The sequence below is a fragment of the Streptomyces malaysiensis subsp. samsunensis genome (assembly GCF_024519315.1).
In the GTDB taxonomy this organism is placed as follows: Bacteria; Actinomycetota; Actinomycetes; order Streptomycetales; family Streptomycetaceae; genus Streptomyces; species Streptomyces malaysiensis.
On the sequence record NZ_JANIIC010000051.1, the window covers coordinates 1 to 56358 of the forward strand.

The following is a 56358-nucleotide window of genomic DNA, read 5'->3' on the forward strand; positions in this document are numbered from 1 at the left end:
CCATGCCGACCCCCGCCGACCTCGACCCGTCCGCCGTGATCACTACGGCGGACATTCCGCTGGACCGTGTGCTCAAGGAGCCCGCGTGACCGGCCGACCCCACTCCCACCCCCCAGTCCCCACTCCACCCGCCCGCTTCCCCAAGGGCGGCACCGCACACAAGGGAGCCGCGAGATGAGTGAGCTGATCACCGCGGATCTGGTCGACCTTGACCTGTCCGCCGACACCAAGGAAGCCGCCGCCAGGTCGCTCGCCGAACGCATGGTCGCGGTCGGTCGGGTCACCGACCTCGATGGCTTTCTCGCCGATGTGGCGGCGCGTGAGCAGCAGATGCCGACCGGCCTGGACGGCGGCATCGGCATACCCCACTGCCGCAGCGCGCATGTCACCGAGCCGACCCTGGCCTTCGGGCGCAGCACGGCCCGGATCGACTTCGGCGCGGCGGACGGCCCGGCCGATCTGATCTTCCTGATCGCCGCCCCTGAGGGCGCGGACAGCGACCATCTGTCGATCCTGTCGAGCCTGGCGCGGCAGTTGATGAACGCCGACTTCACCGATGCGCTGCGCTCGGCCGACCAGCCCGAACAGGTGGCCGCCCTGATCCGCGGCGATGAGCGGAGCGCACCCGCCGCCGAGGACACGGAAGCCGAGGTGCCTGCTGCTGAGTCCGGCACCGCTGAGCCCAGCGCATCCTCCGCTGGTGCTTCCGGCGCCGCCCAGACCGCTCCGGAGCCGGTGGCCCCCTTCCGGATCGTCGCCGTCACCTCCTGCCCGACCGGTATCGCCCACACCTATATGGCGGCCGAGTCGCTGGAGAACGCCGCTCGCGAGGCCGGGATCGAGCTGGTGGTCGAGACCCAGGGCTCGGCCGGATTCGACAAGCTCCCCGCCGCCACCATCGCCGCCGCCGACGCGGTGGTCCTCGCACACGATGTGGAGGTCCGGGAGAAGGCCCGCTTCGCGGGCAAGCCGACGGTGGATGTCGGGGTGAAGGCGGCCATCAACCGTCCCGCCGAACTCATCGCCGAGGCGCGGGCGAAGGCCGCGCGGGGCGAGATCACCGCACCGGCCGGAGGCTCGGCGGACGGCTCGGCGCCGATGGACGCGGACGGTGCCGCCGGTGACGGCTTCGGCACCCGGTTGCGCAAGTGGCTGATGACGGGCGTCAGTTACATGGTGCCGTTCGTCGCCGCGGGCGGTCTGCTGATCGCGCTCGCCTTCGCGATCGGCGGTTACGAGATCGCGAGCGCCAAGTCCGTGGCGGACCACTTCGTCTGGATCGAGACCAGCAGCTGGGCCGCGCTGCTCTTCCAGATCGGCAGTGCCGCGTTCACCTTCCTGGTGCCGGTCCTGGCGGGCTATATCGCCTACGGAATGGCCGACCGGCCCGGTCTGGTCCCCGGTTTCGTGGGCGGCTACATCGCGACCACCATCAAGGCCGGATTCCTCGGCGGACTGGTCGCGGGTCTGATCGCGGGCGCGGTCGTCATGGCCATCCAGCGGTTCAAGGTTCCGCCGGCGCTGCGCGGCATCATGCCGGTGGTGGTGATCCCGCTGATCTCGTCGGCGATCGTCGGCGTCCTGATGTTCGTGGTGATCGGCAAGCCCATCGCGTCCGCGCAGGAGGCGATGACCGACTGGCTCAACGGGCTCTCCGGCGCCAACGCCATCGGGCTCGGCGTCCTCCTCGGCCTGATGATGTGCTTCGACCTGGGCGGCCCGGTCAACAAGGTGGCCTACGCCTTCGCGACCGGTGGTATCGCGGTGTCGGACCCGTCCGCCGGAAGCCTCAAGATCATGGCCGCGGTGATGGCGGCCGGTATGGTCCCGCCGCTGGCGATGGCCCTGGCCACCGTCGTGCGCGGACGGCTGTTCACCAAGACCGAGCGGGAGAACGGCAAGGCCGCCTGGGTGCTGGGTGCCTCCTTCATCAGTGAGGGCGCCATTCCGTTCGCCGCGGCGGATCCGCTGCGGGTGATCCCCTCCTCGATGGTGGGCGGTGCCGTCACCGGTGCGCTGTCGATGGCGTTCGACTGCACACTGCGCGCCCCGCACGGCGGCATCTTCGTGGTCCCGTTGATCGGCCAGCCGTTCCTCTACCTGCTGGCCATCGTGGCGGGCACGGTGGTCTCGGCCGGTCTGGTGATCTTCCTCAAGGGGCTGCGGAAGACGGCGGAACCGGAGGCGAAGGGCCAGGCGGGCGGCGAGGCCGCCACGGGCGGCGCCACCGAGGACGAGTCGAAGGTGGCGGTCGCGGTCTGACCGCATCTCAGCCACCCCCTGTCGGGCCCGGCGGCTTGCCCACTTCCGTGGGCGGGCCGCCGGTCTCCGTGGACAGGCAAGTCCCCTCTGCGGACATGCCGGTCTCTGTGGGCAGGCCGCGCGAGGCGTAGTAGGCACCGAGCGCCGCCTCGCCACCCGACCCCATGGCGGTCGCGATCCGCTGGAAGCGAACCGATCGCAGATCACCGGCGGTGAAGACCCTGGGATGCTGGCTCCCGGGAGGGCAGTACCCGGACCGGTCACGGGCCACGGCCCCGGCCGGGGGCGCCGGAGCGCTGCCCAGGTTGAGGAAGGCGAGATCGGCCGTGAGGGTCCGCCGCTCGCCCTCCACCGTCCGGACCTCGGCGGTGACCGGGGCCGACACGGGCCCCAACTCCAGCAGCCGCACCGCCACCAGCTCCGTCCGAGGGTCCTGCCGGATCTCCTCGGTCTTGTAGGCGTCCTCGGGCGGATACGCCACCACAAAGCGGGTCCTCAGCTCCGGATGAGCCAGCGCCACGGTCCCCAGGGGCCGGTCCGCCCCCAGGACCAGCACGGTCCGGTCGTCGATCGCCGCCGGATCCGCTTCCCACAGCGGCGGCAGCGCCCGGCCCGCCGCACCCCCGAGCCATTCCACGCTCTCGGGATCCAGTGGCCCGACCCCGGTGGCGACGACCACATACGGAGCGGTCAGCCGCGTTCCAGACGCCTGCGCGGACCCCTCCGGCCCCATGGATCCGACCGGCCCCATGCACCCCACCGCCCCCACGGATCCCACCGCCCCCAACGGTCCTACGGGCTGGACCGTGACCTCGACATGGTCGTCGTAGGCGTCGATCCGCGTGGCGCGCCGGCCCAGCTCCACCCGGCATGGATCACACCGCCCCAGATCGGCCTCGATCGCCGCTGCCAGATCCGGGCCGTTGGTGACTCCGAGGACATTGCGCACCGCCGGGATGCGCCGCAGCGCCCCGCACAGGGCGTCGCCCGATTCGATCAGCACCGAGCGCATCCCCGCGCTCGCCGCCATCACGGCGGCGGCGCAGCCCGCCGGGCCACCACCGACGATCAGCAGATCGGTATCCATGTCCATATGAAGCCCCCCTCTCTTCGTCGCTGCGGCCCGCCGCTCTTCCGGCCGGACGCTTCCTTCCTTCCGGCCCCGGCGGATCAGCGGTTGTAAAGATCCCGGTACGCCGGGAAGACACCGCCCGGGCCGTCCACCATCTCCGCCGCGAGCACCGCCTTGACCACCGCCCGGGTCAGCACATCCGCCCCGGCCGCCAGCACCTCGTTCAGCGCACCGCTCTCCCGGTGCACCCCGAACGCCGGATCGCCGGCGTCCTCGGGGCCGCCGTCCGGTATCAGCGGCCGCCCGCTGGTGGCCAGGGCGAAGACCGTGTCGCCGTCGGACAGCAGATGCACCGGCCGGACGGCCCGCGCCAGACCGTCATGTGCCGTACCCGCCAGCTTGTGGGCCTGGGCCCGGGTGAGCACGGCATCGGTGGCGACCACGGCCAGTGTGGTGTTCAGCGGGGGCCGTACCGACGCGGCCTGCCGCCGCTCCGACTCGGCCCGTGCGGCGGTCAGCCGCCGCATCGCCTCCGCATGCTCGGCCACAGTGGGACTGTGGGGCCCGTCCTCGTCCAACGGCTCGTAGTGCTCCCCGTACAGCGCGCCCGTACGGGGATCGACGACCGATCCCGCGGCGTTGACCGCGGCCAGGGCGGCCACCGTGACGCCGGACGGCAGCACCGTGGAGGCCGAACCGATGCCGCCCTTGAGCCCACCGGCCACCGCGCCCGTGCCCGCCCCCACATTGCCCTCAGCGACCGGCGCTCCCGGCCGCGAACCGGCCGCCGCCTCGATCGCCTCGCGCCCCAACGCGGCGTCCGGGCGGGCCCGCCAGTCGCCGCCCCGGCCCAGGTCGAAGAGGGCGGCGGCCGGGACCACCGGAACGACCTGCGCCGGATCGGGGCCGACCCGGAAGCCCCGGCCGTGCTCCTCCAGCCAGGAGGCCACCCCCGAGGCGCTGTCGAGCCCGAACGCGCTGCCGCCGGTCAGCACCACGGCATCGACGCGCTGGACCAGATTGCGCGAATCGAGGGCATCGGTCTCCCGGGTGCCGGGACCACCGCCGCGCACATCGACCGCGGCGACCGCACCGCCCTCAGGGGCCAGCACCACCGTTGTCCCGGTCAGCCGGCCGCCGCCGGATCGCTGGGCATGCCCCACCCGCAGTCCGGGGACATCCGTCAGGCAGTCGGCCGGACCGGTGGGGGCTGATTCGGGGTTTGTCCGCTCGGCGTTCATGGAAGCTATGCGTAGCACGGCAAGCCGTGGCATGGTCGGGTACCGAGGCGCGAACCACCCTCGTATCCGTCCTCCCGCGATCGCCGCCGAAGGGCGCGGGACGGGGTGAGGACCTCTCATATAGAGGGCGTTCATCAGACGTTGATGGCGTGGCAGCACTCTGAGCGGTATGCCGTTCGCCCCCGTCCGAAAGAAGACCGCCGTGCCCCATACCTCTCGGACGGAGGAGCTCCCGACGCCGGCCACCGACACTCGGCGGTCCGCCCGGGTCGCCCTCCGCTGGATCAGCGAGCCGGACCGCACCGAGGAGCTCACCCATGCCGAGCTGCTCGACCAGGCGGCCCGGGCCGCCGCCGCGCTCACCCGGCTCGGCGTCCGCGCCGGGGACCGGGTGGCGGTCCATCTGCCGCTGGTGCCCGAGTCCGTGATAGCCACGCTCGCCTGTGGTCGGCTGGACGTCGTCCGCGCCAGCCTTCCTGTGGGATTGCACCCCCATGAGTTGCGCGACCGGATCAGGGAGGTCGGCGCCAAGGTCGTCATCACCGCGGACGCCGGGCAGCACCGCGGGGAGCTCCAGCCGCTCAAGCGCCATGTCGACCGGGCACTGAGCGGCTGCCCGGAGGTGCGGTCCGTGCTGGTGGTCCACCGGCTCGCCTGCCCGGTGTCCTGGAAGCCCGGGCGTGACCTGTGGTGGCATGACGAGCTCGGCCGATACACCGAGCCGCTGCCCGGGCCGTACTCTTGAGGCATGAACACCGCCCCTGCCCCTGGACCGCGCGATCCGGCCGCCGCGCTGATCTTCGACGATCCGCTGGCGCAGCGGTCATCGGACGATACGGACCACGGGTGGGGTGAGCGGATTCCCGGCGGCGACAGCGCCGGCGATGCCGCTGATCTGGCCCGGTTCCTCGACGAGAAGCCGCCCCACCACCTCTGACGGGTCCCTAGGCGCTGGAGCCGCTGCCACCACCGTTGTGGACGGCGGCGCGCTGTGCCACCAGCTCGTCGCGGATCTCGCGCAGCAGAACGATCTCCTCGGCGTCCGCGACGGCCTGCTCCTCCTCCGCCTGCGCCTCCTTGGCGGCCTTCCGCGCCAGATAGCGCGACATCGGCAGCACCATCAGGAAGTACACCACCGAGGCCGTGATCAGGAACGTCAGCACGGCGGAGAGCACGCTTCCCCAGAGGATCGGGATGCCGTGGACCACATCGCCCGTGGCGTTGGTCTCGCAGGGCGCCTTCAGACAGGAGCGGTACTTCTCGAGGTCCTTCGTGCCGAAAGCTCCGACTATGGGGTTGATAAAGCCCTTCACTATCGAGTTCACGACGGAGGTGAAGGCGGCTCCGATGACGACCGCGACAGCGAGGTCGATCACATTGCCGCGCATCAGGAAGGCTTTGAACCCTTCCATGACGCTCTTCTTCTCCTCGGCCACCTTCTCTTGGCTCACCCCACTGCCTCTCTTTCGCCGCGTCGGTGCGGGAGCGGACGGTTTCGCAACCTACACCCGCAGGTGAGCGGGGCATCAGGGGAGTCGGGGGAGTCAGCGACGGCATAGCGTCACCGCCAATCGGGAACCGGCCGCGGCCCCGGCCAGCGCGGTGGCGTCCGCTCGCGGCACCGTCAGCACCACCAGCGCCCCGCCGCCGCTCGCCCCTCCGTACGGCACGCCGCCGTCGTCCACGGTCCCGTCACCGCTCGGATCCGCGTCCGCACCGGCCTCCGGTGCACCGCCCTCGGCTGCGCCGCCCGTCGCGCGGCCGCTCCGCGAGCCGGGCACCTCGGTCACCCGGACCCCATGCGCGACCACCCGCGCCGCGGCGCCGGACGGCCGGGCCTCTGCGGCGTCCGGAAGCGGTGTGGCCAGCACATCCACCCGGTCGCCGGGGTGCAGCAGCCGCACCGCGGCCGCGTCTGCGATCCGGACCGGCGCCGACACCATGGCGGGGCGCGGGCCGCCCCGCCGTTCCTCGCCCGCGGGGGCGGGCGCTCGCGAGGACACCGCGTCCGTATGCCCACGGCCGGACGGTGCCGCGGCCGCGAGTGCGGCGGCCGTCAGCGCCAGCCCGGCCGCCATCGCTCGGCGCCGCCGCCGCACGGCCCGCCGCAGCCCGAACTCACGGGCGCGCCCGGTGCGCACCGGATCGAAGCACGGCACCGCACGGGCCGGGGGAGCGGAGCGGGGCAACGCGAGGGAGCGGGGCAACGCGAGGTTGGGGGACGGATGGGACATGGCACATCACCGCCTGCCGTGAGGGTCCGGGTGCTTCGGGCCCCCTCACCATGTCCGCCCCCGCCCGATCCCGCTCGGGCCTGTGGACGGTCACCGGGCTGTGGACAACTCGGTCACCCGGGCGAGCGATACGCGCCCCGAGGCGAGTTCGGACCCGCCCCCGCGATGACCTCGGCACCTCACCCCCGCGCCTACGGAAGCTCTATCCCCAGGTCCCAGCCGTCGTGGGCATGGGTGCACAGGCAGTCCCGAGTGGAGCTCTCCGGCAGCTTGCCCACCGCGTCGAAGAGCACCTCGCGCAGTCGGCCCACGTTCTCCCCGAAGACCTTCAGCACTTCGGTGTGGGTGACGCCCTCGCCGGTCTCCACGCCCGCGTCCAGGTCGGTGACCAGCGTCAACGACGTGTAGCAGAGCCCCAGTTCACGTGCGAGCACCGCCTCCGGGTGGCCCGTCATGCCGACCACCGACCAGCCCTGCGCCGCATGCCAGCGTGATTCGGCCCGGGTGGAGAAGCGCGGCCCCTCGATCACGCACATCGTCCCGCCGTCCACCGGCTCCCAGTCGCGTCCGCGCGCCGCCTCCACGGCCGCCTTCCGGCCCACCGGGCAGTACGGGTCCGCGAAGGTGGTGTGCACCACATTCGGAATCCGGCCGTCCGGCAGCGGCTCGCCGTCGAAGTAGGTCTGCGTGCGCGCCTTGGTGCGGTCGACCAGCTGGTCCGGGATGAGTAGCGTCCCAGGTCCGTACTCCGGCTGTAGTCCGCCCACGGCGCACGGGCCGAAGACCTGCCGTACCCCGAGCGAGCGCAGGGCCCAGAGGTTGGCGCGGTAGTTGATGCGGTGCGGTGGCAGATGGTGCTTGCGGCCGTGCCGCGGGAGGAAGGCGACCCGGCGCCCCTCGATGTCGCCGAGGACAAGCGAGTCGCTCGGCGCCCCATAGGGAGTCTCCACGGTGATCTCGGTCACGTCGTCGAGGAACGTGTAGAACCCCGATCCCCCGATGACCCCTATGTCTGCTTGCCTGCTGGTCTCGACCATGCGATCACCCTAGCCACCCGCGTCTGCGCGAAGACACCCCGCCGCCTCCCGGTGGAGGTGGCGGGGTGTCGATGAAACCGGAGGCCAGGCGGCCGGATCAGGCGGCCGAGCTCGATGTCGATGTCGTCGAGGACGACGTCGACGACGAAGAAGACGAAGACGTCGAGGAGGAGGACGAGGAAGAGGAGTCCGATGACGAGGACGAATCCGATGACGAGGACGAAGAGGACGACGAGCTGGAGCTGTCGCTCTTCGCGGCCGACTTGCCGGAACCGCCGCTCGTGCTGCTGGAGGAGGAGCGGCTGTCGTTCCGGTAGAAACCGGAGCCCTTGAAGACGATGCCGACCGCCGAGTACACCTTCTTCAGGCGTCCCTGGCAGTTGGGGCACTCGGTGAGCGCGTCGTCGGTGAACTTCTGCACCGCCTCGAGGCCCTCGCCGCACTCGGTGCACTGGTACTGGTAGGTCGGCACGTTCTTCCTCCTGGCACTCTCACTCGATGAGTGCTAACGACGCTCCATAGTGCAGTATTCCCGCGCGTCAGTCCACTGGGGCGGGGCATGGGGTGATCGAATCCACCGCCCCGGGCGGGCTCCCAGGCTCCCCGTTCAGCCCCCGTCAGCTCGCTCCCGTGCCGAGCCAGCCGGCCAGCTTGCCGCCCCGGCCCACCGACCGCAGCCGCCGTTCCGCCGCGTCGCGCACCGGGTCCGTGGCCACCACCAGCAGCTCGTCGCCGCGCCGCAGCATGGTCGAAGGCAGTGGTACGAAGCTGGTGCCGTCCCGGACCACCAGGGTGACCGCGGCTCCTGTGGGCAGCCGCAGCTCGCCCACCTCGACGCCGTGCATCTTGGACGCCTGGGGGATCGACACCGACAGCAGATGGCCGCGCAGTCGCTCCAGCGGCGCCGACTCGATGCCCAGGTCGGCCGGCTCGGGCTCCTCGAGCCGTAGCCGGGTGGCGAGCCAGGGCAGTGTCGGCCCCTGGACCAGGGTGTAGACGATCACCAGTACGAAGACGATGTTGAAGATCCGGCGGCTGTCGGGCACGTTGCTGACCATCGGGATCGTGGCCAGCACGATCGGCACCGCCCCGCGCAGCCCGGCCCAGGACAGCAGCGCCTTCTCCCGCCAGGGCAGCCGGAACGGCGCCGTGCTGAGCAGGACCGACACCGGCCGGGCCACCACGGTGAGCACCAGCCCGACCGCGAGGGCGGGCAGCACATCATCGCCCAGCTCATGCGGGGTGACCAGCAGTCCCAGCAGGACGAACATCCCGATCTGGGCGAGCCAGCCCAGCCCCTCGGCGAAGCCGCGGGTCGCCGGCCAGTGCGGCAGCCGTGCGTTGCCCAGGAGGAGCGAGGCGAGGTAGACGGCGAGGAAGCCGGACCCGTGCGCCAGCGAACCGCCCGCATAGGCGATGACGGCGATGGCGACCACCGCGATCGGGTACAGACCGGAGGCGGGCAGTGCCACATGCCGCAGGCCGAAGGCGCCCAGCCAGCCGATCGCGAGACCGACCACCGCGCCGATCGCCAGCTCCAGGGCGATTTCGCCGATCAGGGTGTACCAGGAATCCATGCGGCCCTGGCCGGAGAAGGCGACCACCAGGATCACCACGGGGGCGTCGTTGAAGCCGGACTCGGCCTCCAGGACGCCCGTGAGCCGCTTGGGCAGCGGCACCGTGCGCAGCACCGAGAAGACCGCCGCCGCGTCCGTGGAGGACACCACCGCGCCGATGATCAGCGCCTGCCGCCAGTCCAGTCCCACCACATAGTGCCCCGCGGCAGCGGTGACCCCTACGCTCACCGCGACACCCACGGTGGACAGTACGGCGGCCGTTGGCAGGGCAGGTTTGATCTCGCCCCACTTCGTGCCCAGACCGCCCTCGGCCAGGATCACGACCAGTGCGGTGTAGCCGAGGATCTGTGTGAGCTCGGCGTCGTTGAAGGTGACGCCGATCCCGTCCGTGCCGATGGCGACGCCGATGCCGAGATAGATCAGCAGTGTGGGCAGCCCGCTGCGTGTGGAGATCCTTACGGCCGCCACGCCGACGAGCAGGACGAGCGCGCAGATCAACAGCAATTCATTGAGGTGGTGAACAGTCAGGGGCCGACCCTTTCTCACGGGAGCGGAGGGAACGCTGAGAAAGGGTCCCCTCCGACCGGAACTTCATTGCCTTATCTAACATTTTACGGGATCTTGACGCGAGCCTCCGCCGAGAGGTCTTCGCCGAGGTGTACAAGCCCGGCCGATGGCCGGTGCGCGGCGTCCAGTCATGACTCCGCGTAGGGGCGGCGACAGCGCTGCGCCTATGGTTGCTCCAGCACTCCAGGTTCACCCTGCCCCTCGAAGGACAGCGATGCCCGCCAACACAACCGGCTCTTCTCCCAAAAAGAAGAAGAGCCGACGTCTCCGCCTGATCGTGATCGCAGTCGTGCTGCTGCTCGTCGGGGGCGTCGGCTACGGCGCGTACTGGAGCATCAGTACAGTCCGTGCCTCATTCCCGGAGACCACGGGATCGCTTCAGCTCAAGGGGCTGTCAAGCCCCGTGCAGGTCAAGCGGGACGGCTATGGGATACCCCAGATCTACGCCGGCACCCCCGAGGACCTCTTCCGCGCCCAGGGGTTCGTCCAGGCCCAGGACCGCTTCTGGGAGATGGACGTCCGCCGCCATATGACGGCCGGCCGTCTCTCGGAGATGTTCGGTTCCGGCCAGGTGGAGACCGACGCGTTCCTGCGCACCATGGGCTGGCACCGGGTGGCCAAGCAGGAGTACGACACCAAGCTGTCGGCCACCACCAAGAAGTATCTGCGGGCCTACTCCGACGGCGTCAACGCCTACCTCGAGGACCACCAAGGGGACGCGCTGTCCGTCGAGTACGCGGCCCTGGACTTCAAGAACGACAGCTACAAGCCGGAGAAGTGGACCCCGGTCGACTCGGTGGCCTGGCTCAAGGCGATGGCCTGGGACCTGCGTGGCAACATGCAGGACGAGGTGGATCGCGCCCTGGCCTCCAACAGGCTCAGCGCCAAGCAGATAGACGAGCTCTACCCGTCGTACCCGTACAGCCGGAACAAGCCGATCGTGCAGGACGGCGCCGTCAACGAGGCCACGGACGAGTTCGACCCCAAGGCGACCCCGGCCGCCTCCACGGACGGCACGGGAGGCACGGTGGGCGGAGGGGCCACCGGCGCCGCGCAGGGGCTTCAGACGCAGCTGTCCTCGCTCTCCAAGACCCTGGACGACGTTCCGGCGCTGCTCGGCCCGAACGGGACCGGCATCGGCTCCAACTCGTGGGTCGTCTCCGGCAAGTACACGACCACCGGCAAGCCGCTGCTCGCCAACGACCCGCACCTGGCGCCCCAGCTGCCGTCCGTCTGGTACCAGATGGGGCTGCACTGCAAGCAGGTCTCCAGCGCCTGTCCGTACGACACGGCGGGCTTCACCTTCTCCGGTATGCCCGGCGTGGTCATAGGCCACAATCAGAACATCAGCTGGGGCATGACCAACCTCGGTGCCGACGTCAGCGACCTGTACCTGGAGAAGGTCACCGCCGAGGGCTACCTCTACGACGGCAAGCAGGTGCCGTTCACCACCCGTGAGGAGACCATCAAGGTCGCGGGTGGCAAGAGCCGTACGATCACCGTCCGCACCACCAACAACGGCCCGATCATCTCCGACCGCGACGACGAGCTAGCCTCCGTCGGCAAGAGCGCTCCGGTGGGCAGCGGCGCCGACGATGTGGCCCCCGACCGCGGCGACGGCTACGCGGTGGCGCTGAAGTGGACCGCGCTCACCCCGTCCGACACCATGGACGCGGTCTTCGGGCTGAACACCGCCAAGAACTTCAGTGACTTCCGTAAGGCGGCCCGCGACTTCGCGGTGCCCTCCCAGAACCTCATCTACGCCGACACCCAGGGCAACATCGGCTACCAGGCGCCCGGCCAGATCCCGGTGCGCTCCAAGGGGGACGGCCGCTACCCGGCGCCCGGCTGGGACTCGCGCTACAAGTGGAGCAAGTACATTCCGCAGTCGGCGCTGCCCTGGGAGCTCAACCCCGATCGCGGCTTCATCGTCACCGCCAACCAGGCCGTCATAGACGAGAAGAGCTACCCGTATCCGCTGACCGACGACTGGGGGTACGGCGCGCGGAGTCAGCGCATCACCGACCTCATCGAGTCGAAGATCAAGGACGGCGGGAAGATCTCCACGGACGATATGCAGTCCCTGCAAATGGACAACAGCAGCGAGATCGCCAAGCTGCTGACGCCCTATCTGCTGAAGATCGACATCAAGGACGACTACGTACGCCAGGCGCAGAAGCTGCTGGAGAGCTGGGACTACACCCAGGACTCGGACTCGGCGGCCGCCGCGTACTTCAACGCCGTCTGGCGCAACACCCTCAAGCTGGCCTTCGGCGACAAGCTCCCCAAGGAGCTGCGGGTCAAGGGGGAGTGCCTGCGGGTGCGCCCGGCCGACGACTCGGGTCCGCTGGAGGACCTGAACGGCAACACCCGGCTGGTGCGCGAATGCGGTAAGCGCGACCCCGACATGGCGCAGCCCGACGGCGGCGACCGCTGGTACGAGGTCGTGCGCAACATCATCAAGGATCCGAAGAACAATTGGTGGAAGACGGAGGGCACCCGCAACAAGCCCGGCGCCACCAACCGTGACGAGCTGCTCGCGCAGGCCATGCGGGCCGCGCGCTCCGAGCTCACCGCCAAGCTGGGCAAGGACATCAACAGCTGGAGCTGGGGCCGGCTGCACCGGCTGAACCTGAAGAACCAGACCCTGGGCACCGACGGCCCCGGCGTGGTCCAGTGGCTCCTCAACCGGGGCCCGTGGAACCTCTCCGGCGGCGAGGCGGCGGTCAACGCGACCGGATGGAACGCGGCGGGCGGTTACGACGTCACCTGGGTCCCCTCGATGCGGATGGTCGTCAACCTCGACAACCTCGACAAGTCGCGCTGGATCAACCTCACCGGCGCGTCCGGCCACGCCTACAACGCGCACTACACGGACCAGACCGAGAAGTGGGCGAAGGGCGAGCTGCTGCCCTGGGCGTTCAGCAAGGGCGCCGTGGACAAGTCGACGGACGACGAGCTGGCGCTCACCCCGTAGCGATCCGTAGCGATCCATGGAGCACCCGGGGCCCCGCACGGGCCCCGAAGGGCCCGGTGGCCGTCTGAGGGGCGTTTGTGCCCCCGGCCGCTCCCGGGCCCGCCGACCCTCGCGGCCCCGCCGAGAGACGCCTCCGGGCGCCTCAGCGGGGCCGTGGCGTGAAGCGGTGGACGCCCGACGGCGTCACCGCCGCGTGCACCGGACGGTCGTGGCCCTCCTCGGGCACCTCGTCCAGCAGCTCACCGTCGTACAGCAGCACCACCAGCGCCGGATCGGCTCCCGCGGCCGCCAGCCGGGCCAGCACCCGGTCGTACGAGCCGCCGCCGCGGCCCAGCCGCATCCCGCGCCGGTCCACCGCGAGCCCGGGCAGCAGCACCACGTCCGCCCGGGTGACCGCCTCGGGGCCGAGCCGCGGCCCCCCGGGCTCCAGCAGGCCGCGCCGTGCGGGTGCCAGCCGGCCGGGCCCCTCGTCCTCGCCCCAGTCGAGATCGTCGTCCTCGAGCAGCACCGGAAGCAGCACCCGGGCCCCGCGGGCGCGCAGGGCCTCCCTCAGGGCGTGCGTACCGGGCTCGCTCCCCACGGACACATAGGCCGCGACCGTGGCCGCACCGGCGATCTCGGGCAGTTCCAGGGCGCGACACGCCAGGGCGGCGCCGGCCTTCTCGATGTCATCCGCCGTCAACCTGGACCTCACCGTCAGGTGACGTCTCCGCAATGCGCGCTTACTAGCGTCGGTGTTGATCACTGGGTGGGCAATCTCCTTGTCTCATGCCATATTCACCGAATACTCATCATTTGCCCCAAAGGCACCGGATAAGGTTCGGTGCATGACTCAATCGCGTACTCGGATCAGCAAGGCTGTCATCCCTGCCGCGGGCCTCGGAACCCGCTTTCTTCCGGCCACCAAGGCCACCCCCAAGGAGATGCTGCCGGTCGTCGACAAGCCGGCGATCCAGTACGTCGTCGAGGAAGCCGTCACCGCCGGTCTGTCCGACGTCCTCATGATCACCGGTCGTAACAAGCGGCCCCTGGAAGACCACTTCGACCGCAACTACGAGCTCGAAGAGGCACTGACCCGCAAGGGCGACGAGACCCGACTCGCCCGCGTCCAGGAGTCCAGCGACCTGGCGACCATGCACTACGTCCGGCAGGGAGACCCCAAGGGTCTCGGCCACGCCGTGCTCTGTGCCGCCCCGCACGTTGGTGACCAGCCCTTTGCCGTCCTCCTCGGCGACGACCTCATCGATGCCCGCGACCCGCTTCTGGCCCGCATGGTCGACGTCCAGGAGCAGCACAGCGGCAGCGTCATCGCCCTGATGGAGGTGGACCCTTCACAGATCCACCTCTACGGCTGCGCGGCGGTCAAGCCGACCGTGGACGACGACGTCGTCCAGGTGACCGGCCTGGTCGAGAAGCCCGACCGCGCCGACGCGCCCAGCAACTACGCCGTCATCGGCCGCTATGTGCTCGACCCGGCCGTCTTCGGGGTGCTGCGCAGGACCGAGCCCGGCCGCGGTGGCGAGATCCAGCTCACCGACGCCCTCCAGGCGCTAGCCTCCAGCCCGGACCTCGGCGGCCCTGTGCACGGCGTCGTCTTCAAGGGGCGCCGCTACGACACAGGCGACCGTGGCGACTATCTGCGTGCCATTGTCAGACTCGCGTGCGAACGTGAAGATCTGGGCCCGGAGTTCCGGGAATGGCTTCGCAGTTACGTCACCGAGGAGATGTAGCACCTTGAGCAGCACCGCAGAACGGGCCGCCGATCGCGGTCCGGACCAGGACCGGGTCTGGACGGTGGCCGAGCACCTCGACGACATCCTCGGGCACGTCCACCCGCTGGAGCCCATCGAGCTGCAATTGCTCGACGCCCAGGGCTGTGTCCTGGTCGAGGATGTCACCGTCCCCGGCGCGCTTCCGCCGTTCGACAACAGCTCCATGGACGGCTATGCCGTCCGTACGGCTGACGTCGCGGCCGCGACCGAGGACCATCCCGCGGTGCTGACCGTCGTCGGCGACATCGCGGCGGGCAGTGGTGACCTGCCCGCCGTGGGCCCCGGGGAGGCGGCCCGGATCATGACCGGCGCCCCGATCCCGCCCGGCGGCCAGGCCGTCGTCCCCGTCGAGTGGACCGACGGCGGCCTCGACAGCGGGCCGGTCACGCATATGCCCGCCCGTGGCTCGGACCCCCATGGCGGAAGCGGCAGGGTGCGCGTCTTCCGCCCGGCGAAGGACGCCCAGCATGTGCGCGCCCGGGGCAGCGACGCGGACGCGGGCGAGCTCGCGCTGCGCGCCGGCACGGTCCTGGGCGCCCCGCAGATCGGGCTGCTGGCCGCGCTCGGCCGCGCCACCGTGAAGGTGCGGCCCCGGCCCCGGGTGGTCGTGCTCTCCACCGGCAGCGAGCTGGTCCAGCCCGGCGAGGACGTGGGCCCCGGCCGGATCCACGACTCCAACAGCTTCCAGCTCACCGCCGCCGCCCGGGAGGCCGGCGCGATCGCCTACCGGGTGGGCGCGGTGGCCGACGACGCCGAGACGCTGCGCGCCGCCGTCGAGGACCAACTGGTCCGCGCCGATGTCGTCGTCACCAGCGGCGGGGTCAGCGTGGGTGCCTACGACGTGGTCAAGGAGGCGATGCACGAGGTCCACTTCCGCAAGCTGGCCATGCAGCCCGGCAAGCCCCAGGGCTTCGGCCGCGTCGGCCCGGAGAACACCCCGCTGCTCGCCCTGCCGGGCAACCCGGTGAGTTCGTACGTCTCCTTCGAGCTCTTCGTGCGGCCCGTCATCCGCACCATGCTGGGCAGCGCCGACATCCACCGCACCATCGTGCCGGCGGTCTGCCCCGAGGGCGTCGCCTCCTCGCCCAAGGACCGGCGCCAGTTCCTGCGCGGCTGGTACGAGCCGGCCACGATCGACGGGCCGGCCACCGTCAGCCCGGTGGGCGGCACGGGATCGCACCTGATCAAGGCCATGGCGCACTCCAACGCGCTGATCGTCGTCCCCGAGAACGTCACCGAGGTCGCCCCAGGCGGCGAGGTGGACGTCGTCCTGCTGGCCTAGCCGCCATTCGCGGCGGGTACGGTGTCGTCCCACACAGGAGCCACCTGGCCCGGACCGGGAGAACGATGAGCAGCGCCCAGGACCATCTCACCCACCTCGACCCGTCGGGCGCCGCCCGCATGGTCGACGTCTCGGCCAAGGACGTCACCGCGCGCACCGCCCGCGCGAGCGGCCGCGTACGGGTCGCGCCGCGCGTCGTGGAACTGCTGCGCGGCGAGGGCGTCCCCAAGGGCGACGCCCTCGCCACCGCCCGTATCGCGGGCATCATGGGCGCCAAGCGGACCCCGGATCTGATCCCGCTGTGTCATCCGCTCGCGGTGTCGGGCGTCACGGTGGACCTCGAGGTCGCCGATGACGCCGTCGAGATCACCGCCACCGTGAAGACCACGGACCGCACGGGCGTGGAGATGGAGGCCCTGACGGCGGTCTCGGTCGCCGCCCTGACGGTGATCGACATGGTCAAGGCCGTCGACAAGGGAGCCGTCATCACCGACGTCCGGGTGGAGGAGAAAACCGGCGGCAAGTCCGGCGACTGGAGCCGGGCATGAGCGGCTCAGCGGCGCCGCGCCGCCGCGCCCTGGTCGTCACCGCCTCCAACCGGGCCGCCGCCGGGGTCTACGCCGACACCGGGGGCCCGCTGATCGCCGAGGGGCTGGCGGGCCTCGGCTTCGCCGTGGACGGCCCGCGCGTGGTGCCCGACGGCGATCCGGTGGAGGCCGCCCTGCGGGACGCCGTGGCGGCCTCGTACGACGTCGTGGTGACCACCGGCGGCACCGGGCTCACCCCCACCGACCGCACCCCGGAGGCCACCCGGCGCGTCCTGGACCGCGAGATCCCCGGGATCGCGGAGGCCATCCGCGCCGAGGGGCTCGCCAAGGTGCCCACCGCCGCGCTCTCCAGGGGGCTCGCCGGAGTCGCCGGCACCACCCTGGTGGTCAATCTGCCCGGCTCCACCGGAGGGGTGCGTGACGGCCTCAAGGTGCTCGGCCGCCTCCTGGAGCACGCGGTCGACCAGATCCACGGCGGGGACCACCGCAGGCCCGCTGAATCCACCCAGCCCGCTGACCCTGCTGATCCCGCTGACCCCGCCGATCCCGCGGGATCGGCCGGGAGCCCGCGCTGAACGCCCCCTGGCCGGTCGTGCTGGCGGACGGCGACACCGTCCTCCGCCCCATAAAGCTGCGTGACCAGCGCGCCTGGCGCGAGATCAACCAGCGCAACCGGGAGTGGCTCCGGCGCTGGGAGGCGACCATCCCGCCGCCCACGCCGGGCGGCCCCGTCACCCATCGGCCCACCTACCGGCAGATGGTCCGCCACCTGCGGGCCGAGGCGCACGCGGGCCGGATGCTGCCGTTCATCATCGAGTACCAGGGGCGCCTGGCCGGGCAGTTGACGGTCGCCGGGATCACCTGGGGGTCGATGTGCTCGGGCCACATCGGCTACTGGGTCGACCAGGCGGTGGCCGGGCGCGGGGTGATGCCGACCTCGGTCGCGCTCGCCGTCGACCACTGCTTCCGCACCGTCGGACTACACCGCATCGAGGTGTGCATCCGGCCCGAGAACCTGCCCAGCCGCCGGGTGGTGGAGAAACTCGGATTCCGCCAGGAGGGACTGCGTCCGCGCTATCTCCACATCGACGGCGCATGGCGCGACCACCTGGTCTACGCGCTCACGGTGGAGGAACTGTCCGAGGGGCTGCTCGACCGGTGGCACCGGACCCGACCAGGCGCATCGCAGAAATAAAATACCTGTTCGAATTACGGGAGAACATTTCCAACCTGGTCATCCCAACAATCACAAAAAACTTTCGAGATATCAGCCAGATCGTGCGACACACCGCGCCAATTGGCAGATGGCCTCATGCGGACCCCTCTACCGTGTGAGCGTGAGCAGCAGTGGCCTCATCTACGCAGTCATCGTCGGGGCCTGGGCCGCCTATTTGGTGCCGATGTGGCTTCGTAGGCAGGACGAGCTCAATGAGGCCCGTCCGACGGAACGCTTCAGCACCGCCATCCGGCTGCTGTCCGGACGGGCGGGCATGGAGCGCCGTTACGCCAAGAGCCGTGTGGACCTCGAGCGCCCCGGGGACCCGGCGGACGACCCCGCGGAGCGCGCCGAGGACGCGGACGCCCCCGCCGCGGCGGGCGCCTCCGCCGAGCCGGGGCGTTACGTGGCCGACCCGGAAGCGGTGACCGACGCGGTCGACGTCCGGGCCTTCGCCGACCCCGTAACCCTGCGCGCCCCCGCTCCGGCGGCCGGCGACGCCCCTGCCGAGGCCGTGTCGGCACCGGCGGCCGGGGGCGCGACCGGCGCCCGGGGCACGGGCGGCACGGCCGGTGCGCGCGGCCAGGGTGGCTCGGCCGCCGCGCGCGGCGCGGGCGGCGGAGGCTGGAGCGCGCTGGACCGTGGACGGCGCGCGCGAGTGCTCGCGCGCCGCCGCCGCACCACCGTGATGCTCTTCCTCGGCTTCACCCTCGGCGCGATCGTCGCCGCCGTCGGCGGCCTCGCCTTCCTGTGGGCCCCGGGCATCCCGGCCATACTGCTCAGCGCCTATATCGCCTATCTGCGCGCCCAGGAACGCCGCCGCTTCGCGTTCACCATGGACCAGCGCCACGCCGAGCAGGCCGCGCAGCGGCTGCGTGAGCGCCGTCGGCGGACCCATCCGCCCGCCGACTGCCCCTCCGACGACGACGGCCCCGTGGACCCTCCCGCCCCCGCCGAGGCCGAGCCCGCCCCGGTACCGGCCCCCTCCCGGCACGCGGCCGGGCGCCGCGCCCTGGTCGAGCAGACCGATCACGCCGAGTGGGTGGACCAGGAGCGTGAGCGTGAGCGGGGCCCGGCCGCCGGGGAGGGCTGGGAGCCGGTGCCCGTCCCGCTGCCCACCTACGTCACCGCCCCGGTCGCCCCGCGCGCCACCGGCAGCGTCGACCTGGCGGCCCCCGACGCCTGGAGCTCCGCCCGCTCCAGCACCGTCGACTCCGCCTCCGCCCAGAACCCCACCCCGGCCCCGGACCCGGTCGCCACCCCGCCCCGCGGCGCCCGCGATCGCGGCCGCACCCCCCTCTTCGACCAGTACGCCGACGAGGACCGGCCACGTGCTGCCAACGAGTGACGCCCCCTTCACTGACCAGCGAGGAACGGATTACCAAGCACCCGGGAGGGGATGCTAGAGTTTCACTCGTTGCAAGGGCCTGTGGCGCAGACTGGTAGCGCACCTCGTTCGCATCGAGGGGGTCAGGGGTTCAAATCCCCTCAGGTCCACCGCAGCTCAAAGCCCCCGCCGGGGATATTCGGCGGGGGCTTTTTGGTGGCGTCAGGCGGTTCGGTTTTCCGCGCTGACCATCCAGGCGTGCTTTTCCAGGGAGTCGATGATCGCGTGCAGCAGGTCGGCCGTGGAGGGGTCCTCGTTGTCGATCCGGTCGTGGTGGGTGCGCAGGGTGTCGACGGTGGCGCGCAGGCGTGTGGTGACGAGATCGACGACGTTGCTCACGCTCACCTCTCCCTCCGGGAAACCGGGGAGCGTGGTGGTCGCCGCCACCGTGTCGGAGCGGCCGTCCGGGCAGGTCGCGAGCGCGCGCATGCGTTCGGCGATGGTGTCGGCCGACTCCCGGGCGTCATCGACGATCTGATCGAGTTGAAGGTGCAGGTCCCGGAAGTTGTGGCCGACCACGTTCCAGTGGGCCTGCTTCCCTTGGAGATGGAGTTCGACGAGATCCACCACGATCTGCTGCAACGACTGGGTGAACTGCGGCGAGGCCGTGAATCCGGTGATACCGCTCTCCGGACGTCGGGAACCTCCGGGAGAAGAGGCCATGGGGTGTCTCCTTCGAAAGCGCCGCACAGCAGACCCCTGGCACAGGAGGCCCGTGTTCCTATGCGATCAAGCCTCAGGGAGGTCTCCGACCGCCGCCACCGCGCCTGGGCCGGTTGGGTGGACGGCCGGGCGCGGGGCGGATCGGGGCGGGTGAGCACCGGTACCCAGGGGGAATGAGTACTCGGCGCGATTCGCCCACGCCCCGCGCGCGGTTGGGTGGAACGGTGAACGAGACAGCTTCCACCGGAACGGGCGCCGCCGAGGCGTCCGGCGCCGCGCATGACCAAAGACTCCGCATGGCGGCCAAGGTCGGCCTCGCGCTGTTGGTGCCCACGGCCGTCGTCAGCGTCGTCCTGTCCCTGATGACGGAACGTGCCGCCGACTGCGTCATGTACGGCAACCGCTGCTCCTCCATTCCGGGCCCTATGATCTTCGGGGTGTTTCTCGTGTCGGCGGCGCTGGGCGTCTTCGCCGTCGGCTGCCCCCGGGAGCGGCTGCCGTTCACCTCGGCGCGTTCGTGGGCGGTGAAGCTGCAAGGCGTCGCCCAGGTGGCGATGGCGATGCTGCTGCTGGTCTCTCCCTGAGCGTTCGGGAGGCGCGATGTCATGGAATCGTGCTGACCGCGTTGGTGTTTGGTGCGAGCCGTGAGACCGGTGATGGCGCAGGCCAGGGGCAGAGGCATAGTAGGTGCCCTGTTCCGTGGCTCCATGGCGGGAAACCGCCGTAGGCCATAGTGCGTCACAGCACAACAACTGCACCACAACAGGGGGATAAGGCTCCATGCCACTCATACGCCGTTCCACTGTGGGCGCCGCGGCGATGACCGCGCTGCTGGTGGTCTCCGCTTCGGCCTGCGGGCCCGGTGACGACGAGGCGGCTTCCTCGTCGAGCTCCTCGGCCGCGTCCGTCGGTCAGCAGGCCAAGGACGGGATCCAGTTGCCCGAAGGCGTCCCGACGAGTCTGGACGACCTGAAGAAGTGGAAGGAGGGCGGCTGGAAGGACTGGGACAAGTGGGCCCGCAAGGCGTCGGAATTCGCCAATCCGATCATCAAGAACTTCTGGCAGCCGTCCAGGATGGCCAAGGCGAAGGACTCGTCGAAGACCGTCTCCACACAGAGCACCGGCCAGAACCAGGCGGCCACCGACCCCGAGCCGCCCGCCGTGCCGGCCAAGCAGGTCTCGCGGCCGTACCACCAGAACATGGCGCCTGTCGGGAAGGTGTTCTTCGACAGCCCCGAGGGGCCGATGGTGTGCTCCGGCACGGTTGTCGACGATCCGGCCCACCCGGGGAAGTCCAACCTGGTGTGGACCGCGGGCCACTGTGTGCACTCCGGCAAGCAGGGCGGCTGGATGCGCAACATCGTGTTCGTGCCCTCGTACAACGACAACGGGCTGGCGGCCGAGCAGACCCAGACGGCGGCCCAGAACGAGGTGAGCCCCTACGGCGTGTGGTGGGCGGACTGGTCGCAGACCTCGTCCGAGTGGATCGCCAATGGCGGTAAGACCGGCGGGCTGGGGTCGGCCTACGACTTCGCGGTGCTGCATGTGAAGCCCGAGAACGGCAGTGGCAAGTCGCTTCAGGAGACGGTCGGGGCCTCGGTGCCGGTGTGGTTCGGGGCGCCGTCGGCGGACCGGGTGAGCTCGATCGGTGCCTACGGCTATCCGCAGGCCCCGCCCTATGACGGGGCGAAGATGTTCAACTGCACCAGCAGGCCGGGCCGGCTGTCGTTCTCGCCCACCTCGCCGACGATGTACCGGATCGGCTGCTCGATGACCGGCGGGACCTCGGGCGGCGGCTGGTTCGTCAACCACGACGGCAAGACGGTGCTGGTATCCAACAGTTCGATCGGCTCGTACGGACACACCTGGCTCGCCGGTCCGCATCTGGGGTCCGAGGCCAAGGGCGTGTTCGAGGCCATCAGCGAGAAGTTCGCCGGTCAGGGCTGACCCCGCGCGAACGCCCTCGGGCGCACGGTAGACGAAGGGGCCCGCTCCTCATCCGGGGCGGGTCCCTCGTCATGGCCGCCTTACGGTCGCGTCCACCGCGTCCGTTCCGTCCGTCGCCTCCGTAAGGAGCTTGGCGTAGCAGCGGCTGCTCTCCTCGAAGCGGTAGAGTCCGAACTTCGTCACCGGTGCATAGCCGGACGAGGTGTAGAGCCCGATGGCCTCGGGCTGCTCGGTGCCGGTCTCCAGGACCATCCGCACCCGCCCCGCCTCCCGCGCGCTGTCCTCCAGCGCCGCGAGGATGTGCCGGGCCAGCCCACGCCCGCGGGCCGCGCGCACCACGAACATCCGCTTGATCTCGGCGTCCCCGTCCTCGTAGCCCTCATCGCTCCGCTCCTGGCTGCGCCAGCCGCCGCTCGCGACCGGGGTGCCGTCCGTGTCGTAGACGACGAGGTAGAGGCCGTGCGGCGGGTCGAAGTGGGTCGCGTCCATGGGCGTCAGATCGCCCTCGCCGTAGCGCTCGGCGTACTCGACCTGTACTTCGCCGTCGAGTTTGCGGGCGTCGGGGTGGTCGTAACGGACGGTTCGAATGTTCATGCGATGGATCGTACTTCTATGCAGTGCGCGTGGCGCGTGGTTTTTGTCGCGTATCGTGCCGGGGGTGCTCACCGTGACGACCGTGAATGTAAACGGGCTGCGCGCCGCCGCCAAAAAGGGCTTTGTCTCCTGGTTGGACGGTACCGCGGCCGATGTGGTGTGCCTCCAGGAGGTACGCGCCGAGCCCAAGGAGCTGCCCGAGGCGGTTCGCGAACCCCATGGCTGGCATGTGGTGCACGCCCCCGCGGCGGCCAAGGGCCGGGCCGGGGTGTCGGTGTACGCCCGGCGCGAGCTTGAGGGCGTCCGGGTCGGCTTCGGGTCGTCCGAGTTCGACGGCAGCGGCCGCTATGTGGAGGTCGATCTGCCCGGCGTGACCGTGGGCAGCCTGTACCTCCCCTCGGGCGAGGTCGGCACGGACCGCCAGGACGAGAAGGAGCGCTTCATGGCGGAGTTCCTTCCGTATCTGAAGGAGCTGCGCGAGCGGGCGGCGGCCGGTGGGCGCGAGGCGCTGGTGTGTGGTGACTGGAACATCGCCCACCAGGAGGCCGACCTCAAGAACTGGAAGGCCAACCAGAAGAAGTCCGGGTTCCTGCCGGACGAGCGGGCCTGGCTGACCAGAGTCTTCGAGGAGGCGGCGTACGTGGACGTGGTGCGCGGTCTGCACCCGGACGTCGCCGGTCCGTACTCGTGGTGGTCCTACCGCGGCCGGGCCTTTGACAACGACGCAGGCTGGCGCATCGACTACCAGGTCGCCACCCCCGGGCTCGCCGGACGCGCGGTCAAGGCGGTCGTGGAGCGGGCGGCCGCCTACGACCAACGGTGGAGCGACCACGCCCCGGTGACGGTGGTCTACGGCCCGGCTCGCTGACGTTCGCGGGGCAGTCGGTCCGCTGACGTTCGCGGGGCAGCCGGTCCCGCACGCTCGCTGACGTTCGCGGGGTCGTCGGTCCCGCGCGCTCACCGGCCTTCGCGCGCTCGCTGACGCGTACGGGGCAACCGGCCCCGCGCGTTCCTGTCGCGTACGGCGCAACCCGCCCCACGCGTTCGCTGACGCTCACTCGGCCGGGTTCACCGACTCCGCGGCGCGTCGCCCAGATCCGCCCGCATCCGGCGGTTCATGGCCATCGTCAGCTCGGCGTCCACCACGCTCGTGGCCAGTGGCCGCAGCCGCTCCACGGTCTCTCCGATGTCCTCGCCGCGCTCCTGGGCGTCCGCCAGCACATGGGTGCGCAGCAGTGTGACGAAGGTCTCGGCGATCGCGTCCACATGCTCACGCACCTCGCGCGCCGCCGCGAGCACGGCGGCCAGCGGGACGCCCTGCTCGACCAGGGTGTGTGAGACATCCAGCAGGCGGCGGCTGAGGTGGACGATCTCGTCGCCGTCGACGGCCAGATAGCCGAGGTCGAGGGAGGTGATGAGGTTCTCCGGGGTGACCTCTCCCTCGAAGTAGTCCGCGAGCACCTCGGGGGCGAGCCGGACCGGGGTCTCCGCGGGCCAGGAGGCGGCCGCGCCCGGCATGCCGAGCAGCTCGCCCACGTCCCGGCGGCCGCTTTCGAAGGCGGTGAGCAACTCGGCGATGCCGCCGAGGGTGTGACCGCGCTCCAGCAGCGCCGCGATCGTCCGCAGCCGAGCCAGATGGTGGTCGTTGTACCAGGCGATCCGGCCCTCGCGGCGCGGCGCTGGGAGCAGCTTGCGCTCCCGGTAGAAGCGCAGGGTGCGCACGGTGATCCCGGCCTTCTCGGCCAGTTCCGCCATGCGGTACTCGCGTACCTCGTCCGCTTCGCTCTTCGCCACAGGGGAAGCCTATGCCGAAGCCAAGGCCGCGGCCGGTCGGGTGCGACCGGCGGTAACTTCGTTATCCACAGCCCCTACCGCTCGGTAGATCCCTGTCCTACGCTTCCCATCGTGCCAGTGATTGCTGGCGCGGTCGTATTCGCGTTCGTGGGAGGCGGCGGCATGGCTGGGCTGACGCATGAGCATGTACGGGTGGCGGTGATCGGCGCCGGATTCGGCGGGCTGGGAGCGGCGGTGCGGCTGCGCCGCGCGGGCATCACGGATTTCGTGGTGCTGGAGCGGGCGGACGCGGTCGGCGGGGCCTGGCGGGACAACACCTATCCGGGCTGTGCCTGTGATGTTCCGTCACATCTGTATTCGTTCTCCTTCGCGCCCAACCCCGACTGGCCCCGGAACTTCTCCGGTCAGCCGCATATCCGCGCGTATCTGGAGCGGGTCGCCGACACCTTCGGGCTGCGGCCGCACCTCCGCTTCGGTGCCGAGGTGCGGTCCCTGCGCTGGGACTCCGGGGCGGTGCACTGGGAGGTGGAGACCGCGCGGGGCTCGCTGACCGCCGATGTCGTGGTCAGCGCCACCGGTCCGCTGGCCGACCCCCGGATGCCGGACATCCCGGGGCTCGACGGCTTCCCCGGCGCCGTCTTCCACTCCGCGCGCTGGGACCACACCGTCGATCTCCGCGGTAAGCGCGTGGCGATGATCGGCACCGGCGCCTCGGCCATACAGATCGTCCCCGCCATCGAGCGCGAGGTCGGCCGGCTCACCCTCTTCCAGCGCACCCCGGCCTGGGTGCTGCCCCGGATGGACCGCCGGATCAGCGGCGTCGAGCGATGGCTGCATACGAAGGTCCCGGCCACCCGGGCGCTGCGCCGCGGGGTGCTGTGGGGCATCCGGGAGCTTCAGGTCGGAGCCTTCACCAAGCGGCCGGGCGAGATGCGGTTCGTCGAGCGGCTGGCCGGTGCCCATATGCGACGGGCCGTCAAGGACCCGGCGCTGCGGGCGGCGCTGACGCCCGACTACCGCATCGGCTGCAAGCGCATCCTGCTCTCCAACGACTACTATCCGGCGCTCGCCCAGCCGCATGTGGACGTGGTTCCGGCCGGGCTGAAGGAGGTGCGCGGCTCCACCCTCGTCGGTTCCGACGGCACCGAGGCCGAGGCCGACGTGATCATCTTCGGCACCGGCTTCCATGTGACCGATGTCCCCATAGCCCACCGGGTGACCGGGGCGCGCGGGACGACGCTCGCGGAGGAGTGGAAGGACGGGATGGAGGCGCTGCGCGGCACCACTCCGGCGGGCTTCCCCAACTTCCTGACCATCATCGGGCCCAACACCGGCCTCGGGAACAGCTCGATGATCCTCGTCATAGAGGCACAGCTGGCCTATATGGCCGACTATCTGCGCCAGTTGGACACCCTGGGCGGCAAGGTCGCGCTGGACGCCCGGCCGTCGGCGGTGCGCGCCTACACCGACATGGTCCAGGAGCGGATGCGGCGCACGGTGTGGAACACCGGCGGCTGTGACAGCTGGTACCTCGACAACGGCCGGAACACCACGCTGTGGCCCGGGACGACCACCGAGCTGCGGAGGGTCACCCGGCGCGTGGACCTCGCCGAGTACCGGGTACTGCGGCCGCACACCGGCCCGGTCAAGGCCACCGTGTCCACGGCCGGTGCGGGGAGGGGATCGCGGTGAGGCGGCTTCCTTCCCCGCCCTCCTCGGGGCCGTACGCACCGCCCGTCCCGGAGCGCACCTTGACGGCCGTCTCGGCCGACGGGAGCCGGGTCCATACGGAGCTGCACGGCCCCGAGGACGCCCCGGCCGTCGTGCTCGCGCACGGATGGACCTGCTCCACGGCCTTCTGGGCGCCGGTGGTGCGCGCCCTCTCGGCAGACCACCGGGTGATCGTCTACGACCAGCGCGGCCATGGCCGCAGCCCGGCCCCCGGCCCCGGCGGCTACAGCACCCACGCCCTGGCCGACGACCTGGTGGCGGTGGTGGAAGCGGCTCTTCCGGCCGGTCGGCGGGCCGTGCTGGCGGGCCACTCCATGGGCGGGATGACGCTGATGGCCGCGGCCGACCGCCCCGTGCTGCGTGAGCGCGCGGCCGCCGCGGTGCTGTGCAGCACGGGTGCCTCACGGCTGGTGGACCGGGCGCGGGTGCTGCCGCTGCGCCCGCCGCGGGCACGGGCGCTGGCGCACCGCGCGCTCCTCGGCTCACGCGCCCCGCTGGGCCCGGTCACCCCGCTCTCCAAGCGGCTGGTGCGGTACGCCACGATGGGCCCGGGCGCCGACCCGGCCACGGTGGAGGTGTGCGCGCGGATCCTGCACGCCTGCCCCCGCGCCGTGCGCGCCGGATGGGGCCGGGTGTTGCTGGATCTCGAACTGGACGCGCGCATCGGTGAACTGACCATGCCCACGGCCGTCATCGCCGGCACCGCCGATCGGCTCACCCCGCTCGAGCACGCCCACGCCATGGCCGCCGCGCTGCCGCACTGCACCGGCCTCATCGAGCTCCCCGGGCTCGGCCATATGACGCCGGTGGAGGACCCCGAGGCGGTCACCGGAGTGATCCGCGGTCTGGTCGAGGAGCACGGGACGTCCCTGGCGCCCCACCCCTCGACAACTCAGAAACCCCATGCGAAGGAGCAGACGGCATGAGTGCGCGCAGAAGCCTTCAGGGCCAGGTCGCGGTGGTGACGGGCGCGGCGCGGGGAGTCGGCGAGCTGCTCGCCCGCAAGCTCTCCGCACGCGGTGCGAAGGTCGCGCTGGTGGGCCTGGAGCCCGAGGAGCTGAAGCGGGTCTCGGAGCGGCTGCCCACCGACTCCGCCCACTGGTACGCCGATGTCACCGACGCCGAGGCGATGGCGCGGGTGGCGGAGGAGGTCGTGGAGCGGTTCGGCGCGGTGGACATCGTCTGCGCCAACGCGGGCGTGGCCCAGGGCGGTCCGTTCCTCGACTCCGAGGAGACGGCCTGGCGGCGGGTGATCGAGGTCAATCTGCTGGGCAGCGTCACCACGGCCCGTGCCTTCCTGCCCGCGCTGACCGCCAGCCGCGGCTATCTGTTGCAGATCGCCTCGCTGGCCGCGATCGCGCCCGCGCCCATGATGACGGCGTACTGCGCGTCCAAGTCCGGTGTCGAGGCGTTCGCCCACAGTCTGCGGGCCGAGGTGGGCCACCGTGGGGTCCGGGTCGGTGTGGGCTATCTGAGCTGGACGGACACCGATATGGTGCGCGGCGCCGACCAGGACGAGGTGATGCGCGAGCTACGGCAGCGGCTGCCCTGGCCCGCGGGCCGCACCTATCCGCTGGGCCCGGCGGTGGACCGGCTGGTGGCGGGCATAGAGCGCCGGTCGGCGCATGTGTACGCGCAGTGGTGGCTGCGCGGTATGCAGTCGGTGCGCGGCTATCTGCCCATGTTCATCCACGCCGTGGGGCAGCGCGAGATGCGCCGTGCCGAACCTCGGCTGGCGGCCACCCGGAAGGAGCGGGGCGGTCTGGTGGGCGAAGGCGGCGCGGCGGACGAGCGCGCGCGCACGGCTGGGAGAGGGGGCGCAGTGGACACCGCGGATACCCAGCGTCACCAGTAACGCTCTGTCAACCGCGCTGACCTGCGCTTTCTTCGACTCCTCTGGTCCGGAATGCGGCGAAAGTCGCCGCATGTAACTCTTGTCGGGCCCGACGCCATTCATCCGATGAGGAGTGACACATGGGCCCCAAGGACCAGCCGAACGAGAAGGCTCAGCAGGGCAAGCGGAAGTCGCAGGGCGGACGCGGTCAGGAGCGCCGCGGCCAGCAGATGCAGGAGGGCCAGCAGATGCAGTCCGGCGACCGCACGCAGTCCGATGAGCGCATGGAGGAGCGCTCCCGCCGGGAGCCGGGGCAGGAGCAGCGCCGTGGTCGGCAGGGCGGACCGGAGGACCGCGGGGAGTCCCAGCGGATGAGCCGTGAGCGCCGTCAGCAGGGCATGGGCGACGAGATGATGGACCAGGAGCCCTACGAGGAGATGTGACCCGCCGGGGCGGGGGCGCGTCCCAAGGCCGGCCTTGGGGACACGCCCCCGCGCCCGCCCCTGCCTACCCGCCCTCCGCCCGTCCGCCCTCCGTCTGCCCGCCCCCGCCCGCCTGCTTCCGCCTGCCTATTTCCCCCCGCGTGGCGGCAGTTGGGGCCGGCGCAGATCGGGGACGCCCGAGTAGTCCGGCGGAGCCGCGGCCGGGTGCCGTTCCAGCAGATCGAGCGCCGTACGGACGGCGACCCCCAGCTGCGGATGGCGGCCCTCCGCCCAGTCCACGGGGGAGCGCGGCGCCTCGATGTCCGGTTCCACGCCGTGGTTCTCCACGCTCCAGCCGTAGGCGTCGAACCACGCGGCGTTCATCGGCACCGTGATCGACGTACCGTCGCCCAGGCGGTGACGGCCGGTCATCCCGACCACCCCGCCCCAGGTGCGCAGCCCCACCACCGGCCCGATGCCCTGGATCTTGAAGGCCGCGGTGATCATGTCGCCGTCGGAGGAGGTCATCTCGTCGGCGACGGCGACGATCGGCCCACGCGGCGCGTTGCTCGAGTACGACACGGGCTGGGCGTTGCGGGTGAGGTCCCAGCCCATGACCTTGCGGGTGAGCTTCTCCACCACCAACTCGCTGATGTTGCCGCCCGCGTTGCCCCGGACGTCCACGATCAGCGCGGGCAGTGACATCTCGCGGCGCAGATCGCGGTTGAACTGCGCCCAGCCGGAGCCGCCCATATCGGGGATGTGGAGATAGCCGCACCGCCCGCCGCTCAACTCCCGCACCACGGCCCGGCGCTGGGCGACCCAGTCCTGATAGCGCAGCGGCCGGTCGTCGATCAGCGGGGAGACCGCGACCCGGCGCGGCGGCCCGTCGCCGTCCTGCGGTTCGAAGGTCAGCTCCACCGTCGTGCCGCCCGCGGCGGTCAGCAGGGGATACGGACCGGCCACCGGGTCCACCGGACGCCCGTCGACATGGGTGAGGACGGCGCCGTCCCGGATGCCCAGACCGGCCAGCGGTGAGCGGGCCCGGGAGTCGGAGGACTCACCGGGCAGGATGCGGGCCACCGCCCAGCGGCCGTCCTTGGTGCGGATGAGGTTGGCGCCGAGCAGTCCGATGGGGCGCTGGTAGTGGGACGGTCCCTCGTTGCGGCGCGCGGCGCTGACGTAGGCGTGGGAGGTGCCCAGTTCGCCGAGGGTCTCGCGGAGCAGATCGGCGAACTCGTCGGGCGAGGCGACCCGTTCGACCAGCGGGCGGTACTGGTCGAGCACCCCGTCCCAGTCGACACCGCACATCCCCGGGTCCCAGTAGAAGTGCCGGGTGATGCGCCCGGCCTCGTCGTACGCCTGCCGCCACTCGGCCGCCGGATCGGCGGTGTGCTGGATCCGCCGCATGTCGATATGGACGGTGGAGTCGCTGTCGGCGGTGTCGGTGGCGGGCACCGCGCGCAGATCGCCGTCGTCGTAGACCACCAGCCGGGTGCCGTCGCCGCTGACCACGAACCAGTCCAGGTCGCTGGTGAGTTCGGTCCGCTTGGCCTTGGCCAGGTCGAAGTGTTCGAGGGTGGGGCGGCCGGAGGTCTCGGCCGGGTTGGCGAACGTCTCGCCGAGCGCGCCCGAGATCGGCCAGCGCAGCCACACCAGTCCGCCGCCGCTGACCGGGCGCAGCGAGGAGTACTTGGACGCGGACACCGGGAAGACCGTGACCCGGCTGGCCAGCCCCTCCACCTCGACCGTCACCGTGCCGTCGCCCTCGCCCCCGCTGATGTCCGGGTCCAGCCCGCCGGCGGCCGGGCGCCCCTCGGGGGAGAGCGCGAAGGGCGAGGGGGTGGCGGAGGACAGCGGTACGAGATAGGGGCGGCAGCCCAGCGGGAAGGAGAGGTCGCCGGTGTGCACGTCGTAGACGGGGTCGAAGCCGCGCCAGGAGAGGAAGGCGAGATAGCGGCCGTCGCTGGTGAAGACCGGCTCCTCGTCCTCGAACCGCCCGTTGGTCACCTCCACTATGGTCCGGTCGGCCAGCCGCGCGATCTTGATCGAGCGCAGGGTGCGGCCTATTCCGGGGTGGGACCAGGCGAGCCAGGCCGAGTCGGGGGAGAAGGCCAGGTCGCCCACCGGGCCGTTGTCCGACCGGATCAGCTCGGTGACCTCGCCGTCCCCCTCGGGGGAGGTGTCCACCAGCAGCAGCCGTCCGTCGCCCGCGGCCACCGCGAGCCGGTCGCCGTCCGGTGAGGACTCCAGCTCACCCACCCGCCCCAGCAGCCCGGCGGCCAGCCGGCGCGGTTCGCCTGGGTCGCCGGCCCGGGGCAGATGCGCTGTCTCGATGGCGTCCTCGCCCTCCGCGTCGGTGAGGTACGCGACCCGGCCGGTGGAGCCCAGCATCACGGGCAGCCGCACCCGGACGCCCGGGGTGTCGGCGAGGGTGCGGGCGGGGCCGTCGCGGTGGGTGAGCCAATACAGGCTGGAGCGGACGCACACCGCGCTGCCCCGGCCCGTGGTGTCCACCGACAGCGAGTCGATGTGCGAGGCGGCCGGCACCTGGTAGGGCCGCCGGCCGGTCCGCGCCCCGCCCAGCCGTACGTCCAGCTTGCGCGGTTCGCCGTCCGGGCCCAGGTCGTCCACCAGCCACAGCTCGCCCGCGCATTGGTAGACGACGCGGGAGCCGTCGGTCGAGGCGTGCCGTGCGTAGAAGTCGGCGTGGTCGGTGTGGCGGCGCAGATCGGAGCCGTCGGGCAGACAGGAGTAGAGGTTGCCGATGCCCTCGTGGTCGGAGAGGAAGGCGATCCGGCCGCCGACGAACATCGCCGCGTCCAGATGGCCGTTCAGCTCCGCCATGAGCCGGGTGCCGTGCAGCCACAGCCGGCCGGTCGCCCCGCCCCGGTAGCGCTTCCAGGTGGCGGGCTCATGCGGCGGTTTGCCGGTCAGCAGCAGGGTGCGGCGCTCACCGTCGAGGTCGGCCACGGCGATGTCGGACACCGGCCCCCAGGGCAGCCGCCCGCCGGGGCTGCCGTCGGTGGGCAGGCTGTAGGCCCAGGAGAAATGTGAGAACGGCTGCTCATGGGAGGAGACCGCGAGGATCTGGGAGGCGCCGTCCTGGTCCGGCGGGCTCCAGCCGCAGACCTGGGCGTCCGTACTGCCCCAGTAGGTCAGCCGGCGGGCCCGGCCGCCGGTCACGGGGACGAGATAGATCTCCGGGTCGAGGCTGCGCCAGGTGGTGAACGCGATCTGTGAGCCGTCGGGGGAGAAGCGGGCGGGGCCCACGCGCGTACGGTCCACGGTCAGCCGCCAGGCCCGCCCGGGTGATCCACCGGGCGCGGTCAGCGGGGCGACCCACAGATCGTCCTCGGCCGCGAAGCACAGCAAGTCGCCGTGCAGATGCGGAAATCGCAGGTACGCCAGGTCGTCGTCGCATGCGTAAGGCTCCACCCACCTATGTTTTCGGGCTACGCCATTCGGAGCAACTCGGTTGTGTGACCGAGACCACGAGCGAAACGGCCTAGTTTCGATAGCGCCGGGCGTATGCTGGAGGAGTACGAAACCGTTTCGTTCGGAGGGAGGCGACGTGCCCATGCGGACCACGGACCGGCCGACGGAGGACCGGGACACCGCCCGGGTGCGCCGCAGCAGGCTCTCCCCGGAGCGTGAGCGGGAGTTGCACGAGGCGGTGCTGGAGCTGCTCGGCGAGGTCGGATACGACGGTCTGACGATGGACGCCGTCGCGGCCCGTACGCGATCCAGCAAGGCCACGCTCTACCGCCAGTGGAAAGGCAAGCCGCAGCTGGTCGCGACCGCGCTGCGCCATACCAAGCCCGTTCTGCTCGAGGGTATCGACACCGGATCGCTCCGCGGTGATCTGCGGGAGATCGTGCGGTGTTCGGAGCAAGCCCATGAGCGGGACTCCGGCCTGATGAGGGGACTCGCCCACGCAAGTCACGACAATCCGGACCTTCACGAGGCCCTGCGAGAGTTGTTGATCTACCCCGAGATCGACGCGCTCAATGTGCTGCTGAGGCGCGCCGTCGACCGGGGCGAAATCGCCCCGGACCGGCCCGCCTTGAACTACGTCGTGCACATGGTGTGCGGCGCGTTCATCGCCCGACCGCTCGTCGAGGGCCGGCAGCCGGACCAGACGTATCTCCTGGAGTACATCGACGCCGTGATCCTCCCCGCGCTCGGCGCCGCATAGCCCTTCCCTCTCCTCACCACCCCCCACTCCCTGATCCCCGCACAACCGCATAAGGCCCCGGCCGGCGCGCCGCTCTCGTCGCCGGTTCGGTCACCCATCCCTGCCCAGTGCCATACAACCGACGGGAGCACCCCTTCTCGTGGCCACCTTCCTCTATAAACTCGGCCGATTCGCCTTCCGGCGACGCGGCTTCGTCGCCCTGATATGGGTGGCGCTGCTCGCGGTCGCGGGCGTCGGCGCCGCCACCGCCTCCCAGCCCGCCAACGACAGCTTCTCCATCCCCGGCACCGAGGCCCAGAAGGCATTCGACCTGCTGGAGCAGCGGTTCCCGGGGGGGAACGCGGACGGCGCCACCGCCCGTGTGGTCTTCCGCGCCCCGAGCGGTGAGAAGATGACCGACCCGGCGAACAAGGCGGTGGTCACCAAGACCGTCGCCGAGCTCCAGGCCGGCTCTCCGCAGATCGCCTCGGTCGCCGACCCGTACCAGGCCCACGCCGTCAGCAAGGACGGCTCCACGGCGTACATCCTGACCAGCTACAAGGTCAACGCCATGGAGCTGAAGGACGCCGCGAAGGACGGTCTGAAGGAAGCGGGGGAGAAGGCCGAGAAGTCGGGTCTGACGGTGCAGATCGGGGGTGACGCGCTCCAGGAGATGCCCGAGACCGGCTCCACCGAGATCATCGGCATCGCGATCTCCGCGGTCGTGCTCGCCATCACCTTCGGCTCGCTGGTCGCTGCCGGACTGCCGCTGCTCACCGCGCTCATCGGCGTCGGCATCGGCATCTCGTCGATCACCGCGCTGGCCACCACGCTGGGGCTGTCCACCACCACCTCCACGCTGGCGATGATGATCGGCCTCGCGGTCGGCATCGACTACGCGCTCTTCATCGTCTCCCGCTACCGCGCGGAGCTGATGGAGGGACGGGACCGGGAGGAAGCCGCCGGACGTGCCGTGGGCACCGCGGGCTCCGCGGTCGTCTTCGCCGGCCTCACGGTGGTCATCGCGCTGGTCGGCCTCGCCGTCGTCAACATCCCGATGCTGACCAAGATGGGCTTCGCCGCGGCCGGTACGGTCGTCATAGCCGTCCTCATCGCGATCAGCCTCATCCCGGCGGTGCTGGGCTTCGCGGGCAAGCGGGTGTTCGGGCGCAGGGCGCGCCGGCGGCTTGAGGAGCGCGCGGCGGCGGCCGCCGCGGGCGGCTCGCAGACCTCCGAGGAGAAGCCCAACATGGGCACCCGCTGGGCCCGCTTCGTGCTGCGTCGCCCGCTGATGGTGCTCCTGGTGGCCGTGCTCGGCCTCGGTGCGGCCGCCGTGCCCGCCGTCAGCCTGGAACTCGGTCTGCCGGACGACGGTTCGCAGCCGGTCAGCAGCCAGAAGCGCCAGGCGTACGACATGATCTCCGAGGGCTTCGGCCCCGGCTCCAATGGTCCGCTGATGGTGGTCGTCGACGCCAAGGGCAGCGATGACGCCAGGGGCGCGGCCGAGCGGGTCCGCAAGACCATCACCGGTCTGGACGGGGTGGCGGCGGTCAGCCCGGCCACGTTCAACAGGGCCGGTGACACCGCGACGCTCAGCGTCATCTCCAAGTACAAGCCGAGCAGCATCGACACCGAGAACCTGGTCGGTGACATCCGGGACGAGGCGAGCGGCTTCAAGTCCGACACCGGTGCCGAGGTGCTGGTGACCGGCCAGACGGCGATGAACATCGACATCTCGCAGAAGCTCAACGACGCGCTGGTGCCCTATCTGGTGCTTGTCGTCGGACTGGCCTTCCTGCTGCTGATGGTCGTCTTCCGGTCCGTGCTGGTCCCGCTCAAGGCGGCGCTCGGCTTCCTGCTCTCCGTCGTCGCCGCGCTCGGCGCGGTGGTCGCGGTCTTCCAGTGGGGCTGGCTGTCGGATCTGTTCGGCGTCGAGGAGACCGGCCCGATCATGAGCATGATGCCGATCTTCATGATCGGTGTGGTGTTCGGTCTGGCGATGGACTACGAGGTCTTCCTGGTGACCCGGATGCGGGAGGCGTTCGTCCATGGCGAGCGCCCCGGCCAGGCCATCGTCACCGGCTTCCGGCACGGCGCCCGGGTGGTCACCGCGGCCGCGGTCATCATGATCAGCGTCTTCGCCGGATTCATCGGCTCGTCCGAGTCGATGATCAAGATGATCGGCTTCGGCCTCGCCACCGCCGTTCTCTTCGACGCCTTCGTGGTGCGCATGGCCATCGTCCCGGCGGTTCTGGCGCTCCTCGGCAAGTCGGCCTGGTGGCTTCCGCGCTGGCTGGACAGGGCGCTGCCCAATGTGGACGTGGAGGGCGAGGGGCTGCGCAAGCAGCTCGAATCGGACCCCGCGACCCAGCGGCGCGACCGGGACTCCGACCCCGACGCGGAGCTGACTCGCGTCTGATCCGCGTCTGACACCCGGAGTCACGCTTCGGGCCCGACGGCGGCCTTCCGATCCCGGAAGGCCGCCGTCGGCGCGTTCAGGCTTCCGCCGCGTCACCACCGCGTCGGGTGGTGAGCTCCAGCCTCACGCCTTCAGCGCGGCGATGATCTTGTCGGTAAGGCGTTCGGCGTAGTCGTCGTCCACGGGGGTCCTGATCACGGCCAGCCGCCAGTACGTCGGGCTGACCAGGAAGTCCAGACAGAGTTCGAGGTCGGTGTCCTCGGGCAACTCACCGCGCTCGACGGCCCGTTGCAGGATCTGGGCGACGTTCTCGCGCCGGGGGTCGCGAATGCCCGTCAGCAGGGCGTCGGCGAGTTCGGCGTTGCGCGATCCCTCGGCCAGCAGATCGGGAACGATGCGGGAGGCCAGGGGGTGGCTCAGGGCGGCCATGGTGTCGCGGACGAACTGGGCGACGTCCTCCCGCAGGCTTCCCCGGTCGGGGGCGCGTACGAACGCCGTCGCGGCCCTCGCGGTGAGTTCGATGGTCATGGCCTGCTTCGAGGGCCAGCGGCGGTAGACGGCGGCCTTGCCGGCGCCCGCCCGGCGCGCGACGGCCTCGATGGACAACTTCCCGTAGCCGACCGCGGCGAGTTCCTCGAAGAAGGCGGCCTCCAGGGCCCGCGTCAGATCTCCCTGGAGGACGGGGCCGCCGGGCGGGCGCTTGCCGGCGGGTGCGCCGATATTGGTGTCCATGAGGCGATCGTACGCGAGACGGAACGGTTGCGTCTCGACTGTCGCCAGGAGTACGGTCGACTCTGTCGATACGGAACGGTTCCGTATCGGCTGGAGGTGATCTCATGAAGTTCCTCTTCGACGATGAGTCCTTCTCCTTCGAAGCGCTGCGCGCGGCCGGGTTCGCCAACTACGGCGGCGCCGACCTGGGCGAAGTCATCGCCACCGCCCGGAACATCGCGGAGGGCGACGAGGAGGGCTGGCACCGGGCATGGAAGGCGACCGCCGAGCGGGTCGAGGCCATCGGGCGGCAGTCGCTGGCCGACGGGCACCGGGTGAGCGCCCGCGAGGCGCTGCTGCGGGCGTCGAACTACTACCGCACGGCCGAGTTCTTCCTGCGCGAGAACCCCGCCACCGACCAGGAGGTCGCCCTGCTCTCCTCCCGCTCGCGCGACACCTTCGCGGCCGCCACCGGGCTCTTCGACACCCCCGTGGAGGCCGTGGCCATTCCCTACGAGAACACCACGCTGCCCGGTTATCTCTTCCTGGTCGACGACTCCGGCACCCCCCGCCCGACCGTCGTCTACACCAGCGGCTACGACTCCACCCTGGAGGAGTCCTATTTCGCCATCGCGGCCGCCGCACTGCGGCGCGGCTACAACGTCCTGGCCTTCGACGGCCCGGGGCAGGGCGCCGCGCTGCGCGAGCAGCGGCTGGTCTTCCGCCCTGACTGGGAGGCCGTGACGGTGCCCGTGATCGACTACGCGCTGGGCCGTCCCGAGATCGCCGACGACAAGATCGCCCTGTTCGGCTACAGCCTGGGTGGCTATCTCGTCGCACGCGGCGCGGCATTCGACCGCCGCATCGCCGCGCTGATCCTCGACGACGGCGTCCACGACTTCCACGCCGCCTTCGAGCGGATGCTCCCGCCCGCGCTGTACCGGTGGATCGAGGAGGAGCGCGACGACGTCGCCAACCCGGTCATGGCGATGCTGGCCACGGCCGGCACCCAGGTGCGCTGGGCGCTGCGCAACGGCGTCTGGGCCATGGGGGCCGCATCGTTCGCCGACCTCGTCCGCATGTCCCGCCGCTACACCCTGGCCGACAGCGCCGACCGCATCACGGCCCCCACGCTGATCATGGACGCAGAGAACGACCAGTTCTTCAAGGGCCAGGCGGCCGAGGTCGAGAAGGCCCTCACCAACGCCCCCACCCGCCTCGTCACCCTCACGGAGGCCGAAGGGGCCGGTGAGCACTGCCACATGGGCGCGATGGGGCGGGCCCACCAGGTCATGTTCGACTGGCTCGACGCCACGCTGCCCACCGGGCTGCCCCGAGTCGCGTAGCGGCGACTCCGTACGGGAATCGTAGCGGCGACTCCGTACGGGAATCCGATTCGCGGCGTAGGCGCTCTTGCGAACGACTTGCAGGTACGGGCTACCATCGGGCCGATAGTCGCAGCTCAGGAGCGGAGCCCTGCCATGCATGTGCCCGACGGATTCATAGACGCGCCGGTGTCGGTGGCCACCGGTGTGGTCGCCGCGGGGGCCGTCGCGGTCAGTTTGCGCGGTGCCCGGCGGGAGCTCGACGAGCGGACCGCGCCACTGGCCGGGCTGGTGGCGGCGTTCATCTTCGCCGTGCAGATGCTGAACTTCCCCGTTGCCGCGGGGACCAGCGGGCATCTGCTGGGCGGGGCGCTGGCAGCGATACTCGTGGGGCCGTATACGGGGGTGTTGTGCGTCTCCGTGGTGCTGCTGATGCAGGGCGTCCTGTTCGCGGACGGCGGTCTCACCGCGCTCGGCGTCAACATCACGGACATGGCCGTGGTCACCACGGTCGTGGCGTACGCGATCTTCCGTACGATCGTGAAGCTGGCCCCGCACCGACGCCGTACGGTCACCGTCGCGTCCTTCGTGGCGGCACTGATCTCCGTACCGGCCGCGGCCATCGCGTTCACCGCGATCTACGCGCTCGGCGGTACGGCGGACGTGTCGATCGGCAAGGTCTTCACGGCGATGGTCGGTGTGCATGTGCTGATCGGCATCGGCGAGGCGGCGATCACCGCGCTGACGGTCGGCGCCGTCGTGGCCGTACGGCCGGATCTGGTGTACGGAGCGCGCGGGGTGACGGCGCGTCCGCTGGAGATCCGCGACAGCCCGCTGGCCCCGGCCGCCCCGGGGGCGGTGGCCCGAGCCGAGGCCCCGGCGGCCGAACCCGCGACGGCCGAACCCGCGACGGCCGGACCCACGACGGCAGAACCCGCGACGGCAGAACCCACGACTGCCGAACCCACGGCGGCGGCATCCCGGACCCCCGAGCCCGTCGCCGCGCCGCGGCGGTCGGCGCGGCATGTGTGGTGGGCCGGGCTCGCGGCCGCGCTGCTGTGCGCCGGGGTCGTCAGCTTCTACGCCTCCGCGAGCCCCGACGGGCTGGAGAAGGTCGCCCATGACAAGGGGATCGACCAGAAGGAGGAGGACCACGCCGCCAAGGACTCGCCGCTCGCCGACTACGGCGTCAAGGACATCTCCGACGCCCGGATCTCCGGCGGGCTCGCCGGGGTGATCGGGGTGGGAGCCACGCTCGCCGTCGGCTCCGGGGTCTTCATCGTCGTACGGCGGCGCAGGGCGACGGCCGAGAGCGGGAGAGTCTGACGATGGGCGCGGGACACGCGCACAAGCTCTACCGGGAGGGCCGGTCGCCCGTCCACGCCCTCCCTCCGCACTGCAAGATCGCAGCGGTCTTCTGCTTCGTCCTGGTCGTCGTCTCCACGCCCCGCGAGGCCGTCTGGGCCTTCGGGGCGTACGCGGTGCTGCTGGCCGGGGTGGTGGCGGTGGCCCGGATACCGGCCGGGTATGTGCTGCGGCGGCTGCTGATCGAGATCCCGTTCGTGGCCTTCGCCGTGCTGATGCCGTTCATCGCGGAGGGCCCGCGGGTGGAGGCGCTGGGGATGTCGCTCAGCGAGTCCGGGCTGTGGAGCGCCTGGAACATCCTCGCCAAGGGCACCCTCGGCGTCGCCGCCTCCGTCCTCCTGGCGTCCACGACCGAGCTGCGCGCCCTGCTGCTGGGGCTTGAGCGGCTGCGGATGCCCTCGCTGCTGGTGCAGATCGCCTCGTTCATGATCCGCTACGGGGACGTCATCTCCGATGAGATGCGCCGGATGCGGATCGCCCGTCAGTCGCGCGGCTTCGAGGCGCGCGGGGTGCGGCACTGGGGTGTGCTCGCCTCCTCGGCGGGGGCGCTGTTCATCCGCTCCTACGAGCGCGGCGAACGGGTCCACCTGGCGATGGTCAGCCGGGGCTATACGGGCACCATGCCGGTGATCGACGATGTGACGGCGTCCCGTGCCCAGTGGCTGTATGCCGCCGCCCTCCCGCTGACCGCGCTGGTGGTCTGCCTGACCGGATGGATGCTCCCATGACCGACCCCGCCACCACCCCGCCGTCCCTCCAGGTGTCCGGTCTGGCCTACGCGTACCCCGACGGCCATCAGGCCCTCTTCGGGGTCGATCTGACCGTGGCCCGCGGGGAGCGGGTGGCGCTGCTCGGCCCCAACGGCGCGGGCAAGACCACTCTCGTACTGCACCTCAACGGCATCCTCACCGCGGGCGCCGGGACGGTCACGGTCGCGGGGCTGCCCGTGGCCAAGACGCATCTGGCCGAGATCCGCCGTCGGGTGGGCATCGTCTTCCAGGACCCGGACGACCAGCTGTTCATGCCGACCGTGCGCGAGGATGTGGCCTTCGGGCCGGCCGCGGCCGGGCTGCGGGGCGCGGAGCTGGAGGAGCGGGTGCGCCGCGCGCTGGAGCGGGTCGGGATGGCGGAGTTCGCCGACCGGCCGCCCCACCACCTCTCGTTCGGGCAGCGGCGGCGGGTGGCCGTGGCGACCGTACTGGCCATGGAGCCGGAGATCCTCGTCCTGGACGAGCCCTCGTCCAACCTCGACCCGGCCTCACGCCGCGAACTCGCCGACATCCTGCGGTCCCTGGAGGTGACCGTGCTGATGGTCACCCACGATCTGCCGTACGCGCTGGAGCTGTGCCCGCGCTCGGTGGTGCTCAGCGGCGGGGTGATCGCGGCGGACGGCGGAACGCAGGAGCTGCTGTGCGACGAGGAGCTGATGCGCGAGCACCGGCTGGAGCTCCCCTTCGGCTTCGACCCCCGGTCGGTGACGGCGCCGGTGCGGTGATGCCCCGTGCGGTGCCGGTGAGGTGACGTTGCGGCGGGGGTGACCGGATCCGCTGCCTCGGCGGATGTCGGGCCCGGTCGGCTCGTCGACCCCAGCCGGGCCCCTCCGGGCCGCCCCGCCGCATCCGCGGTCTCCGGCGCCCTTTACGCCTCCAGTGTCGCGAGGCTGGTCCGTACCGCGCGCACCAGCGCCTGCGCACGCGGATCCGCGGTGACACCGCGCCGCATACCGTTGGTGACGTAGGCGAAGCCGATGCGCGCCTCCGGGTCGGCGAAGGCGAGCGAGCCCCCGCGCCCCGGGTGGCCGAAGGAGCCCGGCCCCAGCAGCGGGCAGGCCGGGCCGTGCAGCATATAGCCGAGGCCGAAGCGGGTGCCGACGACCAGGACCTGGTCCGGACCCGCGGACTCCTCGGTACGGGCCATCGTCAGCGTCGCCGGGGCGAACAGCCTGCCCCCCGAGCGGACCGTACGGGCCGAGGGCAGCGGGCCGATCAGCGCCGCGTAGAAGCGGGCCAGCGCCTCGGCGGTCGCGACCCCGCCCGAGGCGGGCAACTCGGCGGCGAGATACGCGGGGTCGTTCTCGTCCGGCACCGGGGTGATCGCGGCGAACGCCCGCCGGGTCAGCGACTCCGGATCCCGATACGCCTCGGCGACCGACCGCTTGGGGCGCAGCCGCGGCCCCGCGGAGGCGGGCGCGGCCGGCGGCTCCACCGCCGCGATCCGGCCGACCCGGCCGCGCTGCTCCTCGGGCAGCCCGAGCCACAGGTCCAGCCCCAGCGGCCGGGCGATCTCCTCGGCGATCCACCGTCCGATGGTCCGCCCGGTGACCCTGCGCACCAGCTCGCCCAGCAGCCAGCTGTACGTCTGGGCGTGGTAGCCGTGTGCCGTACCGGGCTCCCATACGGGGCGCTGGGCGGCGACGGCCAGCGGCCCGGATATGCCGTCGACGGCCTGGTCGGGGGTGAGCGGGGTGTCGAGAACGGGCACGCCGGTGCGGTGCGCGAGCAGATGGCGCACCAGCACCCGCTCCTTGCCGGCCGCCTTGAACTCCGGCCAATAGGCGCTGACCCGGCCGTCCAGGTCCAGCTGGCCGCGCTGATGCAGCAGCAGCGGAACGGCGGCGGCGACGCCCTTGGTCACCGACCGGACGACCTGGGCGGTGTCCTGGGTCCAGGGCTCATGGCCGCCCTTGGACTCCTCGCGGCCGTCGGGCCCCTCGCCGCCGTCGGAACCCTCGCCGCCGTCGTAGTCATCGGCGCCGTCGGGCGTCTTCGTACCGCCCCACAGATCGACGACCTTCTCGCCCTCCCGGTAGAGAACCACGGCCGCGCCGCGCTCCCCGTGCCGGGTGAAGTTCGCCGCGAAGGCGTCCCGGACCGGTCCGAAACCGTCCGCCACCGTGCCCTGGACGTCCACCACTGTCCGACTCCCGCCATGCCGACCCGAGCGTGTGTGCTGTGTTTCTCCTTATGGTGCAACGTCCCGCGCGTGAGGATCATGCCGGGGCCGGGCATGATCCCCGGCGGACCCGCCGCCAAGAGGCGGCGGCGGTCCCCCGGGCGACGATAAGGGGCACATGGTGCGGAGATTCGAGGGCTACGCGGTCATGCTCACCGGCGCGGGACGCGGGATCGGGGAGGTGACCGCGCGCCGCTTCGCCGACGAGGGGGCCAGGGTGCTGATCACCGACCTGGACGGCGAACGGGCCGCCAAGGCCGCCGCGTCCATACGGGCCGACGGCGGCGAGGCCGAGTCGCTGGGCTGCGACGCGGCCCTGCGGGCGGACGCCGAGGCGGCCGTGGCGCACGCCGTAAGGAGCTTCGGAAGGCTGGACGTCCTGGTCAACAGCGCCCACTCGTGCCATGTCGACACCCCGCTGTTCGAGGACCAGCCAGAGGACGAGTGGCAGCAGGACATCGATGTCACCCTCGGTGGGGCCTTCCGCTGCTCCCGTGCCGCGCTGCCGCATCTGGCCGCCGCGGACGGCCGGGGCGCGATCGTCAACGTCGGCTCGGTCAACGGCCTCCAGGACTTCGGCAACCACGCCTACAGCGCCGCCAAGGCGGGTCTGGGCAGCCTCACCCGCACCCTGGCCGCCCACGCGGCCGGGCGGGGCGTCCGCGTCAACCTCGTGGCCCCCGGCACGATCCGCACCCCCGGCTGGGACGGCCAGGGGGACACCTTGCGCCGCGCCGCCGAGGTCTACCCCCTCGGCCGGGTCGGCGAACCCACCGACATCGCCGCCGCCATCACCTTCCTCGCCTCCTCCGACGCCGCCTGGATCACCGGGATCACCCTCCCCGTGGACGGCGGGATCACCACCACGAACGTGGCGGCGCGCAGGGCCTTCCGTCACTCCGAGACGCCCAGCGAGACATAGTCGTAACGGCCCTGCCAGGGCCCGCCCGTATAGACGTTGGTCAGCCGGGAGCCGCGCCAGATCACGCTCTTCTCGAACAGGATGGGCAGAAACGCGGCGGAGTCGGAGATCCTCCGATTGATCCGGGCATAGTCGCTCCCGGCCTTCTCCGGGTCCTGTTCGGCGATGGCCGTGTCGAGGAGGTGGTCGATGGCGGGGTCGTCCAGCTCCGCGATATTGGTGTTGCCGGTGCTCCGGATGAGACGGCCGTCGGCGAGCGGCTGCAAAAAGCCCTGACCGCTCGGGAAGTCGGGGAGCCACCGGTAGATGACGATGCCCAGCCCCCAGGACAGCGGGGCGCACAGGGCCTCGGCCAGCGCGCTCAGGTTGTTGGCCACCGCCGGGATCTGCTCCAGGTGGGCATAGCGGCTGGTGCCGATGAGCACCGCGCGGCTGGCGGCCGGGTCGGGCAGAACGGCCACGGCTATCGCCCTTCTCCGCCGTCGGCCCGACCGTCCTGGTCTCGTTCCCGGTCCCGGTCCCGTTCCCGGTCCGGGTCGGGTGGCTCGGGGGCGGCCGGGGGCTCCAGCACGTCGAGCAGACGCCTCAGCTCCTCGTCGCCGCCGCCGTCGAGGGAGACCGTAAGGTCGCCGCGGCGTACGGTGATCCGCCGGGCGTGCGGGCGCGTCTGCCGCCAGGTGGACAGCGCCAGCGCGAAGGATGCCGCGCTCCAGGCGTTGTCCGTGATCAGCTGGAGCACATCGGTGAGCACGCCCATCTGGCCGGGCGACGGCTCGGCCTGGACCAGCTCCACATGGGCGCCGCGGCGCGCGCCGGGATCCCGGCTCAGCCAGTCGCGGAGCGATCGCAGCTCCGCCTCCCCACCGCTCACCGCTACGTCGATCCGCACCAAGTCCCCCTTGTGACGACCGTCTCCCCGATTCTGTCCTACCCAGGGGCGTCCGCGCAGGAGCAACGAAGCGCAAGGTCAACGGAGTTCGGGTGCGAGCCGCCCGCTCATGGCTGCCGTGCCGATGGTGTGGCCAGCGCCCGGCGCCACTGCTCGGTGACCGACCGCCGCAGGCGTTCGGTGTCGACGGCGGGCGGGTCGAGAAGTCGTTGCAGCCCGATTCCTCGGAGCTGTCCGACGATCGCCGGCGCGACCTCCTCGGGTGCGAGGTCGTCGCGGATGGTGCCGTCGGCGATTCCGGCCGCCACATCGACGCGCAGATCGGCCCTGAACGACTCGTCCCGCTCGCGGAAGATCGGTGCCAGTTCGGGCATGGTGGGCGCCTCGGCCCACAGCAGCAGGAACGCGTGATGGGCGGCGCCCACCTGGCCGAGTTCGCCGATGTAGCCGTCGATCAGCCGCAGGAGGCGGTCCAGTCCTGGGGGCAGATCGGCAAGGCCCGGCACGAACCCGGCTTGTGCGGTGCGGGCCAGGAGCTCGAGGAGAGCCTGCTTCGAACCGAAGTGGTGGGCGATGATCCCGCGGCTGTACCCGGCTCGCTCACCCACCCGCGCCAGCGTCAGCGAGCGCACTCCCTGCTCGACGACCAGCTCGGCGGCTGCCGCCAGCAAGGCGGCTTCGGCCTGGTCGCGGCGCTGCTTCTGGGTGCGGCGGGGGGCGTCATGACGAGAGTCCTCACTAACTTGCGTGTCGTCCAACAAGTTTATACGGTGCCACTCATCCTGACTGGAGGTTTCGATGATCGACATAGATGAGCGCGCCCTCGATGCGCTGCTGGCCGAAGATCCTGGCGGCCCCGTGGTGATGCTGAACCTGCTGCGGTTCCGCCCGGACGGCGGTCGTGAGAGCTACCAGCGCTACGTCGAGGCGCTGGGCCCGGAGATCAACGCGCGGTACGGATTGCGGGTGGAGTACCTCGGGGACGGCGGTCGGGCCCTGGTCGCCGAGGAGGGGCAGGCATGGGACGCGGCGCTCCTGGTGCGCCACCCCAGCCGCCCGACGTTCGCCGACATGATCCCTGACCCCGACTATCGGGCGGCGTCCCATTTCCGTAGCGAGGCGCTGGTGGAATCGGTCCTGCAGCCGACCGTGCCGCGCCAGGGGAGCGTGGTCTGATGCCCGCCGTCTTCGTACACGGCAATCCCGAGACGGCGGCCGTCTGGGATCCCCTGCTCGCCGAACTGAAGGCCGCCGGCACTGCTCCGGCCGACCTCATCTGCCTGTCCCCGCCCGGGTTCGGCGCGCCACTGCCGCCCGGGTTCGGGGCGACCGTCGGGGAGTACCGCGACTGGCTGATCGAGGAGTTGACACGCTTCGCCGAGCCCGTGGACCTGGTGGGCCACGACTGGGGCGGCGGACACGTCCTCAACGCGGTGATGAGCCGCCCGGAGCTGGTACGGAGCTGGGCCAGCGACACGATCGCGGTCTTCGAACCCGACTACGTCTGGCATGAGTTCGCCCAGCGATGGCAGACGCCGGGAATCGGAGAGGCCGATGTGGCCGCACGCTTCGGCGCGCCCGTCGAGCAGCGGATCGCGACGCTCGTCGAGCGGGGGATGGGCGAGGCGGCGGCCGAGTGGGTCGCCCAGGGGCAGAACGAGGAGATGGGCCGGGCCGTCCTCGCGCTCTACGCCTCTGCCATGCCACCGGTGATGGCCGAGCTCGGCCGGGACCTGGAAAACGCGGCGCGACGGCCGGGACTCGTGTTCCTCGCCACCGAGGACCACGTGGGCGGCACCGCCGAGCAGCGCCGCCGCGCCGCGCGCCGCGCTGGTGCCCGGGTGGAGGTCCTCGATGGGCTGGGCCACTGGTGGATGACACACGACCCCGCCCGCGGCGCGGAGGCGCTCACCCGCTTCTGGGCGTCGCTGGACCAGGGGTAGCCGCACACACCTGGATGCCGCCAAGAGAGCCGGCCCGAAGCACGTAGTGCATCAACTGGCGTGCAGCATCAGCCCGATGCCCACCACCATCAGCCCCGCCGCCGCGATCCTCGGACCGCCGAACCGCTCCTTGAAGAACAGCGCCCCGATGGCCGCGCCCACGATGATCGACGATTCGCGCAGCGCAGCGATCGGGGCGAGTTCGGCCTGGGTCTGGGCCCACAGGACCAGGCCGTAGGCGCAGACCGACAGCAGCCCGCCGAGCAGTCCGCGCGCCGCGACCGGCCGCAGCTGCCCAAGGAGCGCACCGCGCCGGATGGCCAGGGCGCAGCCGGGGATGGCGAAGCCCTCGAGGATCATCAGCCAGGCGATATAGCCGGGCGGACTGCCGGAGGCGCGCACCCCCAGACCGTCCACGACGGTGTACGCGGCAATGGAGAGACCGGTGGCGATGGCGGCCGTAAGGGCGAGCCACTGCGGTGCGCCCCCGCCGCTCACCCCGCTCGCCCCGCCGTTCTCATTGCTCTCGTCGTTCTCGTTGCCATCGTCGGCCTCGCGCCCGGCGTGCCGCGACCCCCTGATCCCCCACAGCGCCACGCCCACCAGCCCCGCCGAGGCCAGCGCGACCCCCGCCGCCTGCCAGTGGTCCGGCCGCTCACCGACGAAGACCGCGGCCGCCACGGTCACCACGAGCGGTGCGGTGCCGCGCGCGATGGGATACATCTGGCCGAAATCGCCCAGGTGGAACGAGCGCATGAGCAGCAGCTGATAGACCACATGGATGGCCGCGGAGGCCAGCAGATACGGCCAGGCGCCCGCCGCGGGCAGCGAGGCGAACGGCAGCAGCGCCAGCCCGCACAGCGCCCCGCCGCCGCCCACCAGGGTGAAGGCGAGCAGTTGGTCCCTGATGCCGTGCGCGATCGCGTTCCAGCTGGCGTGGGTGACGGCCGCGATCAGCACCGCGGCCGTGACCAGCGGGGTCACGCGGACCGCTCGCGCACATCCACAAGGGTGCCGTCGGCATGCGCGACAAGGGTCTTGGGGTCGAGCGGGAAGACGGTGTGCGGATCGCCCGCCGCGGCCCATACGGTCCCGTGGTCCAGCAGCCCGCGGTCGGCGAGGACGCGGGTGCGGGTGCGGTGGCCGAAGGGCGGCACCCCGCCGATGGCGTAGCCGGTGGTCTCCCGCACCAGGGCGGCGTTCGCCCGGCGGACGCTACCGGCGTCCAACTCGCGCCGTACGAGCTCGACGTCGACCCGTGACGACCCGTCCATCAGCACCACCACCGGCTGTCCGTCCGCCTCGAAGACCAGCGACTTGACGATCTGGCTCAGCTCACAGCCGATGGCCGCGGCGGCCTCCGCGGCGGTGCGGGTGGCGTCGGGGAAGCGGCGCACCTCGACGTCCAGGCCGAGCTCGCGCAGGGCTTCGGCGAAGCGGGGGTGGGCGGCGGTGTCAGGGGTGGGATCGACCATGGAACGACGCTACCGACGCGCCCGCGGCCCACGCCACGACTTTTCCCCGGGGGTCGCACCAGCGTCCAAGACCGCGCCCGGTGTTTCGAGGATGATCGGGCCATGGATACGCGACCCGTCAATGTCCACGAGGCGCTGGCCTCCTTCGACGATGCCTACAGCCCCCGGATCGTGGCCCGGATGAACGACTACGACGTCCGGATCGCCCACACCCTGGGCGAGCACGTCTGGCACGCCCACGACGACACCGACGAGTTCTTCCTGGTCCTCGACGGCCGGTTCGACATCGCCCTCAGGGACGCCGACGGCACCGAGAGCACGGTCTTGCTGCACAAGGGCGACACGTTCGTGGTCCCCAGGGGCACCGAGCACAAGCCGTCCTCCCCGGGCGGCTCGATCCTGATGTTCGAACCTTCGGGGACCAGCTCGACCGGCGACCGCCATGACGGCGAGATTCCCGCTCACGTGGACAGCACCACCGGCCGCGCGCTCGGCTGACGGTGCCTGGCCGACCGCTGATCCCATCGCCGACCGGCCGGTCGGCCGAAGGCGAAGGAGCCGGGCGGGCGCTTGAGCGCCCGCCCGGCTCCCGTGCCGTCACGCCGGCGGAACGAACCCTGGCGGAGCGAACCGTGACGGAACGAACCGCGGTGGAAGGCCCCGCTCAGCCGCCCGCGCGCAGCAGCGCCGCCACCATCGGGCCCGCCGTGTCGCCGCCGTGGCCGCCCTCGGGGACCACACCGGCCGCCGCGACATCGTCGCGGTACGCGCTGAACCAGCCGTTGGGCTTCTCCTGGTTGTCCACCTCGGCCGAACCGGTCTTGGCGCCGAAGTCACCGCTCATCCCGGCCATCGCCTCCGCGGCGGTGCCCGAGGTGGCCGTCAGGTTCATCAGCTTCCGCAACTGGTCATGGGTGCTCGACTTCATCGTCTTGCTCGCCTTGGCCAGCGTCCGGTTGTCCAGCGACGGCGAGACCAGGTACGGCTGGCGGAAGGTGCCGGTGGAGGCGGTGGCCGCGACCGACGCCATGTTGAGCGGGTTCATCCGCACCCCGCCCTGGCCGATCAGCGAGGCGGCCTTGGAGGCCGCGGACTGCACCGGCACGGAGCCGTCGAAGGTGGGCACACCGGTCTGCCAGTTGAGCCCGATGCCGAAGACGTCCCGGGCCTCGTTGGTCAGGTCGTCGTTCTTCAGCTTGCCCGCCTGGCTGATGAAGGCCGTATTGCAGGAGCGGGCGAAGCTCTGCTCGAAGGTGCCCTTCTTGATCTCGAACTTCTTGTCGTTCTGGAACTTCCAGCCGCCGTAGGAGAAGTACTTCGGGCACGGATGCGGCTTGCCGTACGCCGCCAGACCCTTGTCGATCAGCGTCGCCGAGGTGATGATCTTCATCGTCGAGCCGGGTGCGTACGAGCCCTGGAAGGCGGTGTTGAAACCGCTCGCGGGGGAGTTGGCCAGCGCGAGGATCTCACCGGTGCTGGGCTTGACCGCCACCACCGACGCCTTGGTGCGCTTGCCCACCTGCTGCTCGGCCGTGCGCTGAAGCGATGCGTCGATCGTGGTGCGCAGCGTGCCCGGAGTGCCCTTGGAGAGCACCTTCAGCGTCTTGTCGGGGGACTTGGAGCCCTTGGCACGCGCGATCCAGGTCTCCACGCCCGGCTTGCCGCCCGCCTTCTTGCCGTACCGCTCGCGCAGCGCGGCCAGGACGGTCTTCAGGGTCGGGTGCTCGGCGGCGGTCAGCTCCTTGCCGTCCCGGTCCACCGCCTTGATCGGCGGCGCCTCGGACGCACCGGTCTTCAGCGTGTCGCCCTCGGCGAGGTCGGGGTGGACCACGGAGGACTTCCAGGCGACGACCGGCTTGCCGGTCTCGGTGTCGCGCGTCACGGTCAGCGAGGATTCATACGTCCAGGGGATGCTCGCACCGCCGGAGGAGATCTGCGCGTTGACCGAGAACGGCACCTTCGCACCGCTCGCCTGCCCCGCCTCCAGCGCCACCTTGGCCACACGGGCCTTCTTGCGGTAACCGCTCAGCGCCGTGGTGGCCGCGCCGCTGTCGTCCGTAAGGGCGGCGGCCTTGGCCGTCTCGCCCTCCGCCCAGGCCGCCAGGAACGCGCGGGCGGTGGTCTTCACCTCGGCCGCGCTGGGCGGGCCGGTCTTCACCTTCTTCAGCGACGGCTTGTCGTCACCCGAGCCGGCGCTCGCACCGTCCTTCGCGCTCGATGAATCGTCCTGGCCGCTGCCGCAACCGGCCACTCCGACCATGGCGGCGAACACCGCACCGACGATCGCGGCTCTCGCGCCACTCCGCATTGCAGAACCCCCACACTGTGTTCTCGGGTCCCTCCATCAGTCGATGGAGGTCGCGGTGCCCGGCACTCTACCGGCACCACGTGACGCCCCCGCGCCCTCACAGTAGGGGGCACGGGGGCAGTGGCCGGAACCAGACGGCGGGCCGGGGGTCAGATCCAGGTATCGAGCCACATCCGGGCCCGCCAGTCGTCCATCGGGATCGTCTGGCCTGTGTAGAGCGGGAAGAAGTAGATGAAGTTCCAGATGATCAGCAGGACGAGTGCGCCCGAGCCGACCGCGCCGATCACCCGGCGGGTTTCGCTCGCGCCCGGTGGCCCCAGCAGCGCGCCGATCATCATCGCCACCGCCAGGCACAGGAAGGGCACGAAGACCACGGCGTAGAAGGAGAAGATCGTCCGGTCCTGGTAGAGGAACCACGGCAGATAGCCCGCGGCGATTCCGCACAGGATCGCGCCGGCCCGCCAGTCGCGCCGCAGCGCCCACCGGAACAGCAGGTACAGCAGGGCGAAACAGGCCGTCCACCACAGCAGCGGGGTGCCGATGGCCAGCACCTCGCGGGCGCACTTCTCGGCGGCGTCCTTGGGACAGCCCTCCTGGCCGGCCCGCGGGGACTCGTAGAAGTACGAGACCGGGCGGGACTGGATCAGCCAGCTCCACGGATTGGACTGGTAGACATGCGGTGAGTCGAGGTTGACGTGGAACTTGTAGACCTCGGACTCGTAGTGCCACAGGCTCCGCAGCGGGTTGAGCAGCCAGTCGAAGGCGCCGCCGGTGCCGTAGCCGCCGCCGTCGGGCTTGCCGGATTCGGCCCAGTGGCGGAAGTAGCCGCTGTGCCGCCAGCCGCGGGTCCGGTCGAAGGTGCCGCTCGCGGTGAACCAGCCCGACCAGGAGGCGATGTACGTGACGATCGCCACCGGCACCAGCGAGCCGAACGCCCAGCCCAGATCGCGCCGCAGCACCGCCCGGTAGGGGCGGAGCGCGCCCGCGGTACGGCGGCTGCCCACGTCCCACAGGACGGTCATCAGGCCGAAGGCCGCCAGTACGTACAACCCGTTCCACTTGGTGCCGATGGCCAGGCCCAGCAGAACCCCGGCCGCGATCCGCCATGGCCGCGCGCCCAGCTTCAGACCCTGGCCCACCGCCGGGTCCGGCCGCGCCGTGCCGTCCTCACCGGCCGGCAGGGCCGCCGCCAGCCTGGCGCGCGCCCGGTCCCGGTCGATGAGCAGAGCCCCGAAGGCGGCCAGCACGAAGAACATCACGACCAGGTCGAGCAGCGCCGTGCGGCTCATCACGAAGTGCAGCCCGTCCACGGCCAGCAGCGCGCCCGCCAGACAGCCGAGGAACGTCGACCGGAACAGCCGCCGCCCGATCCGGCACAGCATCAGCACCGAAAGCGTGCCGAGCACCGCGACCATGAACCGCCAGCCGAACGGGTGCAGCCCGAAGAACTGCTCGCCGAGCCCGATGACCCACTTGCCCACCGGCGGATGCACCACATACGAGGCCGCGTCGCCGAGCGGGATGTGCTGCGGGGCGTCGAGGATCCGGTCATTGGCGTTTTTCGGCCAGGTGCCCTCGTAGCCGTACTCCCAGACCGACCAGGCGTCCTTGGCGTAGTACGTCTCGTCGAATATGACGTTGTCCGGGCTGCCCAGCCGCCAGAAACGGGTCAGCCCGGCGCACAGCGCGACCAGCAGCGGACCGCCCCAGCCGCTCCAGCGGGCGATTCTGGCCGCCGCCGAGGGGGCCGCGCCGAGGACCTCCCAGAGCCGGGTGCCCGGCTCCGCGTACGGCGGGACCAGCCGCTCCCGTACGCCGGGCCTGGTCTGGCCCGCGTATCCGAAACGGCGCAGCCGGCGCTGCCAGGCCGGCGGCTGATGGCCGGTGGCTTTGCCCGGCTGGGCGTGGGTCGCGGTGTCACTGCTCACCGGGCCATCGTAGGGAAGGGGTCTGTGAGTGTGGCGGGGAAAGGCGGCGAACGGGGATTCGTGCCCGGGGCGGCCGCCTCGGGGCCGGCCTCGTCGCCGGGTTCGGCCTGGTGCCGCCGGGGTCGGCCTGTCGCCGGGCCCGCCGCGTCCGGCTGCGAGGATGGTGGGCGTGACTGGAACGCTCGTACTGGCAGGGACCCCCATCGGCGACACGGCGGACGCGCCCCCGAGGCTGGCCGCCGAGCTCGCGGCCGCCGATGTGATCGCCGCCGAGGACACCCGGCGGCTGCGCCGCCTCACCCAGGCCCTGGACGTGCGCCCGTCCGGCCGGGTGGTCTCCTATTTCGAGGGCAACGAATCGGCCCGTACGCCCGAGCTGGTCGAGTCGCTGGCCCAGGGCGCCCGGGTGCTGCTGGTCACCGACGCGGGCATGCCGTCGGTCTCCGACCCCGGCTACCGCCTGGTCGCCGCCGCCGTGGAGCGCGGGATCACCGTCACCGCAGTGCCCGGCCCCTCCGCGGTGCTCACCGCCCTGGCGGTCTCCGGGCTGCCGGTGGACCGCTTCTGCTTCGAGGGGTTCCCGCCGCGCAAGGCGGGGGAGCGGCTGACGCGGCTGCGCGAGGTCGCCGACGAGCGCCGCACCCTGGTCTGGTTCGAGGCCCCGCACCGGCTGGACGACACCCTGGCGGCCATGGCCGAGGTGTTCGGCGCGGACCGCCGCGCCGCGGTGTGCCGGGAGCTGACCAAGACCTACGAGGAGGTGCGGCGCGGCCCGCTGGCGGAGCTGGCCGCCTGGGCGGCGGAGGGCGTGCGCGGCGAGATCACCATCGTGGTCGAGGGCGCCCCCGCGCCCGGCCCCGACGAGGCGGGCCCCGCCGAGCTGGCCCGCCGGGTCGCGGTGCGCGAGGAGGCCGGTGAGCGCCGTAAGGAAGCCATCGCGGCGGTCGCACAGGAGGCCGGGGTACCCAAACGGCAGGTGTTCGACGCCGTGGTGGCGGCGAAGAACGTGACGGGGAGCACGCCACGCGAAGGTAAAGCACCGTAGCGAAAAGCAAAGCTCAGGTTAGTAGCCGGGCAGTTGCTCACCGGTTTGGGAAGGCCGGGGCCAAATCTCCCTCAAAGAGAGGGAAGAGCCGGTGCGGTCGCGCCGGGAAAGGCGTCCACTGGTTGTGGAAGACCTGGGGCCATCCCATCCCGGAAGACTTGTCCTGTGTGACAAGAGGAGCTGCCATGAGCGATATAGCGGGAACCTCGAGCGGTGCTCATCCGATAGCCGCCCACACCCCCTCCGATGAGCCCGGCGAGGTGGCCCACGAGGCGTACGCCTTCGCCTGCATGAAGTGCGGGCACGGCTGGGAGCGGTCGTACGACATCGAACACCACGTGGACGGCGAGGGCCGTGCCTTCGTCGTCTACTTCACCGGCGGCCGGCGCGTCCCGTCCCCGCTGACGAGCCCGGACTGCGTCAACTGCGGTGCGCATCTGGTGCGGATCATGCGGTCGGGCCAGGTCTCCTCGGTCCTGGAGAGTGCGCGGCGCGGGAGGCCGCACACCGCCCGGCGCCGGGGCGACGGCACGGGCGCGGCGGAGGCCCCGGCGGAGGCCCCGACGGACACCGCGCCGGATGCCGCGGCGGCACCGGAAAACGAGGACTCCGCGCGGCACCGTGGGCACCATTGGCACCTTCCGAATCTGCTGCATCCCTTTCAGCACCACCGCGACTGAGGACGATCCGGTTCATATGAGCTGTTTCACATGAGCTGGTTCCACGTCGGTTCATATGAGCCGGTTCCCCGGCCGTTTCACATGAGCTGGTGCACATGAGCCGGCCGCGGGTCAACTGAGCGGCCGGACGCGATTCACCGCACATTCACCGGGATTCATAGAATCGCGACCATGGCGAAAACAGCATCGACCCGCGGCGGCAGTGACAAGGCGAACGGCGGGCAAAAGGAAAAGGACGCGCCCCCGCCACCGCCGGAGCCCCTGCGGGTCCCGGTCGCCGATTCCCACACCCATCTGGACATGCAGTCGGGCACTGTCGAGGAGGCACTGGCCAAGGCCGCCTCGGTCGGTGTGACCACCGTCGTCCAGGTGGGGTGCGATCTGGCCGGGTCCCAGTGGGCGGCCGAGACCGCGGCGGCGCACGAGAGCGTCTGGGCCACGGTGGCCCTGCACCCCAATGAGGCGCCCCGTATCGTCCTCGGCACCCCTCCTTCTGGGGGGCAAGCCCCCCAGACCCCCCGCGACGGCCGGTCCCGGCAGGGCGCGCGCGAGCCCGGCGGCGACGCCGCCCTGGACGCGGCCCTCGAACGGATAGCGGCCCTCGCCGCCCTGCCCCAGGTGCGGGGCGTGGGCGAGACGGGCCTGGACTACTTCCGCACCGGCCCGGAGGGCATGGCCGCCCAGGAGCGCTCGTTCCGCCGCCACATCGCCATCGCCAAGGAGCACGGCAAGGCGCTGGTCATCCACGACCGCGAGGCCCATGACGACGTACTGCGGGTGCTCGCGGAGGAGGGCGCGCCCGACACCGTCGTCTTCCACTGCTACTCCGGTGACGCGGCCATGGCGAAGATCTGCGCCGAGCACGGCTACTACATGTCGTTCGCGGGCAACGTCACCTTCAAGAACGCCCAGCCGCTGCGCGACGCCCTCGCCGTCGCCCCGCTCGACCTCGTCCTCGTCGAGACCGACGCCCCGTTCCTGACCCCCGTCCCCTACCGCGGACGGCCCAACGCTCCGTATCTGATTCCGCTCACCCTGCGGGCCATGGCCGAGGTCAAGAACGTCCCCGAGGACACCCTGGCGACCGCCGTGGCGGCCAATACGGCGCGCGTTTTCGGCTATTGAGAGGCGGTGGCGCTCCGGAGCGGGTGATCACACAGCGTGATGATCTTCCTTTGGAGAGTCACCTCCACTCCGCTACAGTCCCGGACCCAACGCCCTGATCAGTGGACTTGTGGAGTGTTACCGGAGTGTTGTCGTGAGCCGCAGTGGCAGCCACCGCGTCCCGGGTGGCCGTGGAGCCGCCCGCCGAGCCGCCCGGCGAGCCGCCCGGCGCGGCGCCCCCGGGCGGGCCGACCCGATGCGGCGGCTGCTGCCGCAGGCGATGGTGGTCGCCGCGCTGGCGGGCGGCACCTCCGCCTTCGTCGCCCAGGACAAGGCCGTACGGCTCAGCGTCGACGGCGACGCGCGCACCCTGCACACCTACGCCGACGACGTGGGCGAGCTGCTGGCGGACGAGGACCTCCGCGTCGGCGCCCACGACATCGTCGCCCCCGCGCCCGGACAGCGGCTCGCCGACGGCGACGAGATCGCCATCCGCTACGGCCGCCCGGTCACCCTCACCCTCGACGGGGAGCGCCGCCGGGTGTGGACCACGGCGCGCACGGTTGACGGCGCACTGCGCCAACTGGGCGTACGTGCCGAGGGCGCGTATCTGTCCGCCTCCCGCTCCGCCGCCATCACCAGCCGCGGTCTGCTCCTGCACGTCCGCACCGAGCGGACCGTCACCTTCCGCGCCGACGGGCGCGAACACCCCGTCCGCACCAACGCGGCCACCGTCGGCGAGGCCCTCACCGCCGCCGGGCTCACGCTGCGCGGCCAGGACACCACCTCCGTGCCCCTGGACAGCTTCCCGCGCGACGGCCAGACGGTGACGGTGATGCGGATCACCGGCGGCAAGGAGGTCCGGGACCAGCCGGTGCCCTTCACCACCGTCCGCCGCGCCGACCCCACGCTCCCCAAGGGCACCGAGATCGAAGGACGCCCCGGCGAACCGGGCACCCTGCGCATCACCTACCGGGTGCGCAGCGTCAACGGCGTACGGCAGCGGCCGCGGAAGATCGGCAGCGAGATCGTCAAGGCGCCCGTGGCCCGGATCGTCCGGGTCGGCACCATGATCGTGCCCGCGAGGGTCGGCGGCCCGGCGGACGGGCTCAACTGGCGGGCGATGGCCCGCTGCGAATCGGGCGGCCGCCCGGACGCGGTCGACGACTCCGGCCGCTACGGCGGCCTCTACCAGCTCGACCAGGGCACCTGGCACGCCCTCGGCGGCCACGGCCGCCCCCAGGACGCGCCCCCGGCCGAACAGACCTACCGTGCCAAGAAGCTCTACCAACAGCGCGGCGCCGGCCCCTGGCCCACGTGCGGCCGCAAGCTGCACCAATGATCCGGGCCCGGATCGCCTCCGGGGCGCGCTGAGCGCTCCGCCGGAAGTGCCCTGAGCTGTGGTCGATCGTCCGCGGCACCGCCGGGGTCGGCCGCGGCCGCGCGGCGGCACAGCCCCGCGCCCCTCCGGGGCGCGATTCGAATCGCGGCCGACTTCCGCTGGGAGGTGTCCCTGCCGACGGTCGGCTGTACTCGGTCGTCCAGGCGGCGCCGCGCGCACATCGACCGCAGCACGCGCTCTCCGCGCCCGCTCGCCCTTGCGACAGCGACGCGCCCCTTCGGCGCCCGGCTGGGGGTGCCCCCGGCCGGTGTGGCCGGCCCCCTGAGGGCGGGGACGCCCTGCCCCGTCCGTGAACCGGGCTCCGACGTGGGTAAGCCGGGTCCCGATGTCTGCGTACCGGTCTCCGATGTCGGTAAGCCAGGCTCCGACGTCCGTGAACCGGGGCCCGAAGAGCAGCCGTAAACTTCCCAGGTGAGCTCCACCGATCCCGTCCCCGTCCCCGTCCCCGGTCCCGATGCCGATGCCCTGCTCGGCCCCGCCGACATCCGCGAACTCGCGGCGCGGCTCGGCGTACGCCCGACCAAGCAGCGCGGTCAGAACTTCGTCATCGACGCCAACACGGTCCGCCGGATCGTTCGGACCGCCGGGGTGCGCCCCGAGGACGTGGTCGTCGAGGTCGGCCCCGGGCTCGGCTCGCTGACCCTCGCGCTGCTGGAGGCCGCCGACCGGGTCACCGCCATCGAGATCGACGACGTCCTCGCCGCCGCCCTCCCCGCGACCGTCGGGGCCCGGCTGCCGCACCGCGCCGATCACTTCGCGCTGGTGCACAGCGACGCCCTGCGGGTGACCGAACTCCCGGGCCCCGCCCCGACCGCACTGGTCGCCAACCTGCCCTACAACGTCGCCGTGCCCGTGCTGCTCCATATGCTCGGCCGCTTCCCGACCATCGAACGGACGCTGGTCATGGTCCAGTCCGAGGTCGCCGACCGGCTCGCCGCGCCACCCGGCTCCAAGGTCTACGGCGTCCCCTCCGTGAAGGCCGCCTGGTACGCCCACGTCAAGCGCGCGGGCGCGATCGGCCGCAACGTCTTCTGGCCCGCGCCCAACGTCGACTCCGGCCTGGTCTCGCTGATACGCCGGGACGAACCCCTGCGCACCACGGCCACCCGGGAGCAGGTCTTCGCGGTGGTCGACGCTGCGTTCGCCCAGCGCCGCAAGACGCTCAGGGCGGCGCTCGCGGGGTGGGCCGGGTCGGCGGGGGCTGCCGAGGAGGCACTGAAGGCCGCCGGGGTCTCGCCGCAGGCGCGTGGCGAGGCGCTGACGGTGGAGGACTTCGCCGCGATCGCCGAACACGGTCCGGCGGCCTGATCCGACGTCGCGCCTGCGGTCGCGCTTTGTTCCCCACCCCGCCCCTCCCCGTAACCGGGGCTACGCCCCGGACCCCATCCCGGAGGCTCCGCCCCCGGGCCCGGTTCCAGGGGCTCCGCCCCGAACCCCCGCCGGGGCTCTGCCCCGGATCCCCGGTTGGGGCTCCGCCCCAGGCCCCGCTTCGGCTGTGCCCCGGTTGGGGGGAGAAGGAGCGGGGGACCGTGAGCCTCGCCGGGACTCCGTGCCTG

Annotated in this window: 53 protein-coding genes and 1 tRNA gene; 33 read left to right on the forward strand and 21 right to left on the reverse strand. The window is 71.5% G+C overall.

Translation table 11 applies throughout. From position 1 onward, the window contains the following. Nucleotides 1-174: 174 nt before the first annotated feature. A complete protein-coding gene (locus NQU54_RS34205) occupies nt 175-2262 on the forward strand; it encodes a PTS fructose transporter subunit IIABC (RefSeq protein ID WP_257634431.1) in 2088 nt (695 codons plus the stop codon). Nucleotides 2263-2269: 7 nt separating this feature from the next. Here NQU54_RS34205 and NQU54_RS34210 read toward each other — a convergent pair whose 3' ends face one another. Further along, the gene (locus tag NQU54_RS34210; RefSeq protein WP_257634486.1) at nt 2270-3349 is read right to left on the reverse strand and encodes an FAD-dependent oxidoreductase; all 1080 of its coding nucleotides are present in this window, start codon (nt 3347-3349) and stop codon (nt 2270-2272) included. An 83-nt stretch (nt 3350-3432) separates the two neighbouring features. Next, nucleotides 3433-4575: a P1 family peptidase gene (locus tag NQU54_RS34215; RefSeq protein WP_257634432.1), complete on the reverse strand. Its 1143-nt coding sequence runs from the start codon at nt 4573-4575 to the stop codon at nt 3433-3435. Nucleotides 4576-4777: 202 nt separating this feature from the next. On the opposite strand from NQU54_RS34215, the gene NQU54_RS34220 reads away from it, so the two are divergent. Both NQU54_RS34220 and NQU54_RS34225 read left to right on the forward strand, forming a co-directional pair. Then, a complete protein-coding gene (locus NQU54_RS34220; protein ID WP_231981320.1) occupies nt 4778-5320 on the forward strand; it encodes an AMP-binding protein in 543 nt (180 codons plus the stop codon). Between the two features lie 3 nt (nt 5321-5323). Continuing rightward, nucleotides 5324-5512, forward strand: a complete 189-nt coding sequence (locus NQU54_RS34225; RefSeq protein ID WP_069864839.1) for a hypothetical protein — start codon at nt 5324-5326, stop codon at nt 5510-5512. Between the two features lie 7 nt (nt 5513-5519). Here NQU54_RS34225 and mscL read toward each other — a convergent pair whose 3' ends face one another. From mscL to NQU54_RS34250, 5 genes are all read right to left on the reverse strand, one after another. After that, the gene (mscL, locus tag NQU54_RS34230; protein WP_167504509.1) at nt 5520-5987 is read right to left on the reverse strand and encodes a large conductance mechanosensitive channel protein MscL; all 468 of its coding nucleotides are present in this window, start codon (nt 5985-5987) and stop codon (nt 5520-5522) included. Nucleotides 5988-6119: 132 nt separating this feature from the next. After that, nucleotides 6120-6809, reverse strand: coding sequence for an RcpC/CpaB family pilus assembly protein (locus NQU54_RS34235; RefSeq protein ID WP_257634433.1), 690 nt, complete (start codon nt 6807-6809; stop codon nt 6120-6122). Between the two features lie 191 nt (nt 6810-7000). Beyond that, on the reverse strand, nt 7001-7846 hold the full coding sequence (locus NQU54_RS34240) for an S-methyl-5'-thioadenosine phosphorylase (protein WP_102937485.1): 846 nt from the start codon (nt 7844-7846) through the stop codon (nt 7001-7003). Between the two features lie 97 nt (nt 7847-7943). Beyond that, nucleotides 7944-8318: an FmdB family zinc ribbon protein gene (locus NQU54_RS34245; RefSeq protein WP_102937484.1), complete on the reverse strand. Its 375-nt coding sequence runs from the start codon at nt 8316-8318 to the stop codon at nt 7944-7946. 145 nt (nt 8319-8463) lie between these two features. Beyond that, entirely contained in the window at nt 8464-9969 is a 1506-nt protein-coding gene (locus NQU54_RS34250) for a potassium/proton antiporter (protein WP_257634434.1), read from the reverse strand. 235 nt (nt 9970-10204) lie between these two features. On the opposite strand from NQU54_RS34250, the gene NQU54_RS34255 reads away from it, so the two are divergent. Beyond that, complete coding sequence (locus tag NQU54_RS34255; RefSeq protein ID WP_257634435.1) at nt 10205-12967, forward strand: penicillin acylase family protein; 2763 nt, start codon at nt 10205-10207, stop codon at nt 12965-12967. A 142-nt stretch (nt 12968-13109) separates the two neighbouring features. Here the strand turns inward: NQU54_RS34255 and NQU54_RS34260 are convergent, their stop codons facing one another. Continuing rightward, nucleotides 13110-13709, reverse strand: coding sequence for a 5-formyltetrahydrofolate cyclo-ligase (locus tag NQU54_RS34260; protein WP_372506138.1), 600 nt, complete (start codon nt 13707-13709; stop codon nt 13110-13112). A gap of 85 nt (nt 13710-13794) precedes the next feature. Between NQU54_RS34260 and galU the strand changes: the two genes are divergently transcribed. The 7 genes from galU to NQU54_RS34295 all read left to right on the forward strand — a co-directional run bounded on the left by galU (nt 13795) and on the right by NQU54_RS34295 (nt 19282). Beyond that, on the forward strand, nt 13795-14697 hold the full coding sequence (galU, locus tag NQU54_RS34265) for a UTP--glucose-1-phosphate uridylyltransferase GalU (protein WP_079258699.1): 903 nt from the start codon (nt 13795-13797) through the stop codon (nt 14695-14697). A 4-nt stretch (nt 14698-14701) separates the two neighbouring features. Continuing rightward, entirely contained in the window at nt 14702-16021 is a 1320-nt protein-coding gene (glp, locus tag NQU54_RS34270; protein ID WP_257634437.1) for a molybdotransferase-like divisome protein Glp, read from the forward strand. 65 nt (nt 16022-16086) lie between these two features. Then, entirely contained in the window at nt 16087-16569 is a 483-nt protein-coding gene (gene moaC / locus NQU54_RS34275; RefSeq protein ID WP_069864824.1) for a cyclic pyranopterin monophosphate synthase MoaC, read from the forward strand. Beyond that, nucleotides 16566-17144: a MogA/MoaB family molybdenum cofactor biosynthesis protein gene (locus tag NQU54_RS34280; protein WP_099014669.1), complete on the forward strand. Its 579-nt coding sequence runs from the start codon at nt 16566-16568 to the stop codon at nt 17142-17144. Before moaC ends, NQU54_RS34280 begins: the two co-directional genes overlap by 4 nt. Beyond that, nucleotides 17141-17764: a GNAT family N-acetyltransferase gene (locus NQU54_RS34285; protein WP_257634487.1), complete on the forward strand. Its 624-nt coding sequence runs from the start codon at nt 17141-17143 to the stop codon at nt 17762-17764. Before NQU54_RS34280 ends, NQU54_RS34285 begins: the two co-directional genes overlap by 4 nt. A gap of 142 nt (nt 17765-17906) precedes the next feature. Beyond that, entirely contained in the window at nt 17907-19133 is a 1227-nt protein-coding gene (gene sepX, locus NQU54_RS34290) for a divisome protein SepX/GlpR (protein ID WP_257634438.1), read from the forward strand. 75 nt (nt 19134-19208) lie between these two features. Beyond that, nucleotides 19209-19282 (forward strand) — tRNA-Ala (locus NQU54_RS34295). A 52-nt stretch (nt 19283-19334) separates the two neighbouring features. On the opposite strand, the gene NQU54_RS34300 is transcribed toward NQU54_RS34295, so the two are convergent. Next, a complete protein-coding gene (locus NQU54_RS34300; RefSeq protein WP_257634439.1) occupies nt 19335-19835 on the reverse strand; it encodes a Dps family protein in 501 nt (166 codons plus the stop codon). Nucleotides 19836-20059: 224 nt separating this feature from the next. Here NQU54_RS34300 and NQU54_RS34305 point away from each other — a divergent pair, with 224 nt between their 5' ends. After that, nucleotides 20060-20419, forward strand: a complete 360-nt coding sequence (locus tag NQU54_RS34305; RefSeq protein ID WP_257634440.1) for a hypothetical protein — start codon at nt 20060-20062, stop codon at nt 20417-20419. A gap of 196 nt (nt 20420-20615) precedes the next feature. Beyond that, complete coding sequence (locus NQU54_RS34310; protein WP_257634441.1) at nt 20616-21782, forward strand: trypsin-like serine peptidase; 1167 nt, start codon at nt 20616-20618, stop codon at nt 21780-21782. A 69-nt stretch (nt 21783-21851) separates the two neighbouring features. Here the strand turns inward: NQU54_RS34310 and NQU54_RS34315 are convergent, their stop codons facing one another. Beyond that, nucleotides 21852-22376, reverse strand: coding sequence for a GNAT family N-acetyltransferase (locus NQU54_RS34315; RefSeq protein WP_099014673.1), 525 nt, complete (start codon nt 22374-22376; stop codon nt 21852-21854). A 64-nt stretch (nt 22377-22440) separates the two neighbouring features. Here NQU54_RS34315 and NQU54_RS34320 point away from each other — a divergent pair, with 64 nt between their 5' ends. Further along, entirely contained in the window at nt 22441-23244 is an 804-nt protein-coding gene (locus NQU54_RS34320) for an exodeoxyribonuclease III (RefSeq protein ID WP_069865571.1), read from the forward strand. Nucleotides 23245-23444: 200 nt separating this feature from the next. On the opposite strand, the gene NQU54_RS34325 is transcribed toward NQU54_RS34320, so the two are convergent. Beyond that, nucleotides 23445-24131: a MerR family transcriptional regulator gene (locus NQU54_RS34325; protein WP_257634488.1), complete on the reverse strand. Its 687-nt coding sequence runs from the start codon at nt 24129-24131 to the stop codon at nt 23445-23447. A gap of 201 nt (nt 24132-24332) precedes the next feature. On the opposite strand from NQU54_RS34325, the gene NQU54_RS34330 reads away from it, so the two are divergent. The 4 genes from NQU54_RS34330 to NQU54_RS34345 all read left to right on the forward strand — a co-directional run bounded on the left by NQU54_RS34330 (nt 24333) and on the right by NQU54_RS34345 (nt 28178). Beyond that, nucleotides 24333-25862 carry a flavin-containing monooxygenase gene (locus NQU54_RS34330; RefSeq protein ID WP_257634489.1) on the forward strand — a complete coding sequence of 510 codons (1530 nt, stop codon included), beginning with the start codon at nt 24333-24335 and terminating at the stop codon, nt 25860-25862. Further along, complete coding sequence (locus NQU54_RS34335; protein ID WP_257634442.1) at nt 25859-26827, forward strand: alpha/beta fold hydrolase; 969 nt, start codon at nt 25859-25861, stop codon at nt 26825-26827. The genes NQU54_RS34330 and NQU54_RS34335 overlap by 4 nt, the downstream gene beginning before the upstream one ends. Next, entirely contained in the window at nt 26824-27756 is a 933-nt protein-coding gene (locus tag NQU54_RS34340; RefSeq protein WP_257634443.1) for an SDR family oxidoreductase, read from the forward strand. Before NQU54_RS34335 ends, NQU54_RS34340 begins: the two co-directional genes overlap by 4 nt. 119 nt (nt 27757-27875) lie before the next feature. Next, entirely contained in the window at nt 27876-28178 is a 303-nt protein-coding gene (locus NQU54_RS34345) for a hypothetical protein (RefSeq protein ID WP_257634444.1), read from the forward strand. Between the two features lie 126 nt (nt 28179-28304). On the opposite strand, the gene NQU54_RS34350 is transcribed toward NQU54_RS34345, so the two are convergent. Next, nucleotides 28305-31595, reverse strand: coding sequence for a S41 family peptidase (locus NQU54_RS34350; RefSeq protein ID WP_257634445.1), 3291 nt, complete (start codon nt 31593-31595; stop codon nt 28305-28307). A gap of 142 nt (nt 31596-31737) precedes the next feature. On the opposite strand from NQU54_RS34350, the gene NQU54_RS34355 reads away from it, so the two are divergent. Together NQU54_RS34355 and NQU54_RS34360 are read left to right on the forward strand one after the other, a co-directional pair. Continuing rightward, on the forward strand, nt 31738-32355 hold the full coding sequence (locus NQU54_RS34355; protein WP_257634446.1) for a TetR/AcrR family transcriptional regulator: 618 nt from the start codon (nt 31738-31740) through the stop codon (nt 32353-32355). 139 nt (nt 32356-32494) lie between these two features. Beyond that, nucleotides 32495-34753 carry an MMPL family transporter gene (locus NQU54_RS34360; protein ID WP_257634447.1) on the forward strand — a complete coding sequence of 753 codons (2259 nt, stop codon included), beginning with the start codon at nt 32495-32497 and terminating at the stop codon, nt 34751-34753. 123 nt (nt 34754-34876) lie between these two features. Here the strand turns inward: NQU54_RS34360 and NQU54_RS34365 are convergent, their stop codons facing one another. After that, nucleotides 34877-35485 carry a TetR-like C-terminal domain-containing protein gene (locus NQU54_RS34365; RefSeq protein WP_257634448.1) on the reverse strand — a complete coding sequence of 203 codons (609 nt, stop codon included), beginning with the start codon at nt 35483-35485 and terminating at the stop codon, nt 34877-34879. A gap of 104 nt (nt 35486-35589) precedes the next feature. On the opposite strand from NQU54_RS34365, the gene NQU54_RS34370 reads away from it, so the two are divergent. The 4 genes from NQU54_RS34370 to NQU54_RS34385 all read left to right on the forward strand — a co-directional run bounded on the left by NQU54_RS34370 (nt 35590) and on the right by NQU54_RS34385 (nt 39649). Then, entirely contained in the window at nt 35590-36810 is a 1221-nt protein-coding gene (locus NQU54_RS34370; RefSeq protein WP_257634449.1) for an alpha/beta hydrolase family protein, read from the forward strand. Nucleotides 36811-36945: 135 nt separating this feature from the next. Then, nucleotides 36946-38115: an energy-coupling factor ABC transporter permease gene (locus NQU54_RS34375; RefSeq protein WP_257634450.1), complete on the forward strand. Its 1170-nt coding sequence runs from the start codon at nt 36946-36948 to the stop codon at nt 38113-38115. Between the two features lie 2 nt (nt 38116-38117). Next, nucleotides 38118-38882 (forward strand): cobalt ECF transporter T component CbiQ, encoded by a 765-nt coding sequence (cbiQ, locus tag NQU54_RS34380; RefSeq protein WP_069864793.1) that lies wholly within the window; start codon nt 38118-38120, stop codon nt 38880-38882. Beyond that, nucleotides 38879-39649 (forward strand): energy-coupling factor ABC transporter ATP-binding protein, encoded by a 771-nt coding sequence (locus NQU54_RS34385; protein ID WP_257634451.1) that lies wholly within the window; start codon nt 38879-38881, stop codon nt 39647-39649. The genes cbiQ and NQU54_RS34385 overlap by 4 nt, the downstream gene beginning before the upstream one ends. Nucleotides 39650-39792: 143 nt before the next feature. On the opposite strand, the gene NQU54_RS34390 is transcribed toward NQU54_RS34385, so the two are convergent. Then, the gene (locus NQU54_RS34390) at nt 39793-41067 is read right to left on the reverse strand and encodes a serine hydrolase domain-containing protein (protein WP_257634452.1); all 1275 of its coding nucleotides are present in this window, start codon (nt 41065-41067) and stop codon (nt 39793-39795) included. Between the two features lie 160 nt (nt 41068-41227). On the opposite strand from NQU54_RS34390, the gene NQU54_RS34395 reads away from it, so the two are divergent. Further along, nucleotides 41228-42028: an SDR family NAD(P)-dependent oxidoreductase gene (locus NQU54_RS34395; RefSeq protein WP_257634490.1), complete on the forward strand. Its 801-nt coding sequence runs from the start codon at nt 41228-41230 to the stop codon at nt 42026-42028. Here the strand turns inward: NQU54_RS34395 and NQU54_RS34400 are convergent. The 3 genes from NQU54_RS34400 to NQU54_RS34410 all read right to left on the reverse strand — a co-directional run bounded on the left by NQU54_RS34400 (nt 42001) and on the right by NQU54_RS34410 (nt 43678). Continuing rightward, nucleotides 42001-42489: a periplasmic substrate-binding domain-containing protein gene (locus tag NQU54_RS34400; RefSeq protein WP_257634453.1), complete on the reverse strand. Its 489-nt coding sequence runs from the start codon at nt 42487-42489 to the stop codon at nt 42001-42003. The genes NQU54_RS34395 and NQU54_RS34400 overlap by 28 nt on opposite strands. Before the next feature lie 2 nt (nt 42490-42491). Continuing rightward, complete coding sequence (locus NQU54_RS34405) at nt 42492-42917, reverse strand: effector-associated constant component EACC1 (RefSeq protein WP_257634454.1); 426 nt, start codon at nt 42915-42917, stop codon at nt 42492-42494. A 107-nt stretch (nt 42918-43024) separates the two neighbouring features. Further along, a complete protein-coding gene (locus tag NQU54_RS34410) occupies nt 43025-43678 on the reverse strand; it encodes a TetR/AcrR family transcriptional regulator (RefSeq protein ID WP_257634455.1) in 654 nt (217 codons plus the stop codon). Between the two features lie 37 nt (nt 43679-43715). On the opposite strand from NQU54_RS34410, the gene NQU54_RS34415 reads away from it, so the two are divergent. Both NQU54_RS34415 and NQU54_RS34420 read left to right on the forward strand, forming a co-directional pair. Then, nucleotides 43716-44093, forward strand: a complete 378-nt coding sequence (locus tag NQU54_RS34415) for a DUF1330 domain-containing protein (RefSeq protein ID WP_257634456.1) — start codon at nt 43716-43718, stop codon at nt 44091-44093. Beyond that, the gene (locus tag NQU54_RS34420; RefSeq protein WP_257634457.1) at nt 44093-44860 is read left to right on the forward strand and encodes an alpha/beta fold hydrolase; all 768 of its coding nucleotides are present in this window, start codon (nt 44093-44095) and stop codon (nt 44858-44860) included. The genes NQU54_RS34415 and NQU54_RS34420 overlap by 1 nt, the downstream gene beginning before the upstream one ends. A gap of 51 nt (nt 44861-44911) precedes the next feature. On the opposite strand, the gene NQU54_RS34425 is transcribed toward NQU54_RS34420, so the two are convergent. Together NQU54_RS34425 and NQU54_RS34430 are read right to left on the reverse strand one after the other, a co-directional pair. Then, entirely contained in the window at nt 44912-45844 is a 933-nt protein-coding gene (locus NQU54_RS34425; RefSeq protein ID WP_257634458.1) for an EamA family transporter, read from the reverse strand. Continuing rightward, nucleotides 45841-46335, reverse strand: a complete 495-nt coding sequence (locus NQU54_RS34430) for a YbaK/EbsC family protein (protein ID WP_257634459.1) — start codon at nt 46333-46335, stop codon at nt 45841-45843. Before NQU54_RS34430 ends, NQU54_RS34425 begins: the two co-directional genes overlap by 4 nt. Nucleotides 46336-46437: 102 nt before the next feature. Between NQU54_RS34430 and NQU54_RS34435 the strand changes: the two genes are divergently transcribed. Continuing rightward, on the forward strand, nt 46438-46833 hold the full coding sequence (locus NQU54_RS34435; protein ID WP_257634460.1) for a cupin domain-containing protein: 396 nt from the start codon (nt 46438-46440) through the stop codon (nt 46831-46833). A gap of 166 nt (nt 46834-46999) precedes the next feature. Here NQU54_RS34435 and NQU54_RS34440 read toward each other — a convergent pair whose 3' ends face one another. Then, nucleotides 47000-48643: a penicillin-binding transpeptidase domain-containing protein gene (locus NQU54_RS34440; protein ID WP_257634461.1), complete on the reverse strand. Its 1644-nt coding sequence runs from the start codon at nt 48641-48643 to the stop codon at nt 47000-47002. Between the two features lie 149 nt (nt 48644-48792). Continuing rightward, nucleotides 48793-50571: a dolichyl-phosphate-mannose--protein mannosyltransferase gene (locus tag NQU54_RS34445; RefSeq protein ID WP_257634462.1), complete on the reverse strand. Its 1779-nt coding sequence runs from the start codon at nt 50569-50571 to the stop codon at nt 48793-48795. Nucleotides 50572-50740: 169 nt separating this feature from the next. On the opposite strand from NQU54_RS34445, the gene rsmI reads away from it, so the two are divergent. The 5 genes from rsmI to rsmA all read left to right on the forward strand — a co-directional run bounded on the left by rsmI (nt 50741) and on the right by rsmA (nt 56110). Next, the gene (gene rsmI, locus NQU54_RS34450; protein WP_069864765.1) at nt 50741-51616 is read left to right on the forward strand and encodes a 16S rRNA (cytidine(1402)-2'-O)-methyltransferase; all 876 of its coding nucleotides are present in this window, start codon (nt 50741-50743) and stop codon (nt 51614-51616) included. A 185-nt stretch (nt 51617-51801) separates the two neighbouring features. Beyond that, nucleotides 51802-52296, forward strand: a complete 495-nt coding sequence (locus NQU54_RS34455; RefSeq protein WP_257634463.1) for a hypothetical protein — start codon at nt 51802-51804, stop codon at nt 52294-52296. Between the two features lie 171 nt (nt 52297-52467). Continuing rightward, nucleotides 52468-53421, forward strand: coding sequence for a TatD family hydrolase (locus NQU54_RS34460; protein WP_257634464.1), 954 nt, complete (start codon nt 52468-52470; stop codon nt 53419-53421). A gap of 109 nt (nt 53422-53530) precedes the next feature. Then, entirely contained in the window at nt 53531-54742 is a 1212-nt protein-coding gene (locus NQU54_RS34465; protein WP_372506136.1) for a resuscitation-promoting factor, read from the forward strand. Between the two features lie 471 nt (nt 54743-55213). Next, entirely contained in the window at nt 55214-56110 is an 897-nt protein-coding gene (rsmA, locus tag NQU54_RS34470; protein ID WP_257634465.1) for a 16S rRNA (adenine(1518)-N(6)/adenine(1519)-N(6))-dimethyltransferase RsmA, read from the forward strand. Nucleotides 56111-56358 lie beyond the last annotated feature (248 nt).

What these genes read in the sequence shown, in the direction of transcription:
- NQU54_RS34255 (WP_257634435.1), top strand. Translation starts at nt 10,205, where the DNA reads ATGCCCGCCAACACAACCGGCTCTTCTCCCAAAAAGAAGAAGAGCCGA.
- NQU54_RS34205 (WP_257634431.1), top strand. Translation starts at nt 175, where the DNA reads ATGAGTGAGCTGATCACCGCGGATCTGGTCGACCTTGACCTGTCCGCC.
- NQU54_RS34315 (WP_099014673.1), bottom strand. Translation starts at nt 22,376, where the DNA reads ATGAACATTCGAACCGTCCGTTACGACCACCCCGACGCCCGCAAACTC.
- NQU54_RS34375 (WP_257634450.1), top strand. Translation starts at nt 36,946, where the DNA reads ATGCATGTGCCCGACGGATTCATAGACGCGCCGGTGTCGGTGGCCACC.
- NQU54_RS34225 (WP_069864839.1), top strand. Translation starts at nt 5,324, where the DNA reads ATGAACACCGCCCCTGCCCCTGGACCGCGCGATCCGGCCGCCGCGCTG.
- NQU54_RS34370 (WP_257634449.1), top strand. Translation starts at nt 35,590, where the DNA reads ATGAAGTTCCTCTTCGACGATGAGTCCTTCTCCTTCGAAGCGCTGCGC.
- NQU54_RS34215 (WP_257634432.1), bottom strand. Translation starts at nt 4,575, where the DNA reads ATGAACGCCGAGCGGACAAACCCCGAATCAGCCCCCACCGGTCCGGCC.
- NQU54_RS34455 (WP_257634463.1), top strand. Translation starts at nt 51,802, where the DNA reads ATGAGCGATATAGCGGGAACCTCGAGCGGTGCTCATCCGATAGCCGCC.
- NQU54_RS34435 (WP_257634460.1), top strand. Translation starts at nt 46,438, where the DNA reads ATGGATACGCGACCCGTCAATGTCCACGAGGCGCTGGCCTCCTTCGAC.
- NQU54_RS34300 (WP_257634439.1), bottom strand. Translation starts at nt 19,835, where the DNA reads ATGGCCTCTTCTCCCGGAGGTTCCCGACGTCCGGAGAGCGGTATCACC.
- NQU54_RS34420 (WP_257634457.1), top strand. Translation starts at nt 44,093, where the DNA reads ATGCCCGCCGTCTTCGTACACGGCAATCCCGAGACGGCGGCCGTCTGG.
- galU (WP_079258699.1), top strand. Translation starts at nt 13,795, where the DNA reads ATGACTCAATCGCGTACTCGGATCAGCAAGGCTGTCATCCCTGCCGCG.
- NQU54_RS34310 (WP_257634441.1), top strand. Translation starts at nt 20,616, where the DNA reads ATGCCACTCATACGCCGTTCCACTGTGGGCGCCGCGGCGATGACCGCG.
- NQU54_RS34235 (WP_257634433.1), bottom strand. Translation starts at nt 6,809, where the DNA reads ATGTCCCATCCGTCCCCCAACCTCGCGTTGCCCCGCTCCCTCGCGTTG.
- NQU54_RS34340 (WP_257634443.1), top strand. Translation starts at nt 26,824, where the DNA reads ATGAGTGCGCGCAGAAGCCTTCAGGGCCAGGTCGCGGTGGTGACGGGC.
- NQU54_RS34240 (WP_102937485.1), bottom strand. Translation starts at nt 7,846, where the DNA reads ATGGTCGAGACCAGCAGGCAAGCAGACATAGGGGTCATCGGGGGATCG.
- NQU54_RS34210 (WP_257634486.1), bottom strand. Translation starts at nt 3,349, where the DNA reads ATGGATACCGATCTGCTGATCGTCGGTGGTGGCCCGGCGGGCTGCGCC.
- moaC (WP_069864824.1), top strand. Translation starts at nt 16,087, where the DNA reads ATGAGCAGCGCCCAGGACCATCTCACCCACCTCGACCCGTCGGGCGCC.
- NQU54_RS34325 (WP_257634488.1), bottom strand. Translation starts at nt 24,131, where the DNA reads ATGGCGGAACTGGCCGAGAAGGCCGGGATCACCGTGCGCACCCTGCGC.
- NQU54_RS34280 (WP_099014669.1), top strand. Translation starts at nt 16,566, where the DNA reads ATGAGCGGCTCAGCGGCGCCGCGCCGCCGCGCCCTGGTCGTCACCGCC.
- NQU54_RS34415 (WP_257634456.1), top strand. Translation starts at nt 43,716, where the DNA reads ATGATCGACATAGATGAGCGCGCCCTCGATGCGCTGCTGGCCGAAGAT.
- NQU54_RS34430 (WP_257634459.1), bottom strand. Translation starts at nt 46,335, where the DNA reads ATGGTCGATCCCACCCCTGACACCGCCGCCCACCCCCGCTTCGCCGAA.
- NQU54_RS34345 (WP_257634444.1), top strand. Translation starts at nt 27,876, where the DNA reads ATGGGCCCCAAGGACCAGCCGAACGAGAAGGCTCAGCAGGGCAAGCGG.
- NQU54_RS34365 (WP_257634448.1), bottom strand. Translation starts at nt 35,485, where the DNA reads ATGGACACCAATATCGGCGCACCCGCCGGCAAGCGCCCGCCCGGCGGC.
- mscL (WP_167504509.1), bottom strand. Translation starts at nt 5,987, where the DNA reads ATGGAAGGGTTCAAAGCCTTCCTGATGCGCGGCAATGTGATCGACCTC.
- NQU54_RS34440 (WP_257634461.1), bottom strand. Translation starts at nt 48,643, where the DNA reads ATGCGGAGTGGCGCGAGAGCCGCGATCGTCGGTGCGGTGTTCGCCGCC.
- NQU54_RS34385 (WP_257634451.1), top strand. Translation starts at nt 38,879, where the DNA reads ATGACCGACCCCGCCACCACCCCGCCGTCCCTCCAGGTGTCCGGTCTG.
- NQU54_RS34330 (WP_257634489.1), top strand. Translation starts at nt 24,333, where the DNA reads ATGGCTGGGCTGACGCATGAGCATGTACGGGTGGCGGTGATCGGCGCC.
- cbiQ (WP_069864793.1), top strand. Translation starts at nt 38,118, where the DNA reads ATGGGCGCGGGACACGCGCACAAGCTCTACCGGGAGGGCCGGTCGCCC.
- NQU54_RS34460 (WP_257634464.1), top strand. Translation starts at nt 52,468, where the DNA reads ATGGCGAAAACAGCATCGACCCGCGGCGGCAGTGACAAGGCGAACGGC.
- NQU54_RS34355 (WP_257634446.1), top strand. Translation starts at nt 31,738, where the DNA reads ATGCGGACCACGGACCGGCCGACGGAGGACCGGGACACCGCCCGGGTG.